This window comes from Nocardioides sp. AN3, from assembly GCF_054653495.1.
In genome coordinates this window covers 1-56,362 of record NZ_BAAIGC010000030.1, presented here as the reverse complement: position 1 = coordinate 56,362, position 56,362 = coordinate 1, and the positions used below count along the sequence as shown (strand labels likewise).

Genomic DNA, 56,362 nt, shown 5'->3' with positions numbered 1-56,362 from the left:
GGGCGGTCGCGACGATCGTGGACGAGGAGGACGCCGACGTCCTCACCGGCTACGACGCGAACGGCGGCTACGGGCACCCCGACCACGTCCAGGTCCATCGGGTCGCCCGTGAGGCGCAGCGCCTCGCGTCACGTCGCCCACGGCTGTGGGAGGCCACCATGGACCGGACCTGGCTGCTGAGGGCCCTCCGGGTCGTCCGGCCGGTGGCACGGCTGCTGCCGGGCCTCACGATCCCGGGCGAGGAGATCTACAGCGACCGTGCGGAGGTGTCGCACCGGGTCGACGTACGCGACCAGGTCGGCGCGAAGCGGGCCGCGCTCGCCGCGCACGCCTCCCAGGCCGGCGGAGGCATCCGGACCGTCGCCCTCGTCCTGGCCCTCCCCGGCCCCGCGGCGCGCCTGGTGCTGGGCCGCGAGTGGTTCCACGAGGTCCCCTGACGACGATTCGGTGGAGCGCGCGGGGGTACCAGCCGGGGGTGCGTCGGCAGAAGGCCCGCGCGGGGAGGAGAAGATCGATGGCGGACCAGGCGAAGCGTGCGGCCCAGGAGGCGTTGTACGCCGCGATCCAGAGCCAGGCCGAGTCGAACATGAAGGCGGCATTGCAGGCGAGCGAGAAGGCGGCGCTGCTGCGCGAGCTCGCAGAGGCCTATCGCCTCACGGCCGGCGGGTCCCTACCTGACGGCACCGGCCAGCGGCGGTCAGCCCAGACCTAGCGAACCGTCCGATCCTCCCCCTCTCGGGGGTGGGCGGACCCACGCATGCAGCACGCGGTCGCCGTCGCTTCGCGCGACGCCCGGGACCAGGTTGACCAGGCCGTCGAAGAGCGCCAGCAGACCCGCCCAGGCGAACGGCGTCGTGAAGGTCGTGCTGACGTTGACGTATGCCAGCGCGATCAGCAGGCTCGCCAGCGGGCCGCCCAACGCGACCAGGCTCTCGGCGAGCGCGGTGTCACCGCGCGAGCCGGGCCTGGCCACCTCGATCTGGACGGCCGCGCCGGCCTTGAGCACGAGGCGGAGGGGTCGTCGGCCCAGGGCCACTCCGACGAGCGCGTGCCCGAGCTCGTGGAACAGCACGGCCACCACCGCCAGCCCGGTGAAGGCCGCTGCGTGCGCGACGATCCCGTCGCGGCCGCCGTAGAGGAAGTGGCCACCGGCGACGGCTGTCACCCAGCCGGCCACGCCGTACGCCGCCAGCAGCACCAGCCAGGACCACCTGATCTCCAGCTGGAAGTGCTGCTCCATCCGTCCAGAGTGCCGTCTGGGAGGCACCGCCGCGAGAGACCGTCCCCTCGATTGGCGATGGCGTGCGCGCGAAAGTCAGTCCGCCCGTTCCGCTCCAGTCGCCTCGAGGTCGTCGTGGAGGTGGTGGCGGACGCCGCGGTCCGGGCGAGCGATGGCGAAGAGGATGAGCCCGACCAGGGTGATGACCGCGATGACGGTCAGCGTGATCCAGTCGAGGTTGAAGTAGGCCCGTGGCGAGCTCAGGCCGGTGGGGAGCACCACGTTGATCAGCATCAGTCCGAGGTAGGCGAGGGCGAGCCAGGTCACCAGCGTGCCCCAGCGGCCGAGGGTGAACTTGCCCTCGGGCACCCAGCCGCGGGCTCGGGCCACGGCTGCCGCGATCACCGTCAGCAGGAAGGACAGGTAGATGCCGCTGACCCCGAACGAGACCAGTGCGACGAGCGCGTTGACGCCACCGGGGTAGGTGATGAACAGGAACTTCTTGTCGTGGGTGGGCGAGGCGAAGACCAGAAGCACGAACAGGGCGGTGATGACGGCGCCAGCGATGAGCGCGTTGACCGGCGTGCGGAACCGCTCGTGCACACGGCGCAGCCACCCCGATCCCGGGAGGGCCTCGTCGCGGGCGTAGGAGAACGCCAGCCGGCTGCCGGCGCCCTGGATGGACGTGCCGCAGGAGAAGAACGCGAAGATGATCATGAGGAGCAGGAAGTCCTGGATGCCGGAGGGCAGCTGGTCGAGGATCGACGGCACGCCGCCGGTCACGGCGGCACTCACGCCCTTCGGCCCGTTGCCCGGGATCGCGAGCAGGAGGGCGGCAGTGAGGACGATCGAGGCGATCCCGCCCCAGATGACGGCCAGACGCATCGCCCTCGGCACCTGGCGGCCGGCGTCCTTGGTCTCCTCGGAGATGTCGCCGGCGGACTCGAAGCCGTAGTAGATGTAGACCGGCGCCAGCACGGCGATCAACCCGGCGGCCAGCCACGAGCCGTGGAAGTTCAGGCCGAGCGCGTTGGTGGCCCCGTGCGTCTGTCCCTGCGTGGAGAAGAGGTAGCCCAGGTCGTGGTGGAAGCCGTGGATGGCCAGGATGAGGGCGATGCCGAAGGTGCCGACGATCTCGACGTAGACCCCGAACTGGGCGACCCGGCCCATCACCTGGGCGCCCGTGATGTTGAGGACGGTCTGGATCAGGAGGAGCCCGACGGTGATGAGCAGGATCGTGAGGTGGTCGGCGGGGTCGAGGCCCCACCCGAACCAGTTGTGCGTGAGCGCGGCGAAGTAGGCCACCACGCCGGTGTCGACCGCTGCGACCGTGATCAGCAGCGCGAGGCCGTAGAACCAGCCCACGAACCAGCCGTAGGCGGGGCCGACGGAGAACTTCGAGTACTGGTAGAGCGCACCGGCGACCGGATAGTGGCTGGCGAGCTCGCCGAAGACGAGCGCGACCAGCAGCATCCCGGCGATCGGGATGAGGTTCAGCCAGATGTAGGCCGGACCGCCGGTGCCGAGGCCGAGCACGAACAGGGAGTAGATGCCCACCATCGGGGAGAGATAGGTGAACGCGACCGAGAAGTTGGCGAAGAGTCCGAGGACTCGTCGCAGCTGCGGCTGGTAGCCCAGGCTGGCCAAGCGGGCATCGTCCGCGTCGTGGCCGGCGTCGGCGGCGTGCACACCTCGTTCACTCATGGTGCTCTCCTCTTCTCCTGCTGCCTCTTTCCTGGTGGGCCTCTCCCGTAGCGGGGCTCGTGATCACAGGCTGCACCCACCAGCACCGCTGGCGCTAGATGCGAACGCTTGCGCGAGTGCGGCATGCTCGGGGCATGGTCGAGCCCGCGGACTGGTTGCTGACGAAGTCGGAGCGCGCCAACCCGGAGACGCGGCTCGACGACCTGCACGAGGGTGAGGCGGCCTGGTCGACCGGCAACCTCGTCCGCCCGCTGATCCACGGGGCGACGTACTTCCGCGCGCTCCACGACGCACTGGAGGCGACCCGCCGCGGCGACCTGGTCCTCTTCACCGACTGGCAGGGCGACGCCGACGAGCGGCTCACCGGTGAGCCGGGCAGCGAGGTCGTCGAGGTCATCGCCCGAGCCCACCGACGTGGCGCGGCCGTGCACGGTCTGGTGTGGCGCTCCCACCTCGACCAGACGGGGTTCTTCGCGACCGAGAACCGCCACCTCGGCGAGCAGCTGCAGAGGCGGGGCGCCGAGGTGCTCCTCGACATGCGCGTGCGCGCCGGCGGGTCGCACCACCAGAAGTTCGTCGTGATCCGGCATCGGGACGACCCGAGCCGCGACGTCGCGTTCGTCGGGGGCATCGACCTCGCCCACAACCGGCGAGACGACGCAAACCACGGCGGCGACCCCCAACCGCAGCCGCTGACGAAGGAGTACGGCGCACATCCGCCGTGGCACGACGTCCAGGTCTCCCTCCAGGGGCCCGCGGTCCACGACGTCGAGACCGTCTTCCGGGAGCGCTGGTGCGACCCGGCGCCGCTCTCCCGGGCGCCGTGGCGCCGCGCGGCCGACAGGATCCGCGGGCTCGACAGCTCGCCGGACCGCCTGCCGGAGCAGACACCGCCACCGCCTCCGGCCGGCGAGCACATCGTGCAGCTGCTGAGGACCTATCCGGACCTCGGCGTCGGACGGGGCTACCCGTTCGCGCCAGGTGGCGAGCGCAGTGTCGCGCGCGGCTACGCCAAGGCGGTACGCCGTGCCGAGCGACTCGTCTACGTCGAGGACCAGTACTTCTGGGGCCACGACGTCGGGCGTGTCTTCGAGGAGCAGCTGCGGGCACAGCCGGAGCTGCGCCTCATCATCGTCATCCCGGTGGTGCCCGACCTCGACGGCCTCAACCGCGTGCCGCAGCTGCTCGGACGGCACCGGGCGATCGACCAGCTCGTGCGCGCAGCGCCCGACCGGGTGGCGGCGTACGGCCTCGAGAACCACGCCGGCGTGCCCGTCTACGTGCATGCCAAGGTCTGCCTGGTCGACGACATCTGGGCCAGCACGGGCTCGGACAACTTCAGCCGCCGCTCCTGGACCCACGACTCCGAGCTGACCGCCGTCGTGCTCGACGAGGACTACGCCCGGGACCTGCGGCTGACCCTCGCCGCCGAGCACCTCGACCGGCTCGACGAGGTGGCCGACCGAGGTCTGGCGGCGACGATGAGCGACTGCCTCGACCCGGCCGGCATGTTCGACGCCTACGCCGACCGGGCCGACGAGCTCGACGCCTGGCACGCCTCGGGCAGGCGAGGGGCTCGTCCGCCGGGGCGGCTGCGCCGTCTCCCCCTCCCCCCGCTCAGCGCGGCGCAGCACCGCTGGGCTGCGCTGCCGCTCGACGTGCTGCACGACCCCGACGGCCGACCGCCGGCGCTGCGGAGGGCTGATCGGTACTGAGCGTCAGCAGACGGCCTTGCCGCCGGCGTAGTCGGGCGGCGCGGGCCCGTCGGAGTGGTACGGCGCGCGGTGGAGCACCGAGCTCGTCGGCTCGATTCGGATCTCCTCGCCCTCGACAGTCGCGGTGCCGTCGACCAGCAGGGTGAAGCCCTTCTCGGCCGTCGGCGGGCAGAGCAGGGTGACGTGCGGGTTCGCCGCCACGTTGGCACTGCTGGAGCGTCCGGCGCCGACGACCACGCGGCCGTCGAGGAGTCGCGGCCGCACCGAGACGGCCCGCGTCGTCGCGTCGGCGGTGACCGTGAGCAGGTAGCCTTCGGCGTACTGCTCGAGGGCGAGGCCGAGGTCGGCCGCTGCGACCGGATAGCTCATGTGCTCGACCCTAGAGCCGGGGCGTGCGCACTGACCAGCACGAGGACTCTCGGGATCCTCAAGGACGGTCGACCCAGCGGTCCTGACCCTGCTCGAGGACTCCGGCTCCGGCGGTGAGCTCGGCGACGAGCGCGGCCAGCCGCGGCTGGTCGTCCGGCGGTGCGCCGAGCGTGAGGTGCGCCGAGGCGTCGTACGACGTCGCGAGGACCGCGACCCCTGCCGACCTCAGGCTGCTCTCGACCCGGCCCGCGGCGTTGTGGGACACGGTGAGGGTCAGCTCGCGCACCAGCTCACGGCGGAGCGTGCCGGCCTCCTCGAGAGCAGCGCGGACGGCGTCGGAGTAGGCCCGCACCAGCCCACCGGCGCCGAGCAGCGTGCCGCCGAACCACCGGGGGACGACCGCGACCAGGTCCGAGACGCCCGCGCCTCCCGCGTGACCGCGGAGGACCTCCAGCATCGGCGCGCCCGCCGTGCCGGCCGGTTCGCCGTCGTCGTTGGACCGCTCGAGGGGCTGCGGCGGCGATCCGACTCTCAGAGCCAGGCAGTGGTGCCGTGCGTCCCAGTGCTCCCGGCGCAGGCGTTCGAGCACGGCGCGCGCCTCGACCTCGGACCCGACGCGCCGCACGGTGGCGAGGAACCGGGACCGCCTGACCTCGATCTCGGCCTCGCCGGGTCGCGCGATCGTCAAGTAGTGGCTCACCACACCCCCAACAGGTCGCCGCCGATCCGGACGATGAAGCCGGAGACGACGACGATGAAGAAGATCCGCACGAACCGCGTCCCACGCGAGACCGCCGTTCGCGCGCCGAGCCAGCCGCCGAAGAGGTTGCAGGCCGCCATGACGAGCCCGACGCGCCAGATGACAGCACCCTGCGGGATGAACACGCACAGCGCGGCCAGGTTGGTGGCGACGTTGGCGATGCGGGCCTTCGCGGAGGCCTCGAGGAAGTTGTAGCCGAGCAGGCCGACGAGCCCGATGACGAAGAAGCTGCCCGTCCCCGGACCCAGCGCACCATCGTAGAACCCCACGCCGAGACCGAGGGCGATCGCCGCGATCGTGTGATGGTGCCCGGCGAACCGCAGCTCGGTGACCTCGCCCAGGCTCGGCCGGAACAGCACCCACGCCCCCACGAGGACGAGGGCGACGAGCACGATGGGCTCGAACACGCTCGACGGCAGGTGCGACGCGACGGTCGCCCCCATGACCGAGCCGAGGAAGGCGGCGATCATCAGTGGCACGAACGTGCGCGGATCGGGGCGCACGCGGCGGTAGTAGGTGGCCGAGGCCATCGTCGTGCCGAAGATCGACGACAGCTTGTTGGTCGCCAGCACCTGCACCGGGGCGGCGTTCGGCAGGCCGAGGAGGAGCGCCGGCAGCTGGATCAGCCCGCCGCCCCCGACCACCGCGTCCACGAACCCCGCTGCGACCGCGGCGAGGGCTAGCAACAACACAGAGGGCATCCTCCCTGGTGTGAAGTCCAGCGTGACCTCTGGGTCACTGATGGCTTCACACGAGAGGATGAACGCATGCTCATCGAGCGGCATCTGCTGCGTGCCAAGGACCAGATGGACGCGCGGTACGCCGAGCCGCTCGACATCGCTGCCCTCGCCCGTGCTGCCGGCCTCTCCCCCGCGCACTTCAGCCGGCTGTTCAAGCAGGCCTTCGGCGAGAGTCCGCACGCCTATCTGCTGACACGGCGACTGGAGCGGGCGGCGGCGCTGCTGCGCAACACCGACCGGAGCGTCGCCGACATCTGCGTGATGGTGGGGCTCTCCTCGGTCGGCAGCTTCACGACCAGCTTCAAGCGGATGTTCGGCGCCGCACCGACCGAGTACCGGGCTGCCTACCCCGCCATCGCCGACCGGGTGCCGCTGCCGAGCTGCGTGGTCCGCGTGCATGGTCGTCCCCAACGGCGCACGTTTCGAGAAGACGGCGCCCCTACCCCTTCCGTAGCGTCGACCCCGACGGACCCGGCCGGGTCCGAGAACCCGTGAGGAGCAGCAGATGATCAAGATCAACACCGCCCAGGTGTGGGTGCTCGACCAGGACGAGGCCGTGGCCTTCTGGACCGAGAAGGTCGGCTTCGAGGTCCGCGAGGACGCGTCGTTCCCCGAGCTGGGTGACTTCCGCTGGGTGACCGTCGGCGCACCGGGACAGGACGCCCCGACGCTGGTGCTCATGGCCATCCCCGGCGCGCCGGTCTTCCCCGACTCGACTGTCACCGAGATCAAGTCGCTGCTGGCCAAGGGGCACTCGGGCGGCATCTTCATGGAGACAGACGACGTCCAGAAGGCCTATGAGGAGATGTCGGCCAGGGGTGTCGAGTTCACCGACCTGCCCGAGCGGCGGCCCTACGGGATCGACGCCGGCTTCCGCGACCCGTCGGGTAACTCCTACCGGATCATGCAGCCGCTGCCGGAGTGAGCGGCGATGTGCGAGTGGGTGCGCGGGACGTCATACGACCCGGCTGTTTGGACAGCCACCCCGTATGACGTCCTGGGCCGCGACTCAGCCGGCCCACCAGCCGCGGCCGCCCCAGCCGCCGAAGCCGTCGAACCCGGGGCGGTTCGAGCGAGACCCCAGGTAGGAGCCGACGACCGCTGCGCCGAGGTCGTCGAGCTCCGGCGCGATGACACGGCCCTCCACACGGTCGGCCATCGAGTCCACGAAGCGCGCCAGCCCGGGGTCGTCACCCAGGCGGAAGAACGTCGTCTGGGCGCCGAGACGGCGGGCGTTGTCGAGCTCGCGGACGGCGTAGGCGATCGTCAGCGGGTGCGGCGGATAGGAGAAGAAGACCTCGCCGTCGGACTCCAGGTGTGACGTCGGCTCCCCGTCGGTGACGACGAGAAGCACCGCCTGGGCGGTCGGATGCTTGCGGAAGTGGCGGTTCGCCAGCAGCAGGGCGTGATGCAGGTTGGTGCCCTTGTCCCACATGGCATCGAGCGCAGTGAGCTCCTCGATCTCCATCGTGCGAGCGGCCCGGCCGAAGCCGATGAGCTGGAGGTCGTCGCCTCGGAAGCGCGACCGGATCAGCGTGTGCAGCGCCAGCGCGGTGCGCTTCATCGGCACCCAGCGTCCGTCCATCGCCATCGAGAAGCTCGTGTCGACCAGCAGGGCGACGGCCGCCTGGGTGCGGTCCTCGGTCTCCTGGACCTCGATGTCGTCCACGGTGAGGCGGAGCGGCGTCCGGGTCTCGATACGCTCGCTTGCGCTCGCTACTCGATCAGCAACCCCTCCGCTGGCGCCTGCTCCGCTGGTCGAGTGGCCCGAGCCGCTAGGCGAGGGCGTATCGAGACCGCCCGCGGTGCGGCGGACCGCATTCGTGATCGTGCGGGGGACGTCCCACGGCTCGGTGTCGCCGAACGCCCAGGGCCGCGTCGATCCGGACAGGTCGCCCGCGGCACCGGCGCGGCGCAGGTCTCGCTGGCCCTGACGACCGTTCATCCGCTCGGCGACGTCCTTGAGGAGCGCCTTGCCGAGCTGGCGCATCGCCTTCGGCGTGAGCCGGAGGTCGCCGTCGGAGCCGCGCTCGAGCTGACCGGTGTCACGCAGGGCCCGCTCGATCTCGGCGAGCGTGCGCGCGTCGACGGCCGCGTCGTCTCCGAGCTGCCGCGCGAGCGCGTCCAGGTCGACGTCGTCGAGCCGGCTGCCGGCGTAGGACTGGGAGAGCTGCTCGGAGAGCTGGTCGAGCTCGGCGAGATCCTGCAGGACACCGGTGCCGTCGCCGAGGCCCAGGCCCTCCTGGCCGTCGAACTGCTCCGAGCCTCCCCAGTCCTCGCCGGGTCGCAGCATCTGCAGGTTGGCGTCGAGCCGCGCGAGCGACTCCATGAGCGCCGGGGAGCCGAACGCCTGCTGCGAGAGCTGCATGAGCTCGGCGCGCTGCTCCGGTGACATCGAGTTCAGCATCCGCTGGGCAGCGGCCGCGCGCTGGGCGAGCGCGTCGAGGAGCTCGTCGATGTTCTGGGGGCTCTCGGGGAAGAAGTCGCCGTGCTTGTCCATGAACTCGGCGAAGTCCTCCGGGGTGTCCTCCCCCATCGCATGCTTCTCCAGGAGCTCGTTGAGGTCGGTGAGCATCTCGTTGATGGCCGCACGATCCTCGTCGCTCGCCCCCTCGAGCGCCTCCTTCATGCCGGCGAAGCGCTGGTCGAGCAGCTCACGCCCGAGCAGGTCCTTGATCTGCTCGTAGGCCTCGCGGGCCTCGGAGCTCTGCCAGTCGTACGACGACAGCTCGGTCACCGCCGCCGCGGTGTTGGGCGGCAGCGAGTCCAGACGCATCGCCCGGAAGGCTCTGTCGGCGTCGTCCATCATCGCGTCGCGGGCGAGCTGCTTGCGCTCCTCGAGCACCGCCTTGTCGAGCAGCTCGCGGACCTCGTTGAGCGTGCCGTCGAGGTTGTGCCTCCGGGTCAGCTCGCGGCGCTTCTCCGCCACCTGGCGGGCGAGGTCGTCGAGGCCGCGCTGGTCGCGACCGCCGCGCCGGAGGAACTCGCGCATCGCACGCTCGGGGCTGTAGCCGGCCATGACGTCCTGCCCGATCGCATCGAGCGCCTCGGCGAGGTCGACCGGCGGGGCGAGCGGGTCGCCGCCGGCGTACTTCTTGTACTTAGCCATAGACCACCTCGTCGCCGTCGGTGTCTTTGCCGATCTTGCGGGCCAGGTAGAGCCCTTCGAGGGCGAGCTCGACCGCGCCGGCGCGCTCCCCGTCGTTCCTCGCGCCGAGCCTGTCGCAGACCTGGTCGTAGACGTCGGACTCCCCCAGCCGGGGGAGGCCGGTGAGGAAGTCCAACGCCGTCATGCGGCCGCTGGTCGTGACCATGGCGCCGTTCTCGATGGCGTCGACCAGCAGCGCGAAGTCGATCCCGCGGAAGTGCTGGCGCACGGTCTCCGCAGTCGCCGTGCGCAGCAGGTGGGTGAGGATCTCGGCCTCGCGACCCTCCTCGCCGGACTCGAACTCCACCTTGCCGCCGAGCACGTCGACGGCCGTGTGCAGGTCGACCACGCGTGCGACGGGCTCCTCGCCGAAGACCGTCGCGCGGTGGAGGGCGGCCGCCGCGATCGTCTCGGCGCCTGCGATGGCGAAACGGGCGCTCACGCCGCTGCGCTGGTCGACGGCCGAGGACTCGCGCAGGTTGCGGGTGAAGCGGGCGAGGATCTCGACGAGGTGGTCGGGCACGTCGGCGACCAGCGCGGCCTCCTGGCGGATCACCGCCACCTCGGCGTCGAGCTCGGAGGGGTAGTGCGTGCGGATCTCCGCACCGAACCGGTCCTTCAGCGGCGTGATGATGCGGCCGCGGTTGGTGTAGTCCTCCGGGTTGGCGCTGGCCACGACGAGCACGTCGAGCGGCAGCCGGAGCACGTAGCCACGGATCTGGATGTCGCGCTCCTCCATCACGTTCAGCATCGCGACCTGGATCCGCTCGGCCAGGTCGGGCAGCTCGTTGATCGCGACAATGCCGCGGTGGCTGCGCGGGATGAGCCCGAAGTGGATCGTCTCGGGGTCACCGAGGGACCGTCCCTCGGCCACCTTCATCGGGTCCACGTCGCCGATCAGGTCGGCCACGGAGGTGTCGGGGGTGGCGAGCTTCTCGGAGTACCGCTCGCTGCGGTGACGCCACTCGACCGGCAGCTCCTCGCCCAGCTCGGCCGCGAGCCGGCGGGAGGCGACGGTGATCGGGTCGTAGGGGTGCTCGCCGAGCTCGCTGCCGCCGATGACGGGCGTCCACTCGTCGAGGAGGCCGACCATGGTGCGCAGCAGCCGCGTCTTGCCCTGGCCGCGCTCGCCCAGCAGGACGACGTCGTGACCCGCGATGAGCGCCCGCTCGAGCTGCGGGATGACGGTGTCCTCCAGGCCGTGCAGACCGGGCCAGGCGCTCTCGCCGCTCCTCAGCTTGGCGAGCAGGTTGTCGCGGATCTCCCGGCGCAGCGGCTTGTGGACGTGGCCGCTCGCGCGCAGCTCGCCCAGGGTGGTGATCGAGGGGGTCTCAGGCACGGGGATCACGCTACGCCCAGCAAGCAAGCGGAGGGCCTGTCCGCCTGCATGTCGCCGCCCTCCGCCTACCGTTCGCGAGACGGCAAAGGCGAGCTGCACGAGCGCAGCCGGTTCGAGCAGCGTGCCGGGCGGTGGCTCTACGTCGACGGCGAGGTCGGCTGAGGCCGGTTACGTACACGGGTACACCGAAGTCGCCATTCGGCGGGCTCGTCACGCTCGGCCGGCGGACCTGGGACCGACTTCGGTGTACCCGTGTACGTGGTCCTCGATCTCGACCACGCGGTCGACGAGATCGAGACCGGCCTCGGCGTGGGTGATCCAGAGGACGCTGCGCCGCGGCGTCTCGAGCACCTCGCGCGCGAGCGCCTCGGCGGTCGCCGTGTCGAGGTGAGCAGTCGGCTCGTCGAGCACCAGCACGTCGTGGTCGGCCAGCAGACTCCGTGCGACGGCGAGGCGGGCCCGCTCTCCGCCGGAGACCTGCGCACCACCCTCGCCGAGGCGGGTCTGCAGACCGTCGGGGAGGTCGTCGAGCCAGTCGCCGAGGTGTGCCTGCCGCAGGGCAGCCTCGACCTCGCCGTCGCTGGCGGCCGGCCGCGCGAGGCGGACGTTCTCGACGACACTGGAGGCGAAGACGTGGGGGTCGTCGTCGACGAGGCCGACCGTGCGGCGCACGTCGTCGAGCGCCAGTGCCGGCATCGCTGTCGCGCCGAGCCGCATCTCGCCGGCGGTCGGGTCGACGAACCGGAGCATGAGCGCCGCCATGGTGCTCTTCCCCGACCCGCTGGGGCCGGTCACCGCAACGCGCTCGCCGGGAGCAAGCGCCAGGTCGAGCCCGCCGAGCACGCGGCGCTCGCCCCAGGCCACCTCGACCTCATGAGCCGTGATGCCGCTGCCCGCCGGCGCCACCACGAGCACCGGGTCCGTCACGGCCGGCGCGCAGCTCTCGAGCTCGGCCAGGCGCTGCTCGGCCGCGCTGGTGCGCGCCGCGACCGCGCCCGCATCGGCCAGCGTGCCGACAGGCTCAGCGAGCGCGAGCGGCGTGAGTGTCAGGAGCGCGAGGACCGGCCCGCTCACCTCGCCCGAGACCAGAGCGGCGACGGCGGCGACGCCGACGCCCGCGGTCACCAGGACGAGGGCCCGCGCGGCGGCGAGCCAGCGCGCGGACGTGACGGTGGCCGCGCTCAGCTGCCCGCCGGCGCCGTCCAGCCGGGCGATCGCGCGGTCCTCGGCCTGCCAGATGCGGAGCTCGGTCGCCGCCTCGACCGCCTCCGCGACGCGTTCCGAGACGGCGGCGCGGCCGGCGACGGCCGCCCACTCGGCTCGGGTGGCGCCGGCACGAGCCAGCCCGTAGGCCGCGGCGCCCATCACGCAGAGCCCCAGGACGACGGCGCCCGCGCGGAGGTCGAGCAGCGCAGTCACGGCCGTCGCGACGACACCGGTCACGAGGAAGGCGCGCACCGGCAGCCTGACCCGCAGCTGCCGGTCGAGGACCGCATCGACGTCGTCGACGATCGAGGCCAGCACGTCGCCGCGGCGCTTGCCCAGGCGGCCGGGGGTCAGCGGCACGACGGCGTCGTAGACCTGCACCCGCCGCGTCGCGAGCAATCGCAGCGCACGGTCGTGGGAGAGGAGCCGCTCGGCGTAGCGCAAGGCCGGCCGGGCGATCCCGAACGTCCGCACCCCGACGATCGCGACGAGCAGTGTCAGGACGGCCGGCTCGTACGACGCCTGCACGATCAGCCACCCCGCCGTCGCCGTCAGCGCGACGCCGGCGGTGCTCGCAAGACCGCCCAGGACCGCCGAGACGTCGATCCGCCCAGCCAGAGAGGTCGACCCGCTCACCTCCAGTGGTCGATCCGCTCGCACCGCGGCGTCGGTCCGGGGCGGCCGCACCTGGTCCGCAGCCGGAGGCCGGCGCAGCTCGACGACGCGGTCGGCGAGTGCGACGAGGGCCGGCCGGTGTGCCACGAGTACGACGGCCCGCGACCGTCCGAGCTCGGCGACGGTCTCGCCGATGATGCGCTCGGTGTCGCGGTCGAGGTGGGCCGTCGGCTCGTCGAGCAGCACCCAGGGCCGATCGGAGACGATCACCCGAGCGAGCGCGAGCCGGGCCCGCTCCCCGGCCGAGAGCGTGAGTCCGTCCTCGCCGAGCTCGTCGGTCAGCTCGACGCGGTCGTCCAGCGCCACGCGTCGCAGCACCGCCCGCAGCTCGTCGTCGGTGGCGGACGGCCGAGCGAGCCGGAGGTTGTCAGCGACCGTGCCGGCCAGGAAGACCGGTCGCTGCGGCAGCAGGGCGATCCGGTCGGGCGCCGGGAGGTCGACGTACCCCGTGGTCGGCGGGAGGAGGCCGGCGAGCACGGCGAGCAGGGTCGACTTGCCGCACCCGGAGGGGCCGACGACGGCGGTGATGCCCCGGGGTTCGACCGCGAGGGAGACCGGTGCGAGCGCGGGCGCCGAGCGGCCAGGGTAGGTCACGGACACGGCGTCGACGGCGCACGACCCGAGAGCTGACGGCCCAGAGCTCGCGACTCGACCGACCACAACCCCGGACTCGGCGGACGACGACCCGAAGGTGGCAGCTCCCTCGGCGGCGGCGTGGAACTCGGCGCCCACCCGGCGCAGCGGCCAGTAGGCCTCGGGCGCGAGCAGCAGCACGACGAGGGCGGTCTGCAGCTCGAGGGAGCCGGACGCGAGCCGGAGGCCGACGGTGACGGCGACGAGGGCGACCGAGAGCGTCGCGACCAGCTCGAGGACCGCCGAGGAGGCGAACGCGATCCGGAGCGTTCGCATGGTGCGGCGGCGGTAGCGGTCGGTCACCGCGGCGATGACGGACGACTGCGCCCGGGCGCGGCGGAAGGCGACGAGCGTCGGCAGGCCGCGCATGACGTCGAGGAAGTGGCCGGCCAGGTCCGCGAGCGCTCGCCACTGCGACTCGGCGCGGTCGCGGGTGGCGAGGCCGACGAGGATCCCGAAGACGGGGATCAGCGGCAGCGTGGCCAGCACGATGACCCCCGAGAGCGGATCGACGACGGCGATCGCGACCACCACCAGCACGGGGAGCACACCAGCGAGCACGAGGGCGGGGACGTAGCGGGTCAGGTAGGGCTCGGTCGCAGCAGCTCCGCGGGTGGCCAGCGCGGTCACCGCCCCCGACGAGCCCGCGCGCTCACCACGCAGGGCGGATCGGACGACACGGCGGCGTACGTCGGCCCCCACCTGCACCGCCGCTCGCGCCGCGGCCACGTCGGAGATCCAGCTGACCAGGGCACGCGCCGCGAAGACACCGATCACCACGGCGGCCGGACCGGCCAGGGACGCTCCTCCGGGGCCGGCCGGCAGCGCCGCCAGCACGAGGCCGGTCACCGCCCAGGCCTGGCCCACGAGGAGCAGCGCCCCGAGCACGCCGCACACCAGCACGACAGCCAGCGGGCGGGCCGCGACGACGAGCTGGCGGCGTACGGCGGGGTCGGTCGGCCTCATGCGACCAGCTCGTGCTCGTGCACGGGGATGTGGTGGATCGAGATCCGCTTGCGGAAGACCCAGTAGGTCCAGGCCTGGTAGAGCAGGACGAGGGGTGTGAAGACCGCGGCGACGATCGTCATCACCGTGAGCGTGTAGTGCGTGGCCGAGGCGTTGGATGTCGTGAGCGAGACGCCGTCGGCCAGCGTCGTCGGCAGGACGTCCGGGAACAGCCCGACGAACAGGCCGGCCACCGCACATGCGAGCGCGACGAAGGTGCCGAGGAAGGCCCAGCCCTCCCTGCCGCGTGCCGCGGCGACCAGTGCCGCCAGCACCGACAGCGCAGCAAGTGCGAAGAGGACGGCCGATGCGGCGTTGCCGGTCAGAGCCTGCGTCCACGCCATGAAGACGACGGCGAGCGCCGCGGCCACGAGGCCGATCCGGACGGCGAGCACCCGGGCCCGATGCCGGATGTCGCCGTCGGTCTTGAGCGCCACGAACATCGCGCCGTGAGTGGCGAAGAGGGTCAGCGTGACGAGCCCGCCGAGGAGGGCGTAGGGATTGAGCAGCGTCCACAGCGACCCGGTGAACTCCAAGTCGGCGTCGATCGGCACCCCGTGCACGATGTTGGCGAACGCCACTCCCCACAGGAAGGCCGGCACGAACGACCCGACGATGACCGCCCGGTCCCACCAGCCGGCCCACGTGGAGCCGGGGCGCTGGTGGCGGTACTCGAAGGCGACGCCGCGCACGATCAGGGCGAGCAGGATGAGGAGCAGGGGGAGGTAGAAGCCGGAGAAGAGGGTGGCATACCACTCCGGGAACGCGGCGAAGGTCGCGCCGCCCGCGGTGAGCAGCCAGACCTCGTTGCCGTCCCAGACCGGGCCGATCGTGTTGATCATGACGCGCCGCTCGCGGTCGTCGCGGGCCAGCACGGGCAGCAGCATGCCGACACCGAAGTCGAAGCCCTCGAGGACGAAGTAGCCCGTCCACAGCAGGGCGATGAGGCAGAACCAGACGGTGGTGAGCTCCATGATCGGCCTCTCAGTACGCGAAGTTCAGGGGGCGGTCGGCGTCGTCGGGGTCCTGCCGCCAGGTCGGCGACGGCGGCTCGACGAAGTCGTCCGCGCCGCGCTTGATGTAGCGGAGGAGGAGCCCGACCTCGACGACGGCGAGGACCGCGTAGAGCAGCGTCAGACTGCTGAGCGAGATCCACACCTCCGTCGGCGACACGCCGGGCGAGACGGCGTTGCGCGTCGTCATCAGGCCGAAGACCACCCAGGGCTGGCGGCCCATCTCGGTGAAGATCCAGCCCATCGAGTTCGAGAGCAACACGAACACGGGCACCGTGATCGCAAGCGGCGCGAACCAGCGGGCGGTCGGCGTCCGACCCTTGCGGGTGAGCCAGAGCAGGAGGGCCGCGCCGGCGGCCCCGGCTGCGCCGAGCCCCATCATCCAGCGGAAGGACCAGTAGGTGACCGGGATGATCGGGGTGTAGTCCTCAGGCGTGTAGGAGGACGCGCCCGGGTCCGAGCCGTACTTCTGGCGGTACTCCGCCCGCAGCTGGTTGATGCCCTCGACCTTCTGGTCGAAGTGGCCGGTGCCGAGGAACGACAGCAGGCACGGCACCTCCAGCGCCCACTTCTTCTCCTTGCCGTCGCGGGTGCCGATGGTGAAGACCGAGAACGGCGCACAGGTGTCGGAGGTGTTCCACAGGGCCTCCGCGGACGCCATCTTCATCGGCTGGACGTCGGTCATGATCTTGCCCTGGACGTCGCCGGTGAAGGCGACGACGAGCCCGGCGCCGAACAGGACCCACGCGCCCAGTCGCATCGAGCGGCGGTAGAGCGACCGGTCTTCGCGTCGCCGTCCCCGGACGTAGAGCCAGGCGCTGACGCCGATGACGAAGGCGGCACCGGTCATGTACGCCGCGGCGATGACGTGCGGGAACGTGCCGAGCTGGACCTTGTTGAACATCACGGCCCAGAAGTCGGTCAGCTCGGCGCGACCCGAGGTCCGGTTGTACCGGTAGCCCACAGGGTGCTGCATCCACGAGTTCGCGGCGAGGATGAACCAGCTCGAGGCGAGCGTGCCGAGGTGCACGATCCACATGCAGGCGGCGTGCAGGCCGCGCGGCAGCTTGTCCCAGCCGAAGATCCACAGCCCGATGAAGGTGGACTCGAGGAAGAACGCCAGCAGCGCCTCGATCGCGAGCGGGGCGCCGAAGACGTCCCCGACGAAGCGCGAGTAGTCCGACCAGTTCATGCCGAACTGGAACTCCTGGACGATGCCCGTCACCACGCCCATGGCGATGTTGATGAGGAAGAGCTTGGCGAAGAACTTGGTGAGCCGGAGCCACTCCTCGCGTTTGGAGACGAGCCAGGTCGTCTCCAGGAGGGCGACGAGGAGGCTGAGGCCGATGGTGAGCGGAACGAAGAAGAAGTGGTAGACGGTCACAATGCCGAACTGCCACCGCGCGAGATCGAGGACGCTATCCACGGCACGGACGCTACACCTTGTGAATGCATTCACAAGGTCGCAAAGGGCCCGAGATCATGGGACCTTCGTCACCTTGTGAATCTCTTCACAAGGGTGCCATCCGCGGTCGCGCGAGCGAAGCGAGCGCCATCTAGCTACCGCGAGAGGTAGGCCAGCAGGTCCTGGCGCGTGAGCACGCCGACGGGCTTCCCGTCCTCGTGCACGAGAACGGCGTCTGCCGACTCGAGCAGCTGCACTGCGGCGCCGGCGGCCTCGGTCGAGCCGATCGTCGGCAGCGAGGGCGACATGTGCTGCTCGACGGAGTCGGTCAGCCGTGCGCTGCCCGTGAAGAGCGCATCCATCAGGCCACGCTCCGAGACCGACCCCGCGACCTCAGCGGCGACGACCGGGGGCTCGGCACGGACGACGGGCATCTGGCTGACGCCGTACTCCTGGAGGATGTGGATCGCCTCGGCGACCGTCTCGCTCGGGTGGGTGTGGACCAGGTCCGGGAGCTGGCCGCTCTTGCCGCGCAGCACCTCCCCCACCGTCTGAGTGGGGGTCTTGCCGCCGGTCGGGAAGCCATACTGCGCCAGCCACGCGTCGTTGAAGACCTTCGTGAGGTAGCCACGTCCGGAGTCGGGCAGGAGCACCACGATGACGGCATCGGTGCGCCCCTCGGCGGCGAGCTCGGCGGCGAGCTGCTTCGCGGCGTACGCCGCCATGCCCGAGGATCCCCCGACCAGCAGTGCCTCCTCGCGCGCGAGCCGGCGCGTGAACGCGAACGAGTCGGCGTCGGAGACCTCGATGATGCGATCCGCGACGTCACGGTCGTAGCACTCGGGCCAGAAGTCCTCGCCCACACCCTCGACGAGATAGGGCCGTCCGGTGCCGCCGGAGTAGACCGAGCCCGCCGGGTCGGCGCCGATCACCTGGACAGCCGGATTCTGCTCCTTGAGGTAGCGGCCGATGCCGGAGATCGTGCCGCCGGTGCCGACGCCGGCGACGAAGTGCGTGATCCGTCCCTCGGTCTGCCGCCAGATCTCCGGGCCGGTGGTCTCGTAGTGGGAGCGGGGGTTGTTGGGGTTGGAGTACTGGTCGGGCTTCCACGCGCCCGGCTGGCTGGAGAGCCGGTCGCTCACGTTGTAGTAGCTGTCCGGGTGCTCGGGCGGCACCGCGGTCGGGCAGACGACCACCTCGGCGCCGTACGCCTTGAGCACGTTGCGCTTGTCCTCGCTGACCTTGTCGGGGCACACGAAGATGCATTTGTAACCCTTCTGCTGGGCCACCATGGCGAGTCCGACCCCGGTGTTGCCGGAGGTCGGCTCGACGATCGTGCCGCCCGGCTGGAGCTCACCCGACGCCTCGGCCGCCTCGATCATCCGTGTGGCGATCCGGTCCTTCACCGAGCCACCCGGGTTCAGGTACTCCACCTTGGCGAGGACGAGCGGGCCGGCCTCGCCGTCGCCGGACGGCAGGTCGAGGGTGCGTCCGAGCTTGAGCAGCGGGGTGTTGCCGATGAGGTCGATGACCGAGTTCGCATACTCCACGTGGCCACACTAGACAGTGGGGGCGTCCCGGGCCCATCCGCCGGTGGCCTCTAGGGTGTGGGACGTGCGTTCCCGCAGCCGAGGCCTCACCAGCACCGCCGCCTTCGCGGCCGGCGGCCTCGGCACCGCTGCCGCCGGGCTGGTGGGTCTGCTGGCCGCGGAGGCGAAGTTCGCCCACGCCACGGTGCATGCGGTCGAGCTGCAGCCGCCGCCGAATGCAACCGGGTGGTATGGCCACGGCCGCTCCGGTGCTCCGCTCCGGGTCGCGCTGCTCGGGGACTCCTCGGCGGCGGGGTACGGGCTCGAGGACGTGGAGGAGACGCCCGGCGCGCTGCTCGCCGGCGGGATCTCGGAGCAGACCGGCCGGCCGGTGCGGCTCGACGAGGTCGCCGTGGTCGGTGCGCTCTCAGCCGACCTCGACCTCCAGGTCGACCGGGCGATCGCGCTGAGGCCCGACGTCGCGGTGATCCTCATCGGCGCCAACGACGTGGTGAGGCTCAAGCGGCCGTCGGTCTCAGTGCGCCATCTCGCCCGCGGGGTCCGGCGCCTGCGCGAGGCGGGCATCGAGGTCGTCGTCGGGACCTGCCCCGATCTCGGCACAGTCCAGCCGATCCTCCCGCCGCTGCGGCAGGTCGTGCGGGTGTGGTCGCGCCGCATCGCCGCCGAGCAGACCGTCCACACGATCCGCGCCGGCGGACGCACCCTGTCCCTCGCCGACATCCTGGGCGCGGAGTTCCGCGCGCAGCCGGGCTTCTTCTTCGGCCCGGACAAGTTCCATCCGAGTGCGCCGGGGTATGCCGCGCTCGCCGCCGTGCTGGTGCCGTCGGCGCTGGCGGCGCTCGGCCTCGTCGAGGACGAGGAGGCCGACCTCGAGGCGGTCCGTGGCCGCGTCGTCCTCCCGATCGCCGCCGCTGCGCTGCGTGCGGTCAACCGGCAGGGCACCGAGCTCGACCCGACCCAGATGCCGCCGCGCCGCTTCGGCGTCCGTGGCCTGTGGGTCACCCTGCGCCGGCGTCGCCGCGGCGCCGTCCATCGGGAGACGCCGACGGCAGAGGAGGCCACGGCGGACTGACGCCGTGCGGCTCACGACGCCTCACACGACGAAGCGGCCGCCGGGAGTCCCGGCGGCCGCTTCGTCGTGATCGTGCGTGACGTGGTGTCAGTTGCGGAGGATCGCGAGGATCTTCAGCAGGTTGGTGTAGATCCAGACGAGGCTGACCGTCATCGCGAACGCGGCGCGCCACGACTCACGGTCGTCCAGCTGGTTGCGGATGCCCTGCTCGACGAAGTCGAAGTCGAGCACCAGCATGAACACGCCGAGCGCGACCCCGACGACCGCCATCAGCAGGCCCAGCGCACCGAAGCCGAAGATGCCCAGATCGATCCCGAAGAGGCTGAGGACCAGCGTGAGGACGGAGAGCCCGACCATGCCCAGGACGGCGGCCATGACCATGGTGCGGAACTTGCTGCCGACCTTGATGTCGAAGAACCGGTAGACGGCGAGGGTGCCCGCGAAGGCGGCGAACGTGCCGAGCACGGCCGGCATCACGATGCCGCCGCCGGCGTAGGCGTCCAGCACCTTGCTGAACGCGCCGAGCGCCACGCCCTCGAGCGCGGCGAACGCGAGCACCAACGCCGGGCTCACGATGCGCTTGAGGGAGTTGACCCAGGACAGGGCGAACGCGCCGAGGCTGCCGATGGTCAGGGCGGCGTAGAGGGAGCCCAGGTTGACCGTCGGGTCCGTGACGTCGGGGGTCATCACCCAGGTGATGACCGCGGCGAGGACGGCGAGGCCGACCGAGATGGCGGTCTTCTGGACGACCGAGTCGATCGTCATCGGGCCGGTGGAGGTGCGCGCGGGCGCACCGGGCGTGCCGACTCCCCACGTGCTCGGGTCGGAGTAGCCGGAGCCCGAGCCGTAGCCCGCGTAGGCCTGCCCGTTGCCGGCGTACGTCGCGTTGCCGTAGGCGTTCTTGCTGAAGCCATCGGAGTTCCGGAACACCGGGTTGTTGCTCTGCATGGTCTCTCCTCGGACGCCGAGGGCCGTCGCTCTGACAGCACCTGATGGCGCCATCCTAGGCACCATCAGTTGGTACAACGCCCGGATCGGCAGCGACGTTCCGGACCGAACCTGAAAATAGCCTGATCTGGATCGCTCGCCGATCGAGGAATCGCTCATACCCCACTTCAGGGAGACAGCATGCGACCGGCGTGTCGGCTGGCCACGGGGGTGACACGCTGCTGACCGGCCTAGACCGGGCCGAACCATCCTCTCGGGAGGCCGCGTGACCCTTCCTCGCATCGTCGCCCTGGCCGCCGCGGGGCTGCTCCTCCTCCTCGTCGTCGGCAAGGTCATCGGGGCCAGGACCGGCCCGACGGCCACCCCGACCTCGTCCGGGACGTCGGCGGCCCACCCGTGCGTGGTCCAGCTCGGCGACAGCTGCCCCGACACGTCCGGCCCGAACGGCGAGTCCGGCTACACCGCCAGCGCCATCCCCAACTCCGACGGCTGGAACACCTACGTCTCCAACCAGGATGTGGGCTGGGAGGGCGTCGGCACCCAGACCCTGTCCGCCACCAGCGCCAGCAACTGGCAGGTGGTCTCCGACATCGGCCCGTGCGGCGGCTGCGTCCAGACCTTCCCCAACACCCAGCAGCTGTTCGACAACTGGGGCGCCGGTGGCTGGAACGGCAAGGCGAACCCGCCTCTGAGTGCCCTGTCCGCGCTGAAGGTCGACTACGCCGAGACCTCCCCCGGCGGCTCGGCCAACGCCTACGAGTTCGCCGCGGACATCTGGCAACAGGGCTACGAGTCAGACGTCATGTTCTGGGTCGACACCAACGGCCGCTGCCACGACACCGATGGCCCGGACGGCGGGGTTCTCGGGCACTTCAGCATGGACGGGCAGACGTGGACCGCACATCGATACGGCGGCGCCGGGGCGGAGATCATCCTCGTCCTGGACGGCCCGGGCGGACCCGGCACCTGCGCTCAACAGTCCAGCGGCACCATCGACATCAAGGGCGGGATGGAGTGGCTGGCCTCTCACGGATTCATCCCGTCGGCGCCCGTGATCACGCAGGTCAACACGGGATGGGAGATCACGCAGTCGAAGAAGGCCAGGTTCTCGCTGCACCGCTACGCGATCACGGCCACGCCGAAGTAGGCGCTCGACCGGTGGCTCGGCGCCGCGCGTGCCCCCACTGGGACTCGAACCCAGACTGCGCCGCTTTTAAGGCGGCTTCCTCTGCCGATTGGGATATGGGGGCGGGTGTCCTCAGTCGGCGATCGACCACGCGATGCCGTCGAGGATGTCGCTCTCGGAGACGACCAGGTGCTCGACGGGGGCGCGTCGCAGCACCCGGCTCAGGATGAGCCCACCGGCCGCGATGACGTCGGCGCGACCGGGGTGCATCCACGGGAGGGCGAGGCGCTCGTTGACCGTCATGGCGACGAGTCGGTCGACGAGGGCGTGCACCTCGTCGACGGCGAGACGGGCCTGGTCGATGGCCTCACGGTCGTACGCCGGCAGGTCGAGCACTCCTGCCGCGATCGTCGTGATCGTGCCCGCGACCCCCACGACGGTCGCCGCTCGTGCCGGCGTGACCGGGCTCTGGTCGAGGTGGTCGTCGATGTCGCGCACGCAGGCGGCGACCTCGGTCATCGTCGGCGGGTCGGTGCGCAGGTGCCGCTCGTGAAGCCGGACCGAGCCGATGTCCATGGAGTGCGCGGCCGACGGTGGGGCGCTGAGCGAGGAGCCGCGGATCAGCTCCGTCGAGCCGCCACCGATGTCGACGACGAGGATGGGGACGTCCGGCGAGCAGCGCAGGTTGCGCACGGCGCCGTCGAAGGAGAGCGCGGCCTCCTCGGCGCCCGTGACGACCTCGGGCTCGACCCCGAGACGGTCGCGCACCCCGGCGGTGAACTCCTCGGCGTTGCCGGCGTCCCGGGTGGCCGAGGTCGCCACGAAGCGGATCTGCTCGGCGCCGCGGTCGCGGATGAGGGCGGCGTACTCGTCGATGGCGGCGAACGCGCGCTCCAGCGCCTCGTCGGCGATGACGCCGGAGGCGTCGAGGCCCTGCCCGAGCCGCACCATCCGCGCCTCCCGGACCGCCACCTCGAGGCCGTCGGCGCGATGGGTGCCGATGAGCAGCTTGATCGTGTTGGTTCCGCAGTCGATGGCGGCGACAGGGCTGGCGCTCATGCCGAGGCGACCTCGACGCACGGCCCGCTCTCCCACCAGGCGCCGAGCTCGTCGAGGACCTCGTCGCCGAGCGGGTTGACGCCGCGGCCCTGCGCCAGTGCCTGACCGGCCAGCACGTGCAGGCACTTGACCCGGTCGGGCATCCCGCCGGCCGAGACGCCCTCGATCTCGGGGACGCTGCCGAGCGCGGCGCGCGCCGCGAGGTAGCGCTCGTGGGCGTGGCGATATCCCGCCGCGAGCTCCGGGTCGGCGCCGAGCCGGTCCTGCATCTGCCTCATGACGCCGTTGCCCTCCAGCGTGCCGATGCGGGATGCGGCACGCGGGCAGGTCAGGTAGTACGTCGTCGGGAAGGGGGTGCCGTCCGGCAGCCGGGGCTCGGTGGTCACGACGTCCGGCAGCGAGCACGGGCAGCGGTGCCCGATCTCGTGGATGCCGCGAGGAAGCCGTCCGAGCTGGGCGGCGACTGCCGCCTCGTCGGAGGAATCGATCACTGCTGTTCCTTCAGGCCGTTGATCTTCCGGGCGGGCTCGCCCTGGTCGAGCGCCGGCGGGTCGCCCGCGAGCTCGACCGACGCCCAGGCATCCTCCCACCATGCCTGGGGCTTGTGCGAGCCCACCGAGTCGGGGGCCGACAGCGTCGCCTCCGACTGGATCCGGTTGCCGTGGGCATCGAGTGCGACGTACGCCGTCTCCCCCGGCATCACGTAGCCGAAGCGCTCACGCGCCTGCGTCGCGACGTAGGCCGGGTCCTGCCAGCGCTCCTTCTCGCTCTCGAGCTCGTCGATCGCCTGCGTGCGCTGGGCGATCGACGCGCGGAGGGCGTCGATGTGGTCGCGCTGCTGGAGATAGGCCTTGAGGGAGGAGGCGAACGAGACGACGAGCACCGCCACCACCAGCACGAGGACGGCCGCGCGGCCGGTCAGCTTCGGGTGGGCGCGCGGGTCGATCCGAGCCAGGCGGTCGGCGGCGGCTGCCGTGGCGGCGCGTGCCTCCGCAGCCCTCCGCTCGGCGCGGGCTCGTCCCGGGCCGGTGCGGCCGCGCGGGCCCCGTGCGGAGCTGCGTCGCTGGTCGGCCATGGGAGGGATTCTCCCCGATGGACGTGGCCGAATCGGGGAGTGAAACGCGGCGGGACGTCATACGGTCCGGCTGCCTGAACGGCCAGCCCGTATGACGTCCCGGGGGTCGATCAGCCCTGGTAGCGCGGGAAGGCGCCGCGGCCGGCGTACCGGGCCGACTCGGCCAGCTCGTCCTCGATGCGGAGCAGCTGGTTGTACTTGGCGACGCGCTCGGAGCGGGCCGGGGCACCGGTCTTGATCTGGCCGCAGTTGGTGGCCACGGCGAGGTCGGCGATCGTGGTGTCCTCGGTCTCACCGGAGCGGTGGCTCATCATGCAGCGGTAGCCGTTGCGGTGGGCGAGCTCGACAGAGTCCAGGGTCTCGGTGAGGGAGCCGATCTGGTTGACCTTGACCAGCAGCGCGTTGGCCTGGCCTCCCTCGATGCCGCGGGCGAGCCGCTCGACGTTGGTCACGAACAGGTCGTCGCCGACCAGCTGGGTCTGGGGACCGAGGGAGTAGGTGATGGCCTTCCAGCCCTCCCAGTCCTCCTCGTTGAGCGGGTCCTCGATGCTGACGATGGGGTAGGAGGCCACGAGGTCGGCGTAGTAGGCGATCATCTCGTCGGCGCTCTTCGTGGAGCCCTCGAAGGCGTAGCCGCCGTCGGCGTAGAACTCCGTCGCGGCCACGTCGAGCGCCAGCACGACGTCCTTGCCGAGCTCGTAGCCGGCCTTGCCGATCGCCTCGGCGATCAGGTCGAGCGCGGCCCGGTTCGACTGAAGGTCGGGCGCGAAGCCACCCTCGTCGCCGACGCCCGTCGCGAGGCCCCGGCCCTTCAGGACGGCCTTCAGCGCGTGGTAGACCTCGGCGCCGGAGCGGAGCGCGTCGCGGAAGGTGGGCGCGCCGATCGGCGCGATCATGAACTCCTGGATGTCGACGTTCGTGTCGGCGTGGGCGCCTCCGTTGAGGATGTTCATCATCGGCACCGGGAGCAGGTGGGCGTTCGGGCCGCCGACATAGCGGTAGAGCGGGAGCCCGGAGCTGTCGGCCGCGGCGCGGGCGACCGCGAGCGAGACGCCGAGGATCGCGTTGGCGCCGACGCTCGCCTTGTTCGGCGTGGCATCGGCGTCGATCATCGCCTGGTCGACGAGGCGCTGGTCGTCGGCGTCGAGCCCCTCGACGACGCGAGCCAGGGTCTCGACCACGGCGTCGACGGCCTTGAGCACGCCCTTGCCGGCGTAGCGCTCGTCGCCGTCGCGCAGCTCGACGGCCTCGAAGGCTCCGGTGGAGGCACCCGAGGGGACGGCGGCACGGGCGAAGGTGCCGTCCTCGAGGAGGACCTCGACCTCGACGGTGGGGTTGCCGCGCGAGTCGAGGATCTCGCGGGCTCCGACGGCTTCGATCGCTGACACTGATGCACTCCTAGGTCGATGGGGTCGGTGGACCGCGGATCAGCCTAGTGGTCGCCCGGCCTGCGCGGCGGCGGGCGTCTCGCGCGGGTCCCGGTCAGTGCTCCTCGCTGCACTCGCCGCCGGCGAGGTTCTCCTCGGCCCAGGTGGTGATCGCCGCGAAGGCGGGCGCGAGCGCCTGGCCCGACGCAGTCAGCTGGTAGGTGACGGAGACCGGAGGGCCGGCGTCGACGTTCCGCTCGAAGAGCCCGGCCCTCGTCAGCTCCGAGAGCCGCTCGGAGAGCATCGAGTCGCTGATGCCCGGCACGGCCCGCTTGATCTCCGCGTATCCCGCCGGCCCACCGAGCAGGACGCTGATGAGGACGCCGTTCCACCGCTTGCCCAGGAACCCGAAGGCGCGCGCCAGCGCCGCGGCACACTCGCGGGGCTCGTGACGGACGTCACCGACGGTCATGGGTCAAGAGTACGTCGACTCGACCGCATTCCGGGTGTTACTTTTATTTTCAGAGTTACAGGAATAGTCAGAGCGACACGGAAGTTGAGAGCGACATGATCGCCACCACTGGGTCCACCTCCGCCACGACCCTCGAGCCGCTCGACGCGCGCGGCCGCGAGATCGTCTTCACCAACGCCCGCACGGTGAACACCTTCGCCGACGTGCCGGTGTCCGACGAGCAGCTCCGCGACATCTGGGAGCTGACGCGCTTCACCCCCACCATGGCGAACACGCAGCCGATGCGCGTCGTCTTCGTGCGTACGCCGGAGGGCAAGGACCGACTCGTCGAGCACATGGCCGAGGGCAACCGGGCCAAGACCGCCTCTGCGCCCGTGACCGCGATCGTCGCCTACGACAAGCGCTGGCACGAGGAGATCCCGAACGTCTTCCCGATCCGCCCGGAGATGAAGGACTACTTCGAGTCCGACGAGGCCGCGCGGCACGGCGCCGGCAACTTCTCCGCCGCACTCCAGGCGGGCGCGTTCATCCTCGCCATCCGCGCGGCGGGTCTCGCCGCCGGCCCGATGGCCGGCTACGACAAGGACGCCATCGACGCGGAGTTCTTCCCCGAGGGCGACTGGACGACCCTCATGGTCGTCAACATCGGCCACCCGGGCGAGGCCGCCTGGTTCGACCGGCTCCCCCGCGTCGACGCGGAGAAGGCCGTCGCCTGGGCCTGACGCCGCAGGCGAGCGGATGCAGATGACCGCGGGGCGGGCATCGAGTGGGGAAACTCGGTGTTAGCCCCGCGGTCATCTGCGTCCGCTCGCCTACCATGAGAGCGTGCCCGCGGCCACCCGCTCGGCTCTTCTCGGGCAGCTGGGTGCGCTCGTCGACGAGGCGACTGTCGGTCAGGGACGCGTCCTCGTCGTCTCGGGCGAGCCCGGGATCGGCAAGACCACGCTCGCCCGGCGCCTCGTGGCCGACCGCGACGAACGGGTGCTCTGGGGTGCCAGCGAGCCCCTCGCCACCACGCGGCCGCTGCTCCCGCTGCATGACTGGGCGGCGACCCTGGGCAGCGGAGTGGCGGCTGCCCTCGCCGGCGACGAGGGCCGGCACGACGTCTTCACCGAGACGCTCGACGAGATCGGGGTCGAGCCGACGGTGGCCGTCGTGGAGGACGTGCACTGGGCCGACGACGCGACCCTCGACCTGCTGGTCTATCTCGGCCGGCGACTGACCGGTCGCCCGGTCGCCCTCGTGGTCACCGCACGCGACGAGGAGCTCTCCGCGAGTCCGCGCGTGGCCGAGGTCCTGCGACATCTGGCGTCGCTGCCGGACAGCCATCGGATCGTCGTACCGCCGCTGACCGGCGACGAGGTGGCCCAGCTGACCGCCGGGACCGGCCTCGACGCCGGCCGGGTGCGCGAGGTGACGGGCGGCAACGCCTTCTTCGTCAGCCAGCTGGTCGCCTCGCCGAGCGGGCAGCTGCCGGCCTCGGTCCGCGACACGGTGCTCGCCCGCCTCGCGCAGCTGACCCCGGGCGCGCGGTGTGCGGTCGAGACGGTGTCGGTCGTGCCGGACCGCGCTGAGCTCGACGTCGTCTACGCCGCCGGCCCGGCCGACCCCGCAGATGTCGAGGAGGCCGAGCGAGCAGGCCTGTTGATGTCCGACGGCCACAGCGTCACCTTCCGGCACGAGCTGGGCCGCGAGGCGGTGGAGACCTCCCTGCCGGGCGCGCTGCGCCGGGACCGGCACGCAGCCGTGCTCGCGGCCCTCCTCCACACCTCCGGCGCGCAGGATGCAGCGGTCGCGTATCACGCCGACCGGGCGGGCGATCACCAGACCGCCGTGACCTACGGGCTGCGCGCGGCCAGCGCGGCGACCCGGCAGCGGGCGCGCAAGGAGGCCTGCGTCCACCTCTCGCGCGCCGCCGGGCATGTCCACCACCTCGACCAGCCGCAGGCGGTGCGCCTGCTGCGCGCGCAGGCGGAGGCCTTCACCGTGGCCGGCGACGTCCCGACCGCCCTGGCGTCCTCGGAGGAGGCGGTGGCGCACGCCCGCACGCTCGGCGACGCCGACCTCCTGGCCCAGCAGCTCGCCGCCCATGCCCAGATGCTGTGGCGCGCCGGGCGCGGCGCGGACGCGCGCGGCTCCCTCGAGGCGGCGCTCGATGCGGCGAGCTCGGTGCCCGGTGGCGCCGGCGAGCTGGCCGCTCTCGCCATGTCCAGCACCTTCCACATGCTCTCGCGCGAGATCGACGCCTCGGTGACGACCGGACGGCGCGCGATCGAGCTCGCCCGCCGGCGGGACGACCGGCGGCTGCTCGCCCAGTCGCTGCACGCCGTCGGAACCGCGTCGTGGTTCACCCAGCCCCAGGGGGCTGAGTCGCTCATGCTGCAGGCCTTCGAGCTGGCCGAGGCGATGCAGGACGACGAGCACGCCGGGCTGACACTGGTCAACCTCGGCTGCGGCGCGGGCGAAGTCCGGCACTACACCCAGGCTCGGCGCTGGCTGGAGCAGGCGCTGACCTACAGCACCGACCGCGACATCGACATCTACGTCGGCTACGCGACGGCATGGCTCTCGCGCGTCTGCCTCGAGCAGGGCGACTTCCGGCGGGCCCAGAGTCTGGCGGCCTCAGTCGCCGAGGCGCCGTACCTCGTCACCCGCATCGTCGCCCACACCACCCTGGGGCGTCTCGCGGTGCGGCTCGGCACCTCCGGCCACCACCTCGACACGGCCTGGCAGCTCGCGGAGCCGACCGGTGACCTCCAGCGCCTGTGGCCGGCCGCGGCCGGGCTGGCCGAAGCGGCCTGGGCCGTGGCAGGGCCCCTGCCCGACCGGGTGCTCCCCGTCTTCGAGCAGGCCTCCGCGCTCGAGCATGCCTGGGCGGTCGGCGAGCTCGGCTGGCACCTGGTGCGAGCCGGCGTCCTCTCCCCCGACGACCCGCGGCTCGCCGTCTCAGCCCGGCCGTACGCCGCCCTCATCACCGGTCACCACGAAGAGGCGGCCGTGCTCTGGGACGAGCTCGGATGCCGGTACGACGCGGCGCTGGCACGGCTGGACCTGGGCGACCCCGACCAGCTGCGCAGGGCGCTCGCGACCCTCGACGAGCTCGGGGCGCGGGGCGATGCCGACCGAGCGGCCAACCGGATGCGCGAGCTGCACGTCCCGGTGCCGAGACGCCCCCGCCGTGCGACGGCTGCCAACCCCTCCGGTCTCACCGACCGGGAGCTGCAAGTGCTGGCGCTGCTGCGCGAGGGGCTGACCAACGGGCAGATCGCCGATCGGATGTTCATCTCCGCGAAGACCGCCGAGCACCACGTCTCCGCCATCCTCACCAAGCTCGGTGTCGAGTCCCGGTCCCAGGCGGCGAGGGTCGGCGCCGCACAAATGTAGGGGGCTCACCCCCATGCCCCAGGGGCCCGGCAGGGCGAGGGTGGTGACATGAGCGTCGACATCACTGTGCTGGGTGGGTTCTCCGTCGTCATCGCAGGCGTGCGCGTGCCCGACCGCGCCTGGCGACGCCGGGCCGCCAGCAGCGTGGTCAAGCTGCTCGCCCTCAGCGAGGGTCGGGCGCTGCATCGCGAGCAGGTCGCCGACCTGCTGTGGCCCGAGCTGCCTGTGTCCTCGGCGCTCCCGCGACTGCACCAGGCGGCGCATTACGCGCGCTCCGCCCTGGGTCGCCGCGACGGGGTGGTGATGCGGCATGACCGGGTGACGCTGCTGCCGGACGCCGATGTCCGCGTCGACGCCGTCGAGTTCCAGCAACGTGCCGAGCAGGCGCTGAGCACCGGCTCTCCCCAGGAGGCCACCGAGGTGCTGGCCGACCATCCCGGCGACCTGCTCCCCGAGGATCTCTACGCCGAGTGGACAGCTCCCCACCGCGAGACGCTCGCGGCCCTGCGCGACCGGTTGGACGCGCTCGCCGGCCCCGCGTCGGCGCCCGCCGGCGCTCCGGACCGCGGCCGCTCGCGCGGGCTGCTGCTCGTCATCGACGACCTGGCCGGCGCCGACGCGGCGTCGCTGCGGATGCTCCATCACGTCGCCGCCAGCATTACCGCGCGGGGCATCGGCCGGGTCGTCGAGCTCTGATCGCCGAGTCGGCGCCTCGGAGCTGCGCCGACTCGCCCCTCAGCCGACAAGAGGCGCCGAGTCGGCGAGGCCTTCCAGCAGGGTCACCTCGGCGGCCATCGCCGCACTCAGCTGCTTCACGAGCGGCGCGACGTCGGCGCCGCGCCAGGCGTAGGACGCGATCTGGTCGCTCACGTCGAGCATCGGCAGCGCGAGCCCGTTGCGTCTGCGGCCGTAGTCGCCCAGTGCCGACTCCTCGCCCGCCAGGGCGGCATGCACGGCCCGCGAGGCCAGTTCCGCGTCCCGCAGGGCGTCGGTGATGCCGTGGGTGCTCATCGGGTCCTTGTAGAAGCCGGCGTCGCCCACCAGCACCCAGCCGGGGCCGGAGGCCTGCCGCAGGGAGCCGGGGAGGCCGCTCCAGCCGTGGAACCGGTCGGCGCGGCGCGCAGAGACGACCGGATGCTCGGGCGCCATCTCGTGGAGCAGAGCCCGGAAGACGTCGTCGGGCGAGCCGGAGGACCACCGTCGCCGCAGCCGCCGGGGGGTGCTGCCCACGAAGACGCAGGACGCGCCGCCGTTGGTCGGGATCACGCCCCCGCCCACGCCCTCCCCGTAGAACCACTCGGTCCCGGGCAGTGTCAGCTCGACGTAGGTGTAGCGCACGGCGCTCGCATGACGACCGACCGCCACCGTGGCGGCGCCGGCCTGGGCGGCGACGAGGGAGCGTACGCCGTCCGCCCCGACCACGAACCGCGCGCCCAGGTCACCCCCGGTCGTCCGCACGCCACAGACCCGTCCGGACCGGTCCCACAGGAGACCGGTCACTGCGGTGTCATGGCGCACCTCGGCGCCTGCCGCGGCGGCTGCCTGGACCAGCAGCGTGTCCAGGACGGTGCGCCTCGGCGCGTAGAGCGCGTCGACACCGGGGCTCGGCCGGATGCCGACCGTGACGGGCTCGGAGCCCGAGTAGCGGAACGTCGTCGAGGCGATCGGCGGGGTGCCGGCGGCGACGACCCGGTCCAGGACTCCCCAGCGGGAGAGCTGGAGGACCCCGGCACGCATCAGCGCGTGGGTGGAGACGGTGTCGGTGCCGGGCCGGGCGCGGTCGAGCAGCAGGACACTCACCCCGGACCGGGCGAGCAGCATGGCGGTCGAGGCGCCCGCGACCCGGGCGCCGACGACGATCACGTCGTACCTCATCCTGTCTCCTCCATCTCGCACAGCTCGGCCGTGCAGTCGCGTGCACTTTCGGCGCACAGGTGCGCCACGACGTCGCGAGCGATGTGGCGCGCGCCGTCGAGGGTCGCCGAGTCACGGCGGTGCTGAAAGCGCTGGCCGACGACGTAGAGCCCGGGCGCCGGCGTGACGCCGCGGACCTGCTGGATCGTGCCGTCGGCCTCGGTGACCGGCACCCGCAGCCACGGGTGGTGCGGTCGGTAGCCGGTCGCGACGACCACCGCGGCGATGCCCTCACCACGAAGGTCGATCTCCTCACGGGTCGGGCCGATGCGGATCCGACCGGGCCGGCTCGGTCGACCTTCGGGCGCGGCCGGCCACTCGTCGAGGCGGTCGCGCATCGCGTCCAGGTGCAGGCAGTGGTCGGCGATGTCGAGGAACCGGTGCATCCGGCGGTCGGCCGCGGCGACGGTCGCGGCCAGCTCGGCCGAGTCGCCGAGCAGGACCCGATGTCCCTCCGCGTGGCCGAAGCGCCCGACCAGCTCGACGCCGAGCGCCTGAAGGGTGCCCAGGTCCAGGTCGGCCGAGCGGGGATCACCGGGCGCCCGCCCGACGATCTGGTACGACGGCTCGTGCCGTGCTGCGACCGGGTCGCGCATCGTGTCGATGGTGCGCGAGAGCCGGCCCGTGCGCTCGAGCCACCAGTACAGGTCCACGCCTCGGTAGCGACGCGGCATGCGGGTGTGCCCGCCCACGGCGAGGACGACGCGGCGGCCGGCCGACGCCAGCTCCTCGGCGATCTGAACGCCCGACGAGCTCGCGCCGATGACCAGGACGCCGCCTGCGGGCAGGTCGTGCGGGCGCCGGTAGCGAAGCGGGCTGACCACCTCGACGCCGGGGTCGAGACCGAGGAGCCCCGCCGGCTTGGCCGGCCGGCCCGTCGGGCCGGTGGCGACGACCACCCGCCTTGTGAGCCAGGTCCGGCCGTCGGTGACGACGCGGTAGCCGTCACGGACGGCGTCGACGGAATGAACTGTCGCGCCGGTCTCCACGGGCAGACGGGCGGCGTACTCCTCGAGATGGCCGGCAAGCTGTGCGACGCTCATGAAGCCGTGCGGATCAGGGCCGCTGTAGCGCCACCCCGGCAGCCGGCACATCCAGCTCGGGGCGAGCAGCCGCAGCGAGTCCCAGCGCTCGGAGCGCCACGACTCGGCGACCCTGCCCCGCTCGAGCACGACATGGTCGCGCCCGGCGCCGGCGAGCAGGTGGCTGACCGCGAGGCCGGCATGACCGGCCCCGACGACGACGGTGTCGACGTGGGTGACCATGGCGGACCGACCTCAGGAGGCGCGGCGCGCGGCCACGTCGACCTCGACCGCGGTGCCGTTGGTCAGGACGTCGTAGACCGCGGACCGGCGCCGGGACTGCTCGACGATGCCGCGCAGGGTCTCCTCGTCGGCATCGCCCTCGATCTCGAACGAGACGGTGATGCCGTCGTACCCGTTGCGGACCTCGTCGGAGAGCCCCAGGATCCCGCGCAGGTCGATGTCGCCGGTGACGGTGGAGCAGACCTTCGTCAGCGTGACGCCGCGGGCAGAGGCGATGTTGACGACGCCGGAGGTGATGCAGGCGGCGATGGCGTGCAGGAGGTACTCCACCGGCGTGGGCGCGTGGTCCGCTCCGACGAGCACCTCCGGGTGGTCGCTCTCGACCACCGTCTTCTGGCGGTGCTCCATCTCCTGCCCGGCGCCGAAGAAGTCGGAGAAGACCGTGCGGCTGTGGGTGCCGGACTCCCAGGTGTTGCGGGCCCGGAACTGGAACTGGGCGATCGCGGGCGTCCCCTTCACCGCGTCGAGGGTGGCGAACAGGGTCGGGACGTCGACGCCGTTGCGAGCCGGACGAGGGGCCGTCGGCCTGGACTGGGTGAGTGTCATGATGAGCCTTTCGATGCTCGGCGGCGCCACCCGGTGTGGCACCGCTCGCCGAACACCGTCGCCGTGCCGCCTTCCGCTGGCCTTCCGCTTGAGTCGGGAGGTGGAAGGTTCGGGGAAGGTCGTGCACGGATCCTCGGATCATGACCATCACTGCTCCTGCCGTCGGCGCTGTGGCGCGCCGTACGCGCGTCATCAGCCGACGCGATATCGAGCTCTTCACCGAGATCAGTGGCGACCGGAACCCGATCCACTACGACGACGAGCTGGCCGCACGCTCCCGGTTCGGCGGCATCGTCGTCCAGGGCGGGGTGACGTCCGGGCTCCTCAACGCCGTGGTCGCCGAGGACCTCCCGGGGCCGGGCAGCGTGTTCCTCGAGGTCGCGTGGCGCTTCCTCGCGCCGGTGCGACCCGGTGACGAGATCACCGCCACGGTCGAGGTGACCTCCGCGCGGACGGACAAGCCGGTCACGACGCTCGCGACCACGATCACCAACTCCGACGGCGTCGTGGTGCTCGACGGGTCCGCCGTCGTCTGGCGGGATCCCTCACTCACGCCGAACCCCGGGTTGTAGTCCTCCGAACCCCGGGTTGTTGGAGCTCGCTGGACGACAACCCGGGGTTCGGAGGACTACAACCCGGGGTTCGGCGACCTCTCCGCCGCCTTCGCGGCCTGCCAGAGCTCCTCGATCTCCTCGATCGTGTAGCGACGCCCCGACTTCCAGGCGGCCTCGGCGTCGGGCCCGAAGACGTGGGGGTTGCGGCGCCTCATCTTCTCCGTCAGCCCGGAGATGACGTCGTCCATCGTGAACTCGCCGGCCTCCTCGGCGATCGCCGCATGGAAGTAGATCTGCAGCAGCAGGTCGCCCAGCTCCTCGGCGAGGTGCCGGGGGTCGCCCTCCTCGATCGCCTCGAGCACCTCGTCGGACTCCTCGCGCAGGAAGCGCGCGAGGCTTCCATGCGACTGCGAGGCCTTCCAGGCGCACCGCTCGCGCATCGTCCTCATCAGGTCGAGGAACTCGACCAAGCCCTCCCCGGTGGCGTGGTCAGGCACAGCTGGTGTTGCCGGACGCCGGGGCGGCGGTCGGGTTCGCCGCGGCCTTGGCCGCGGACTTCGCCAGGTCGCTCGCGGCGACCGAGAGACTGGGGTCGTGGTGGGCGAAGGTCGAGCCGTCGATGGAGAGCCCGTAGACGGGGTTGACGGTGACGTGCTGCTTGTCGAGCCACTGGGTGAACGACTGCTCGCCGACCTGGTCGATGATGGCGGAGACGTAGGCCTGCGACCCCTCGACCTCCAGGATCGCGTCCTGGGTCGCCTGGTCGAACCGGGCGAGCTGGGGCCGCAGCTGGGCCAGCTGCTGCCGGTACGACGCACCGGGATCGATCCCGCGCTCCTCGGCGAACCGCTTCGCGATCATCCGGGCGGCCAGCGCGCCGACGACCTGGTTCTGCACCGTCTGCGAGCTCGCCGCGCTGCCGACCTTGGTCAGCGCGGAGCAGTAGTGGGCGGCCACGTCGGCGACGTGCCGCGTGGTCACGCGCTGGTCGCCCAACGCGAGCGCGGTGCCAGGCTGAGGGCCGGAGCCGCCGCAGGCGGTCAGCGACAGGGCGAGGACAGGGACGGCCAGGAGGGTGACACGACGCACGGTTGCACCTTACTCAGAGGGCCCCGGCATGGTGCAGCAACTGGCGCAGCAGCGAGCCGCGTCCGCCCTCCATGTCGCCGGCGACCTCCGCGGCGACCGCCTCCTCCGGCGTGAGCCAGGTGATCTCGAGCGCGTCCTGTCGCGGCTGGCACTCCCCTGAGACAGGGACGACGAAGGCCAGCGCGACGGCGTGCTGACGCGGGTCGTGGAGTCGGTCGGGCCACGGGAAGTACTCCGCCACCGCTGCCGGGACCGTGCTGACCGGAAGCACGGGGAACGCGGTCGAGCCGAGGTCCTTCTCGAGGTGGCGCATCAGCGCGTCGCGGATCCGCTCGCCGTGCATGACGCGACCGGACACCAGCGACCGCGTGATCCGGCCCGTGGTCGGCGAGCCGCGCAGCAGCAGGCCGACGCTCGCGACGCGACCGTCGGGGTCGACGCGGACGGGCAGCGCCTCGACGTACAGCATCGGGACCCGTCCGCGGGCCTCGGCGAGCTGCTCCTCGGTCATCCAGCCGGGCTCGGTGTCCTCCGGCAGCTCCCATCGCGACGACTCCTCGCCGAACTCCTCGCCGAACGCCTCCATCGTCATGGCCAGACCCTATCGATCGTCTCGCGCCTCACCCGACAGGCTCGGTCACCGGGTCGATCACCGAGTCGATCACACCGCGCGCCCACTGCAGCAGCGCGATGCCGTCGAGGGGCTTCGCCGGGAAGCCCGAGGAGATGGGCCGAGGCACGAGGATCGTGTCGACCTGCCCCTTGACGAGCGACTTCGGATAGAGCCGCTGGAGGCGCACCTGGCGGCTCTCGGGGAGCACGACGGGGGCGAACCGCACGTTCTTGCCGGCGATCGTCACCTCGCCCACCCCGGCCTTGCGCGCACGGGCCCGGAACCGTGCGACCAACAGCAGCGAGGCCACCTCCTGCGGCGGCTCGCCGTACCGGTCGTCGAGCTCCTCGGCGATGGCGTCGACGTCCTCGTCGGAGCGCACCTCGGCGAGCCGCTTGTACATCTCCAGGCGCAGCCGCTCCGAGGGGATGTAGTCGTGCGGCAGGTGGGCGTCGACCGGCAGCTCGATGCGGACCTCGTTGAGCTCGGGCTCCGTCTCGCCCTTGAAGTCGTTGACCGCCTCCCCGACCAGCCGGACGTAGAGGTCGAAGCCGACGTCGGCGATGTGGCCGGACTGCTCGCCGCCGAGCAGGTTGCCGGCGCCGCGGATCTCGAGGTCCTTCATCGCGATCGCCATGCCGCCACCGAGGTCGGAGTGCTGCGCGAGGGTGGCGAGCCGCTCGTGCGCGGTCTCGGTCAGCGGCTTCTCGGCCGGGTAGAGGAAGTAGGCGTACGCCCGCTCCCGCGAGCGGCCCACCCGGCCGCGAAGCTGGTGCAGCTGGCTCAGGCCGAGCGTGTCCGCCCGCTCGATGATCATCGTGTTGGCGTTGGAGACGTCGAGCCCGCTCTCCACCAGGGTGGTGCAGACGAGCACGTCGAAGCGCTTCTCCCAGAAGTCGAGCATCACCTGCTCGAGCTGCTTCTCGTTCATCTGGCCGTGGGCTGTGGCGACCCGGGCGTCGGGCACCAGCTCGCGGATCCGCGCGGCCGCCTTCTCGATCGACTGCACCCTGTTGTGGATGTAGAAGACCTGACCCTCCCGGAGGAGCTCACGACGGATGGCGGCGACGACCTGCCGGTCCTCGTAGCCGCCGACGTAGGTCAGCACCGGGTGGCGCTCCTCCGGCGGCGTGGTGATCGTCGACATCTCGCGGATGCCGGTGATGGCCATCTCCAGCGTGCGCGGGATCGGCGTCGCGCTCATCGACAGCACGTCGACCGCGGTGCGCATCCGCTTGAGCTGCTCCTTGTGCTCGACGCCGAAGCGCTGCTCCTCGTCGACGATGATCAGCCCGAGGTCCTTGAACCTGATGTCGGGGTTGAGCAGCCGGTGCGTGCCGACCACGATGTCGACGGATCCGTCGGCCATCCCGGCCATGATCTCCTTCGACTCCTTGTCGGACTGGAACCGGCTCAGGCCCCTGAGGACCACGGGGAAGCCGCTCATCCGCTCGGTGAACGTGCTCAGGTGCTGGGTGACGAGCAGGGTCGTCGGCACGAGCACCGCGACCTGCTTGCCTTCCTGCACGGCCTTGAACGCCGCCCGGACGGCGATCTCGGTCTTGCCATAGCCCACGTCACCGCAGATGAGCCGGTCCATCGGGACGCTGCGGCGCATGTCCTCCTTGACCTCGTCGACCGTCGAGAGCTGGTCGGCGGTCTCGGTGAACGGGAACGCGTCCTCGAGCTCGCGCTGCCACGGGGTATCGGGCCCGAACGCGTAGCCCTTGGTGGCCTGGCGGGCGGCGTAGAGCTTGATCAGCTCGGCGGCGATCTCGCGCACGGCCTTGCGGGCGCGGCTCTTCCGCTTCTGCCAGTCGGCGCCGCCGAGCCGGTCGAGGCTGGGCTGTTCACCGCCGACGTAGCGCGTCACCTGGTCGAGCGCGTCGGCCGGGACGTAGAGGCGGTCCGGCGGTCCGCCGCGCTTGCTGGCGCCGTACTCCAGGACGAGGTATTCGCGGACCGCGCCGCCGACCTCGCGCTGCTTCATCTCGACGAAGCGGCCCACGCCGTGCTGCTCGTGGACCACGTAGTCGCCGGTCTTGAGCTCGAGCGGGTCGATCTGCCGCTTGCGGCGCGCCGGCATCTTCTGCATGTCCCGGGTGGAGGACTTCTGGCCTGAGATGTCCTCGCCCGTGACGATCGCCAGCTTGGTCTCGTCGTCGACGAGGCCGGTCGCGATCGAGCCGCAGGTGACGAGGACGACGCCGTCGCCCGCGCCAGACCCGTCGCCGTCGCCAGCTCCATCGCTGGTCGAGTAGCGAGCGCCAGCGAGCGTATCGAGACCCTCGTCGAGCCGCGCGGGGACGTCCCGCTCCGCCAGGACCTCCACGGTGCGCTGCGCGGGGCCGTGACCGGGGTGGACGACGATGGTGCGGTAGCCCGCGAGCCGCCAGGCATCCAGGTCCGCGATCGCCTTCTCGACGTCGCCGCGGTAGGGGTCGACGGGGTTGTGCGGCAGGGTCAGGACGGGGACGCCGGCGGTGTCGGCCGTGATCGCGCCGGTGTCGTCGGCCAGCCCGAACGGGCTCATCGACCACCAGCTCTGCCGGCGGGCGAGGGCGTGGGAGCGGACGTCGCCGAGATCCCAGTACGACGCCTTGCCCAAGTCGATGGGCGCGCTGCCACCGCTCGCGGCCGCCGCCCAGCTCGCCCCGAGGAACTCCTCGCTCGTCGCGACCAGGTCGTGCGCCCGGCGGCGCACCCGCTCCGGGTCGAGCACGAGGATCTGGGCGTTGGCCGGCATGAGATCGACGAGGAGCTCCATGTCGTCGACGAGCACCGGCGCGAGCGACTCCATCCCCTCGACCGCGATGCCGGCGGCGATCTTGTCGGTCAGCTCGATGAGCTGCGGGTGCACCTCGCCGAGCGCCCTCGCACGGGCACGGACCTCGTCGGTGAGCAGCAGCTCGCGGCACGGAGGCGCCCAGAGGCGGTCGACCTTGCCGGTCGCCGGGTCCATCGCGCGTTGGTCGGCGACGGAGAAGGTGCGGATCTCCTCAATGTCGTCGCCCCAGAACTCCACCCGCAGCGGGTGCTCCTCGGTGGGCGGGAAGACATCCACGATGCCGCCGCGGACCGCGAACTCACCGCGCTTCTCCACCAGGTCAACCCTGCTGTAGGCGGCGGCCGCGAGGCGGCCCACGACGTCGTCCAGGGAAGCGGTCTGCCCGGGCACCAGCTCGACCGGCTCGAGGTCGCCGAGACCTTTGACCTGCGGCTGCAGGACCGAGCGGACCGGAGCGACGACGACCTGGAGGGCCGGATGGTCCGGCGTGGGGTGCACGAGGCGGCGCAGCACCGCGAGGCGACGGCCGACGGTGTCGGAGCGAGGGCTGAGCCGCTCGTGCGGAAGTGTCTCCCAGCTCGGGTAGTAGGCCACGCCCTCGGGATCGAGAAGACTCCCGAGCGCCGCGACCAGGTCCTCGGCCTCCCGGCTCGTCGCCGTCACGGCGAGCACCGGTCGGCCCGCGCGTGCCAGCCCGGTGACGAGGAACGGGCGCAGCGCCTCAGGGCCGGTGACGTCCAGGGTCGCGACGGCGCCGCCGCGCGCGTCTGCGACGACCTCCATGAGGGTCGGCTCCGCCAGGACAGCGTCGGCGAGTGCGGACAGGGGGCGGGACATGGGGTCTCCTCGAGCGGCACGACGAGCGCCCCCGGTCGGCTGGCGACGGGGGGTGGGACGAAGGCGAGTCTACGGGGCGAGGGGTTGTCCACAGGCGGCGGGAAAGACTGTTGCTGCTGCGGTCGTGCGGCGAGCACGATTGTCGCCCGAGCAAGGCATTACCACCGGGGGTAGCATCATGATCGTGGCGGAGTACGTGAAGGTGAGCATCTCGATGCCGGGCGACCTCGTCGAGCAGGTGAAGGAGCGGGCCGGGAGCGGCGGGGTGTCCGCCTATGTCACAGATGCGGTGCGCCACCGGATGCAGATGGAGGGGCTGCGTGACCTCGTCGAGCGGATGGAGGCCAAGCACGGGCCGGCCGACGAGACGAAGGTCCAGGCCATCATCGACGAGTACTTCACGTGAGCGCCGCGTCGACCGTCGTCCTGGACGCCACGGCCCTCGCCTCCACGGCGGCGGAGGACCGGATCTCGCTCGAGTGGGTCAAAGCGGCTCTCCGGGCTGATCGCCCGCTCTGCATCAGCGCGGTGACCATCGCCGAGGTCACCGACGGCAGCTCACGCGACACCCGCGTCCGCCGTCTCGTCAACCAGGTGACGGTGCACGACGTCACCCCCGCGATCGCCCACGCCGCGGGTGCGATGCGGGCGCGGGTCCGCCGTCGCAAGCAGCGCGACCTCACCGTCGATGCCGTCGTCGCGGCCACGGCCGCCAGCCTGCCTGGACCGGTCGTCGTGCTCACCTCCGACCCCGATGACCTCACGGCGCTCCTCGAGGGAACGACCGTGAGGGTCGCATCGCTGTCGTGAACCCCGGAGGTGTCGGGGAACGCCTCCTCGCACTCGTGGTGCTCGCGGTGCTGGTCGCTGGCTGCGCGAACGAACCTTCGGCGGCCCCGGGCGCGCCGAGCACGCCCACTGTGCCGACCGTGACGGTGACGGCGACGGTGACGCCGAGCCCCACCGCGACGTCGCCGGCGCCGGGCACCGTCCCGCCGTCCTGGCTGGGCACGCGCGTGCTGCCGACCACGGCCGCGGGATACGGCCACATCCTCCCGACCCCGGAGGAGCTGCGCGACCGGCGATTCACCCTGCCCGACACGGTGCCGATGCTGCCGGGGACGGGCTTCACCAGCCGGATCACCGCCCCTGCTCCCGCTGACGTGATCGCGCGCTCCACGTGGGTTCCCGGATGCCCTGTCGCCGCCTCCGACCTCGCCTGGGTGCGGCTGAGGTTCTGGGGCTTCGACGCCGCCCGGCACACCGGCGAGCTCCTGGTGAACTCGTCGGTGGCCGAGCAGATCGTGCAGGTCTTCGGCGACCTCTACCGTGCGCGCTTCCCGATCGAGGAGATGCGCATCACCACGCGCGCCGAGCAGACGGCGCCGCCGACCGGGGACGGCAACGACACCGGCTCCTTCAACTGCCGGCCGAAGGCGGGCCAGAAGAGCGGCTTCTCGCAGCACGCCTACGGGCTCGCGGTCGACGTCGACCCGTTCCAGAACCCCTACGAGAACGGCTCCCTCGTGCTGCCGGAGCTGGCGTCGTCCTATCGCGACCGCAGCGACGTCCGCCCCGGGATGATCCTCCCCCGCGGCCCCGTCGTGCGCGCCTTCGCCCGGATCGGCTGGACCTGGGGCGGCACCTGGCACTCGCTCAAGGACCTGCAGCACTTCAGCCAGAACGGCAGCTGACCTCGCCGAGATCAGGAGGTGCGGGACGCGTAGGTCTGGGCGGCGGCGTACACCTGGTCGACGTAGGCCTGGCTGTGGTTGTAGGAGAGGACGGCCCGTGCCCAGCCGGAGCCGTCGGCCAGCGAGCCGGAGGCGCACAGGTAGCGGCCGGCGGCGTACGCCGCGTCGTCGAGGTCCTGCACGTTCGCGACGCCGTCGCCATCGCCATCGGCCGTCCATCGCGACCAGGTCGACGGTATGAACTGCATCGGCCCGGCGGCCTGTGCCCACTCGGACGTGCCGGAGCCGTCGGCGCCGATGGCGGCGAGGTCCCCGGACCCGTCGAGCGTCGGGCCGAGGATCGGGGAGGACGACAGGCCGTCCTCCCCCAGCGTCCGTCCCCCGTAGGTCCCGTGCTGCGACTCCACCCAGCCGATGCCGGCCAGCGTGGTCCAGCCCAGGTGGCAGCCGGGGTCCTCCGAGGCGAGGTGGAGCTGGGCGTCGGCGTACGCCCTCAGCGCAGGGCCGGGGATGCCGGCCGCGGCTGCGGTCGACGCGACCCAGGCCGGCGAAACCAGCTCAGGACCGTGGGCGGCAGCGGGTGCCCTCGCCGCCGGCGCCGGCTCGGCCGGAGCGGACGGAGTGGTCGGAGCGGTCGGGCTCGCAGCGAGAGGCACGATGAGGGGTACGTCGGAGGAGGCCGTCCCGCTGTCAACGACGACGGAGGCGAACCCCACCACGGCGGCGGCCGCGAGCGCCACGAAGACCGCAGCGCGCATCGGTGAGCGCATGAACATCTGCGACTGCTCGCGCCTGCTCAGCCGAAGCGGCCGTTGACGTAGTCATGCGTGCGCTCGTCCTGCGGGTTGGTGAACATCGCCTTGGTGTCGCCGTGCTCGACGATGGCGCCGGGAGTGCCCTGAGCGGCGAGGAAGAACGCGCACTGGTCGGAGACACGCGCGGCCTGCTGCATGTTGTGGGTGACGATGACGATCGTGACCTCCTCGGCGAGGTGCTTCATCGTCTCCTCGATGACGCGCGTCGACGTCGGGTCGAGGGCCGAGCACGGCTCGTCCATGAGCAGCACCCGAGGCTTGATCGCCATCGAGCGCGCGATGCAGAGGCGCTGCTGCTGACCGCCGGACAGGCCGCCGCCAGGTGCGTCGAGGCGGTCCTTGACCTCGTTCCAGAGGCCGCCCAGGCGCAGGCACCGCTCGACGAGCTCGTCCTTCTCGGACTTCGAGGCCTTCTTGCCGGTGAGCTTGAGACCCGCGAGCACGTTGTCGTAGATCGACATGGCGGGGAAAGGGTTGGGCTTCTGGAAGACCATGCCGATGTCGCGGCGAGCGCGGGTGATCCGCACGGACGCGTCATAGATGTCCTCGCCGTCGAGCAGCACCTGCCCCGCCAGCGACGCGCTCGGCACCATCTCGTGCATGCGGTTGAGGGTGCGCAGGAAGGTCGACTTGCCGCATCCCGAGGGCCCGATCAGCGCCGTGATCTTGCCTGCCGGCATGGTCAGCGAGACCCGGTCGAGCACCTTGCGCTCGCCGAACCAGCAGGAGACGTCGACGGCCTCGAGCTCGGCGAGACCCTGGTCGTAGGCGACGGCGACCGGCATGGCGTCCGGGTCTGCGGCATCGGGCAGCGCCGGCATGACCATGGTGCTGTCCTGCGAGTGCGAGGCGGGCATGAGACTCCTTGAGAGCAACCGCGGTCGTGCGCGGGTGCGCCGGTTTGAACCAGTAGATGATTTGAAGCAGTAGATAATAACGTGAGCTAGTAGAGATTGGGCAGGACGACCACGACCTGCTTGGCGATCTGCGCCCCGAGCGCGAGAACCACGGGCGCGGCCACGATCCAGGTGTGCCACCGGCCCCACCGGCGCAGCGACCAGAGAAGCCCCGCGCCCGCGGCGATCGCGAGCTCGAGCAGCAGGAACAGCGGCAGCCAGCCGCTCGGATCGGTGCCGAGCGGGTCCTCGGCCCTACTCAGCGATCCGAGGCGGAGCACCGGCTGGGGAGCCGGCTTCGCGATCCCGACGAGGTCGGCATCGACGCGCACCACGCGGTCGGAGGAGAAGATCGACCCTGCGGACGTCACCAGCGTGAGCCGACCGGCCTTGGCCGGCAGCGCGGCGACCTTGGCACCGGCGCGCCGGACGGCGCTCACCTGATACGTCGCCGTCCCCTGGCCCGTGACAGTGGTGATCCGATCACCGGGCACGAGCCTGGCGATGGCGCGGAACGGACCGCCGTACGCCGCTTGGCGACCGTAGACGACGCTCACCCCCTGCTGACCGGGGAGCGGCGTGTCACGGCGATGGCCTGGCCCGTCGAGAAGCGTGCGCGACGACGTGCCCTCGACGACCGTCTGGGTGAGGCCGAGCGCGGGGATCCTGAGGAGCGCCACCGGCATGCCAGGCCGGAGAAGCGCTCCGTTGACGTCGACCTGGCCGACGGGTGCGGTGCCGCCGGCGAGGTCCGCGCGGAACTGACCGTAGAGAAGCCGCTGGCTGCGCTGCTCGGCCAGGTGCGACATGAGCGTGAGGTGGGCGACGAAGCCGGCGAGCAGGACGACGAAGAGCATCATCGCCCAGCCGGAGACGCGCAGCATGGTCGTCTCGGACGGGAGCGGGACGGCACGTCGCAGATCCGAGGGAGCGGAGGTGTCGAGGGTCGCGAGGCGGTCCATGGCGCGTCGAGGGGCCCGGGCGATGCGCTCGCGGAGAGATCTCGCCGAGCGGCGGAGCACCGCCCCGGCCGGGGCCGGGGCGGTGCTCGGTTCGCTGGATGCGTGGACCGACAAGGTCACGTGACCTTGAGGGTGGCAAGCGCCCTCAGCGGAGCCGGCTTGACCTTGGCGTCGCCCGTGTAGGAGACGTAGACCGTGTAGGAGCCCTTCTTGAGCCTCTTGGTGAGCGTGACGACGGCCTTGCCGCCGACGAGGCCCTTGTTCGCGACCGTGACGAGGGTCCTCGTGCGCTTCTTGACGACGACGGTGACCTTGCCGGTGGGCACGGTGCCCGAGGCGGTGACCGTGACGGTGACCTTGGCCCTCTTGGTGTGGCTCACCTTCGGGGCGACGGCCCGGACGACCGGGTTGACCTTGACGATCGGCGCGGCCTTCACGGCGATCGTGCCGGCCGGGACCTGCGTGGTCGCCACGCCCGCGAGGGCGGGGGTGAAGACGCCGGTGTAGCCGAGCGAGCCGACCGTCGGGGTCGGGATGGTGATGGAGGTCGAGGTGGCGCCCGCGGCGATCGTGCCCGTGTAGTCCTTGCCGCCGGCGGTCAGCTTGACGGTGCCGCCGCCGTTGCCGTTCGACTGGACGCCCACCGTGACGGTCGCGCTCTTGCCGGCGGTGCCGGTGGTGCTGCTCGCCAGGACCGTCGCCGTCGACGGAGCGTCGAACGTGCGGCTCGTGTCACCGCACGAGCTGGCGCCCGAGGAGGCCGTGAGGGGCAGGAAGCCGTACTGCTGGATGGCCGCGGTCTGCTGGCACACCGAGGACGTCGTGCCGACGAAGGTGTCGTGGATCAGCTGCAGCTTGGCGCTCGCGGTCGGGGTCCGCCAGGCGGCGGCGGGGATCACGTTGTAGACCAGGCGGGTCAGCGCGAAGGGAGTCTCCGAGCCGCCCTGCTTGGCATTGGTGACATAGGCCGGGTCGGGCGCCAGCGTGGCGTCCGTCGACGCGTCGCCGGTGTAGGGAAGGGCAGCCGCGTCGGACACCGAGGAGAACAGCGGCACGAGCTGGTAGTCGGTGCCCGCCACCTTGCCTGCGTCGGGGTCGGCGATGGTGTGGTTGTGGTAGCCGATGAACTTCGCGCCGGAGAACGGAGCGATCGCGGCCGCAGTCGCCGGGGCGCTCGTCAGGACGGTCGCGTCGTGCTCCTGCACCGGGCCGGTCGCGCCGTAGCCCACCGCGCCGATGTAGGGGTCGGTGCCGGTCGGAGGCGTGGTCGAGGGCCACAGGCCGTCGCCCTTGGTGCTGCCGCCGGCGGTGAGGTTGATGCCGCCGCCCTGGGTGGCGAGCTGGGCGAGGAAGAACTGCCGGCTGCCCGAGCCGGCCTTCGGCACGAAGGCGTTGATCGGCAGGTAGAGCGACTTGTCCGCGGCGGCGTCGTAGGCGGCCTGGGTGACCAGCGCACCGTCGGCCTTGGTCACGTAGGTGTCCGTGCCGGTGTAGATGTTGACGAGGTCCGTGATCGAGACGCCCTTGCCGCCGTTGGTCAGGAGGAAGGGGCTTCCCGCGGGGACGGCGAGGCTGACCGCGTCCGTCGCGAACGGGACGTCGGTGACGGTGCCGTTGCTGTTGACGGTGGAGCTGATCGCCTGAGCGCCGGAGGCACGCGAGAAGTCGACGTCGTTGATGTTGGCGTTGCCGGCCGCGGTCAGGCCGATCGAGTCCGTCAGGGCCTTGAAGCCCGCACCCGAGCCGTTGGGGCGGTTGGCGACCTTGCCGCTGCGGTAGGTGATCGTGCTGCCACCCGTCGCCGTGAACGAGGCGATGACCTGCTTGCCGGCAGCGGTGTTGATCGCCTGGGCGATGCCGTACATCACGTCCTGCGTGGTGTCGGAGCCCACGCCGACCAGCGTGGTGCTCGCAACGGGCGTCGTGATCGCGGCGTCCTCGTCGGCGGCGGTCGGAGGCGTCGCCACCGCGAACGCGGTCGAGGTCAGGCCGAGGGCCAGCGCCGCAGCTGCGGAGGCGCTGACGGAGGCCTTGGCGAAGGTGGTGACCTTCATCGAGTGTTCCTTTCAAGGGGTTGGAGTGCTGCCACCGCCCGGCCGGTCGCACACGATCCGGACGCTAGGAGTGAGGTGGAAGCGCTGGGGGTTTCGTCGGTGAATGGGCGTGGAACAAGCTGTGAATCAGTGACACCGGCGCGCGGCCGCGATGACCGTCGGCCCGGCCACCAGGCAGGGAAGCGCGAACAGGAGGGCGGCGAGGACGGCGTACCTCGCCGCCGGGCTCACGCGGGCCACCGGCGTGACGCCGAGGGCCGCGGCATCGACCACGTCGCTCGCAGCTCCGTGGCGCCCCCCACCACCGGCCGCGGCGGCCACAGGCGCCGTCGCCCCCGACGGGGCTGACGGCCCTGACGGCCCGGTCGTCGTCGGCGGTGACGTCGACGACGACGGCGTCTTCGACGGCGGGGTGCGCGGCGGGGTCGTGCCGGCCCGGTGAGAGGCACACTGCGGCTTGCGGACCTCCGCCCGCAGGTCTGCGGCCACCGACCTCGCCTCTGCCTTGTCCGGCGCGCTCAGCGGTGCATAGCCGAGCGGGAGCTGGCCGAGCCTGGTGCCCGAGGACTGGCCGGCCGACCCGACGTAGTCCAGGAACGTCGCGTACGCCGCCAGCTCGGTCGTCGAGGCCCCGCACACGTTGATCGCGGCATAGGTCTGCATCGTCAGCGGATAGCCGCCGGACGCCGTCCTCATCGGGTCCACCCGGTAGACACCGGGCACGTCGGTCGAGACGCGCTTTGCGAGCTGCTTGTCCATCGCGTCGACGGTCGGCGAGACGCCGGCACCCGTGGCCGCGGAGTCAGGAACGAAGGAGGCCGTCGGCAGACCGTAGAGGCTCGCCGCCTGCGCCGTCGTCAGGGCCAGCTCGAAGCGGCTTCCGGGCGTCTGGGGCGACCCGCCGGCATACTGCGGTGGGACCTTCGTCGTGTCCCAGAAGACCTTCGAGCCCGCGGTCGCGCTGACCGTCCGGCGTCCGCCATCGGTGAAGCTGGCGGTGTAGGGACGCAGGTCGAGGGTCCCGTAGCCCGGCGGGGGCGCGTCGCCGGTGACGTAGCTCGAGGGGTCCGACTTCGGGAACGAGGAGAGGGTCGTGTCGCTGTCCAGGTCGAGGTCGAGGTAGGCCGGGTTGATGGTGGTGCCCCAGCGGTCCGGCTCACCCGCGAGGAAGTTGCGAGCCGCCGTGTCCGAGCGCAGCCAGGACCAGACCGCCTGCGCCGCGTCGGTGTCGCCGAAGGGCACCATGAGGCCGTCCGGTGCGGCGTCGCGGTAGAAGTGCGCGAAGGCGGGGTTGAGAGCGAGGAACTCGGGGTCGCGCGTGAGGCTGGGCGGGTTGTCCTTGCGCACCGCCGAGTTGGCGCCGTCGCCCGGGATGTCGTTGAGATAGGACTGGGTGAGCAGCTTCGCGACCAGCAGCGGCGTGAGCCGCAGGTCCGTGACGAGGGTGCCGTTCGCGCCCAGGTCCGGGTTGGTCTTCTCGTTGGTGTTGTAGTTCTTGTCGATCAGGTAGCTGACCACGAGGGCCGACGTGGCGACGGGCGCGTACTCGAGCGTCGCGCCACCGACCGTCGCCGGATCGACCGGGTCGGTCATGAAGGTGAGACCCGGCGCGCTCGGCGTGGCACCGAGGACCGTGGAGCGCGCCTGCCCGTCGCCGATCTGGGAGTAGCCGAGCGTCGTGCCCTGCGCACACAGTGCCGACTGCCACGAGCTGAAGGCCGAGGCGACCAGCTCGGAGCCGGCCGTCGGGATCTCGTTGGCGCCGAGCCGGCAGCTGGCGCCGATGGGCGAGAACGAGAGCCTCACCTGCATCCGGTCCTGCCACGCGGAGGCCGAGAGCGGCGATCCTGCGACGTACTGGGAGTTCGGCGGCAGGGAGTCGTCGTGGTCGGCAGCCCGGGCGCCGTTGAGGTTGTACTCGCCGCGCGGCACGACGACCAGCCAGCACGAGTAGCCCGCGTTGCTCAGCGTCGGGTTCCCGCAGCCGAGGTACGGCGCGGAGAGCGCGCTCTGCAGGTTCACGATGTACTGACCGGACCCGTCGGCAGCCGTGCGGGCGTAGGTCACCTCGTTGGACTGGGCGGATCCGAACGGTGGCTGGGCGTCGGAGTCGTTGGTCCAGCCCAGATCGGCCTTCTTCGGGTCGTCGACGCTCCAGAAGGGCACGAGGTGCTGCTCACCGAGCCCGAACGGAGCATGGGTGTAGGCGGCACCCAGATCCTGCTTCGGGTCGGCCTCGTCGCCCGTCAGGAGGTCGCGCGTCGACGCCGCCGCACCGGTCCGGGCTGCGATCGAGCTCGCGGGTGTGCCCCATTGGCACTGTTCGGGCGCCGGCCCCGATGTACCGGGACTCGCCCAGCACTGCATGATCTGAAGGAAGTTGCTGGCCGCGCCGCTCGGCGCGGTCGCCTTCCCGCCCGTCCACGAGACCTGGAGGCCCTGGTCGGTCAGGTCCTGCGTCTGCGAGACCGTGACCTGGAGGTCCTTGAACAGCGGCTGGTTCTTGTCGGCCGGGTCGAGCTGATCCTTGTCGCGATAGTCGGGATCGAACGAGGCGCGGTCGTCGGTCCACGAGACCGTGACCGAGCTGCTCGTCGTCGCCGACGCCACACCCGACGTGGCCGACGCACCGGAGGGGCCCGCCGCCTCCGCGGTGCCGGCCGAGACCGCCAACGCCGTGAAGAGGAGACCCAGACCCAGGTCGAGGAGGAGCGCCACCGCGGCGACGCGCCGGAGGCGTCGCGAGCGCAGGAACCAGGGCGTGCTGGCCATCAGGACCTCGTCCGCCTGCTCGACAGCGCCAGGAGCGGCGGGGCGAGGATGAGCGCCAGCAGCAGCCCGACCACGAGCCACACGGCCCACCGCGACAGGCCCGAGAGCGGATCCGAGGCGACCTCGGTCGGCGACGCCGCGAGCTGCGTGCACTGGCCGGTGTCCTGGTCGCACGAGGTCTTGCCGTCGGGGTTGAGCAGACTCGTCTGCGTGCCGGTCCCCGATCCGCCGCCGGTCCCCACCGCTGAGCCCGGTCCGGGAGCGGCGCCGCCCCGTCCGGCGGAGGCCGGCGTACCGCTGTTGGAGCCGCCCGTCGCGCCGGTCCCCGTCGACCCGGTCGAGCTGGTGGCCTGGCCCGTGGCGGAGCCGCCCTTTGCTCCGACGGCGTTCTGGTCGCCCTGGCCCCCGGTGCTGGCGGACTTCGTGCCGTTCGCCGGGGTGCCGTAGGTGCAGCCGGCCTTCGCCCCGGCCTTGTCGCAGAGGTCCGGGTAGAGGGCGTTCTTGGCGAGCGTGTTGGTGCCGTCGGAGGAGAACGTCGGGTTGTTGCACTTCTTGATGTCGATCGCCGCAGTCGCGGCGCCCGGGATCCTCTTGACCTGCGAGAGCCCGGCCTGAACCAGGTTGATGGGCAGCGGCGAGTAGCCGAGGGTCGGCGCCTTCTGCTGGCCGTCGCACAGGGCGTAGCGCACGAACGCGCTCAGCGTCTTCCCCTTCGCGGTCGTGAACCCGTTCTGCAGCTGCGTGGGAACGACGAAGTAGGAGTACGACGAGATCGGGTAGTTCCGCGGGTCGGGGTCGACGTAGACCCCGTCGAGGTTCTGCGTGAGGTACGTCGGCCCCGCTGCCATGTTGATCTTCGCCTTGAGCAGGGCGACCGCGACGTTGGACGCCGTCGGCAGGGTGTAGAACCCCGCCTTGTTGAGCACCTTCGCCACGGGGAAGCCGCTCTGCAGGGCGTAGGAGTACTCGACGTAGCCGACACTGCCGACGTTGCCCGCCTGGGCGACGAAGCCGGCAACCCCGTTGTCACCGGACTTCGCCTGGTGGACGGTCGCCTTGTAGTCGCTGCACTGGGTGAAGAAGGAGAGCTGGCCGCAGTGCCAGACGGACGGGAACTGCTGGGCCATCCACTGCGTGAACATCGCGGTCGACCCCGACCCGTCGGAACGGACGACGGGCGTGATCTTGAGCGGGGGAAGCGCGACGCCGGGGTTCTCTCCGGCGATCTTCGGGTCGTTCCACTTGGTGATGCTGCCGGCGAAGATGCCCGCGATGGTCGGGCCTGAGAGCTTGAGGTTGGTGAAGCGCCTGCCGGCGACGGTCAGGTTGTACATCAGCGCGGTGCCGCCGGCGACGTCCGGGATGTAGGCGAAGGCACGTCCGGGCGGGTCGGGGCTGGTGTCCTTGACGCCGTAGGGGATGTCGCTGGCCGCGAAGTCGTCGCTGTTGCCCTGGGCGAAGCCGGTGAGGCCGGCGACCGACCCGGTGGCGGCGAAGTTGACCTTGATGCCGGCGTTGACCACCGAGGCGCGCCAGTCGTCGATCGCGTTGGCGGCCCATGACGAGCCCTCCCCTGTGATCGGCGTGTAGGCGTCAGCCATGGCGGGGGCGGCGGCCAGGCCCAGACACGCGACGGCGGCGACCACCGCCGCCGTCATGAGCCCGACGAGACGGTTCCTATGCACTGGTTCTCCTGTGGCGAGACTCCGCGGACGGCTGGGCGGACGGCTGGGCGGATGGCTGAGCGGACGGCTGGGCGGACGGCTGGGCGGACGGGTCCGGCGAGGCTGGACGACGGACGAGGGCGCCGGCCGTGCCGGCGAGCGCCGACATGCGGCCCGAGCGGGCCTGGCGACGCTTGCGCCGCGCGGCCCGCTTGGCGACGTCCTGCGAGCCGAGCACCCGCGCGAGGACGAAGAGGATCAGGACGAGGCCCATGAGCACGACGGCGGCGCCGAAGCCGCGGTCGATGACGGTCTGCTGCGGCGACTTCACGAACTGGAAGGTCACCAGCGGCAGCGAGACCATCGGCCCGGAGAGCGGGTTGGCGTTGAGCGACGCGGTGAAGCCGGCGGTGAGCAGGACCGGGGAGGTCTCCCCGATGCCGCGTGCGGTGGCCAGGATGATCGCCGTGGTGAGGCCCGAGCGCGAGGTCGGCAGCACGACGTGCATGACCGTCTTGAACTGGCTCGCCCCGAGACCGAGGCTGGCCTCCTTGAGCGTGTGCGGCACCAGCCGGAAGACCACGTCGGCCGCCCGGATCATGATCGGCAGCATCATCACGGTGATGGCGAGACCCGCAGCCAGACCGGACTTGTCGAAGCCGAGGATGAGGACGAACGTCGCGAGGATGAACAGGCCGGCGACGATCGACGGCAGCGCGGTCATCGCCTCGACGATCGTGCGGACGAAGCGCGCGAAGGGCCCCGGCACCTCGGAGAGGAAGAGCGCCGTCGTCACGCCGAGCGGGATGGTGACGGCCAGCGCGATCGTGATCTGGATGAGCGTCCCGACGATGGCGTGGAGCACGCCGCCCTTGGTCAGCGGGTCGAGCGGCCCGGCAAGCGTCATGTCCTGGGAGAACATGTTGAGGTGGAGGATCGAGCGGAAGCCTCGCCCGACCGTGTAGATCAGCACCGAGGCGAGCGTGCCCACCAGCAGGAGGGCGCCCGACTGCACCAGGACGGCGATCACCCGGTCGGTGACGACCGGCCCCGTCTCGTCGAGGGCGACCAGGACGGCGTAGACGGCGAGGAACAGCGCGTAGGCCACCACGACGAAGGCCAGAGGCCCACGCATCGGCGCGACCTGCGTGGAGATCACCATCGTCAGCGCGAGCGAGGCCACACCGGCACCGATCAGGGAGAGCAGATCGCCGATCCTGACGCCGTTGGTGAAGCGACGCGCCTCAGGGGTCGCCGGTGTCGCCTCCTTCCGCGGCAGGACGGTCGAGGCCCCGAAGAGCTCCTCCTCGGGCGTGATGGTGGAGCCCGTGAGCGGCTCCTCGGGCACGACGACGGATCCCGCGACGGGCTCGGCGACCTCGGTCAACTGCTTGCTCCAGAACGCGAACGGGCGACGACCGAGGATGCCGCGAAGTTGATCATGAGAGTGAGGACGAAGAGCGTCAGCCCTGCGGCCATCAGCGCCGAGAGGCCGAACGGGCTCGCCTCGGCGAAGTCGAGCGCGATGAGCGACGACACTGAGATCGCGCCGCTCTGCAGGAGGTGTGGCTGCAGCTCGAAGACCGGCGTGATGATCATGTAGACCGCGATCGTCTCGCCGAGCGCCCGGCCGAGGCCGAGCATCGTGCCGCCGATCATGCCGCCCTTGCCGAACGGGAGCACCACCGAGCGGATCACGCCCCACTTGGTGGCGCCGAGGGCGAACGCCCCCTCGCGCTCGCCGATCGGGACCTGGGAGAAGACCTCCCGCATGATCGAGGTGACGACGGGCGTGATCATCATGCCGACGACCAGCCCGGCAATGAGAGTGGAGCCCGTGAACACCGTCATCGACGGCAGCGGGTCGTCGTGGGAGACGCCGTCCACGTGGAAGGGCCCGAACCAGCCGAAGTGACGCGAGAGCCAGGCGGCGACGGGCGCCACCTTCGACTGGAGGAAGAAGAACCCCCACAGGCCGTAGACCACCGACGGGATGGCGGCCATCAGGTCGATGACCGAGACCAGCAGGCTGCGCATGCGGTCCGGCGCATACTGCGTGATGTAGAGCGACGTCGCCGTGGAGAGCGGGAACGCGACGAGGACCGCCACGGTGGCGATGAGGATGGTGCCGGTCAGGACCGCGGCCACTCCGAAGTGGCCCTTGTCCGGCTCCCATGCCTGCGTCGTCAGGAACGAGAGGCCAGCCTGGTTCAGCGCCTGGTAGGCGCGCACGCTCAAGAAGATGCCGACCAGCAGCATGATGGAGAGCACGACCACGCCACTGCCCGTCGCGACACCGCGGAAGATCTTGTCCGGAGTGTCCCGAACGAGGGTGATCCTGCGAGGCCGGTCCTCAGTGGCGGGTACGTCGTCGAGTTCAGCTGCCAGCCCCACAGGGCGCAAGCGTGGACATCACGGACGACCGAACGCCCCTTCGTCGGTGGACGGCAGATGAACAGGCAGGCGTGGTTCGGTGACAAACCGTCCGAGGCCGCCGGGCGACCTTCCCCAGTCTTGAGTAAGGAAGCCGACGCGACACGGTGTCCGCAACGCCTCGATCCACGCTGAGGGACGTCGAGGGCCCATACGGGCCAGCACCACCAGTCGCCTCACATCGGGGGATTCGTCATGAAGGTCGCCGTCTTCGGCCTGGGTTATGTCGGCACGGTCACGGCGGCAGGGCTCGCCCACAGCGGCCACGAGGTCGTCGGCGTCGACGTCGACGACGCGAAGGTCACCGCCATCAACGACGGCCAGAGCCCCGTCGTGGAGCCGGGCATCACCGAGCTCGTGGACGACAGCGTGCGGAGCGGGCGGCTGCACGCGACGACGTCGGTCGCGGAGGCCATCGCGGGCGCCGACGTCTCCCTCATCTGCGTCGGGACGCCGTCGGGCAGCCACGGCAACACCGACCTCACCTATCTCGCGCGCGTCGTGGTCGAGATCCGCGACGCGATGGAGCACGTCGCACCCCCGCCGAGCGGCTTCCACGCCGTGGTCGTGCGGAGCACGGTCCCACCCGGGACCGTCGACCAGGTGGTCGCGCCGGTCTTCGCCCGCGGCGTGCCCGGCTGGGAGATCGGGACGGCGATGTGCCCCGAGTTCTTGCGCGAGGGCGTGAGCGTGAAGGACTTCTTCGCGCCCCCGTTCGTCGTGGTCGGGACGGCCGACGACCAGACGCACTCCACGATCGCGGCTCTCTTCTCCTTCCTCGACATCGAGGTCCGGCACGTCGCCGTCGCGACCGCCGAGTCGCTCAAGTACGCCTGCAACGCCTTCCACGCGACCAAGGTTTCCTTCGCGAACGAGCTCGCCCGGGTGTTCCGCGGCTACGGCGTGGACTCGCGCGAGGTCATGGAGATCTTCTGCGAGGACACCAAGCTCAACATCGCGCCGACCTACCTGCGGCCCGGGTTCGCCTACGGGGGCAGCTGCCTGCCGAAGGACCTGCGGGCCCTGCAGTACATGGCGCGCACGAACGGGGTGGACGCTCCACTCCTCGCCGGCACCGCCCTCACCAACGAGCTGGTCGTGCGCGACGTCGTCGAGCGGGTGATCGACTTCGGGCTGCGTCACGTCGCACTCCTCGGCCTCAGCTTCAAGTCCGACACCGACGACCTCCGGGAGAGCCCGAACGTCGAGCTGGCCGAGCGCCTTCTCGGCAAGGGCTTCGAGGTCCGGATCTACGACCCGATCATCAACCCCGAACGCCTCGTCGGCGCCAACCGCCGTCACGTCGAGGCACGACTCCCCCACCTGAGCCGCCTGCTCGTGTGCACGCCGGAGGAGGCACTCGAGGGTGCGGAGGTGGTCCTCGTGGGGACCACGTCGGAGGCGGTCAGCGCCGCCCTGGTCGCCGCGGCGCCCGAGCACGTCATCGACCTGACGGGCCGGCTCGAGGATGACGTCGAGCTTCTGCCGGGCTACAGCGGGGTGGGCTGGTGACTGCATCCCCCCGGGTCCTCATCATCGTCCAGAACCTGCCGGTGCCGTTCGACCGGCGGGTGTGGCTCGAGTGCCGGACGCTCCGCGACGCCGGGTACGACGTCACGGTGATCTGCCCGCGGGGCAAGGACACCGGCGCCTACCAGGTGGTCGACGGCGTCACGATCCACGGATACCGCCCCTACGCGCCGGGTGGCAGCGCGCTGAGCTACGTGTTGGAGTACGCCTACTCCTTCCTGGCGACGCTCCGCCTCGCGCTCAAGGCGCGTCGTCGCGGCGGGTTCGCGGTCGTGCAGGCGTGCAACCCACCCGACATCTTCTGGCCGCTGGCCCGCTGGCTGCGGCTGCGCGACGGCACGCGGTTCGTCTTCGACCACCACGACCTGTGCCCCGAGCTCTTCGAGTCGCGCTTCCCGACCGGCTCGCGCCTGGCGCTCAAGGGTCTGAGGCTGCTGGAGCGCGCCACCTTCCGGACCGCCGACCGGGTGACCTCGACCAACGAGTCCTACCGCAGCATCGCCATGCGGCGTGGCGGCAAGCCACCCGCCGAGGTGAGCGTGGTCCGCACCGGTCCCGACCCGCAGGTGATGAAGGCGAAGGCGCCCGTGCCGGCGGAGCGACGCGGGCGCGCGCACCTCGTCGCCTATCTCGGCGTCATGGGACCGCAGGACGGGGTCGACGTCGTCCTGGCCGCCGCCGACCACGTCGTCCACGGCCTGGGGCGCACCGACATCTCCTTCACGCTCATGGGCGGCGGCGACTGTCACGCCGAGCTCGTCGCCGAGCGCGACCAGCTCGGGCTGCAGGACTACGTCGAGCTGCCGGGACGCGTGTCTGACGCCTACGTCGCCGACGTCCTCTCCACCGCCGACGTCGGCCTCTCCCCCGACCCGCTCAACCCGCTCAACGACGTCTCCACCATGAACAAGACCATGGAGTACATGGCCTTCGGGCTTCCCGTCGTCGCCTTCGAGCTGGTCGAGACGCGGGTCTCCGCGGGTGACGGTGCGGTCTACGTCGACCCGGCCACCGGGGCGCGCGGCTTCGCCGAAGCTCTGGTCGCACTCCTCGATGACCCGGAGTCGCGCCAGCTGATGGGCAAGCTCGGCCGGGAGCGGGTCGAGACCCAGCTCGCCTGGGCGCACCAGGCCCCGGCGTACCGCGCCGTCTTCGACGAGCTGACCGGGCGCGCCGCGCCCACCCCTTCCCGAAAGGACGCGTCATGAAGGTCGTTCTCTTCTGCGGCGGGCTCGGCATGCGGATGCGCGCCGACAACCAGTCCCTCCCCAAGCCCATGATGCCGATCGGCAGCAGGCCGGTGCTGTGGCACATCATGCGCTACTTCGCGCACTTCGGGCACACCGAGTTCATCCTCTGCCTGGGCCACGGCGCCCAGGCCGTCAAGGACTACTTCCTCGACTACCGCGAGACCGCGTCGAACGACTTCGTCCTGACCAAGGGCGGCAAGCACGTCGACATGCTGAGCACCGACATCAGCGAATGGACGATCACGTTCATCGACACCGGCATGGACACCCCGATCGGCGAGCGTCTTCGCCGGGTGAGGCCCTACCTCGAGGGCGACGAGTACTTCCTCGCCAACTACGGCGACGTCCTCACCGACGCGCCCATGAACGACCTCATCGACCAGTTCGCCGAGACCGACGCCGTCGCCCAGTTCATCGCGGTCAAGCCCGGCGACTCCTTCCACGTCGTCGAGACCGACGACGAGGGACGGGTCAAGGACCTGGTGCCGGCCGGCGACCTGCCGTTCCGCATCAACGGCGGCTACTTCGTCCTGCGCCAGGGGATCTTCGACTACCTCGACGAGGGCGACGACCTGGTGATGGACGGCTGCGTCAAGGCAGCCAAGGACGGGCGGACACGCGCAGTGTCGTACGACGGCTTCTGGGCGCCCATGGACACGCTGAAGGAGCGCACCCACCTCGAGGATCTTTACCGGCGCGGCTGCAGCCCGTGGGCGCTGTGGCGAAGCCAGCCCAACCCCGGCGGTGTGCCCATCCTCCCGATCGAGGTTCCGGTCGCGCTCACCTCATGACGCCGTGGCTCGGGGGTCATGACGTCGCACCTCAGCGTGGTCGCTTGGGCACTCGCACGCTGTTGCTCACGACCGCGGCGTAGGTGGTGGAGGTGCTGCGCCGGAGCGCCCGTGCCCTCACGCGGATCTGGCGGAACTTGTACGGCACCCGCACGGTGAGGACGTTCGAGCCCCGGTAGGTCTGCGTGGTGATCGTGCGCCACGAGCCATGGGCGAGGCGTCCTTCGATGGTGATCGGGCGGTGGACGCCGCCACATGCCGAACAGCCGGCGTACGTGAGGCGGAACCGGGCACGCAACCCGGCCGCCGTGCGCCCCTTGGCCCAGGAGCGGGGCGCCAGGTGTGCTGTGCTGCGGTAGGTCACGGAGCCAGGCGGCGGAGGCGTCGAGGGGCCCCCCGTGTACGCCCCCAGGACGAGGACCCAGTCCGCGTCGTGGACCGAGTTCGAGCCCTGCGAGGCCGAGCTGTACGTCGGCCCCGGCGTGGCGGCCCTGGTGGCTCCCGAGGCGGGGTCGACCCACGTGGCCCTGTAGCCGGGCACCATCATCGACTCGTCGATCGTGATGGTCGAGGGGTGGCTCATGTAGATCACGGCCAGGGTGCCGTCCGGGGTGCGCGAGGCGGTCACGTATCTGTCGGAGTCATTCAACAGGTACTTGCCGGACCCGCCCGAGACGATCGGGGCGATGTGGGTGCCGCGGCCGGCGGTCACCAGGTCGCTGGCGGTGTCGGCGATCAGGCGTTGCCAGCTGGGCAGCGCCCGCCAGTAGCTGGTGATCGCCGGGACCTGAGTGTTGTAGAACGGCGCCGACGCGATCTGGTCCTGGGCTCCGCTGCCCCACTGCCACACC

51 protein-coding genes and 1 tRNA gene (1 of these 52 cut by a window edge) are annotated in these 56,362 nt (G+C 71.4%); 18 read left to right on the top strand and 34 right to left on the bottom strand.

Annotation, left to right across the window (positions count from 1 at the left end; translation table 11 throughout):
• A protein-coding gene (locus ACYQ1K_RS23085; RefSeq protein WP_459985690.1) for a PIG-L family deacetylase crosses the window boundary here: on the top strand, positions 1-437 show its 3' portion. The gene continues 310 nt to the left of window position 1, outside the view; 437 of the gene's 747 nt are visible here — the last part of the coding sequence; its start codon lies beyond the left edge, outside the window; it ends in the stop codon at positions 435-437.
• A gap of 77 nt (positions 438-514) precedes the next feature.
• On the top strand, positions 515-712 hold the full coding sequence (locus tag ACYQ1K_RS23080) for a hypothetical protein (protein ID WP_459985689.1): 198 nt from the start codon (positions 515-517) through the stop codon (positions 710-712).
• Here ACYQ1K_RS23080 and ACYQ1K_RS23075 read toward each other — a convergent pair.
• A complete protein-coding gene (locus ACYQ1K_RS23075; protein ID WP_459985688.1) occupies positions 698-1,240 on the bottom strand; it encodes a M50 family metallopeptidase in 543 nt (180 codons plus the stop codon). The genes ACYQ1K_RS23080 and ACYQ1K_RS23075 overlap by 15 nt on opposite strands.
• Positions 1,241-1,315: 75 nt before the next feature.
• A complete protein-coding gene (locus tag ACYQ1K_RS23070) occupies positions 1,316-2,923 on the bottom strand; it encodes an APC family permease (protein ID WP_459985687.1) in 1,608 nt (535 codons plus the stop codon).
• Positions 2,924-3,057: 134 nt separating this feature from the next.
• On the opposite strand from ACYQ1K_RS23070, the gene ACYQ1K_RS23065 reads away from it, so the two are divergent.
• Positions 3,058-4,638, top strand: a complete 1,581-nt coding sequence (locus tag ACYQ1K_RS23065) for a phospholipase D family protein (protein ID WP_459985686.1) — start codon at positions 3,058-3,060, stop codon at positions 4,636-4,638.
• A gap of 3 nt (positions 4,639-4,641) precedes the next feature.
• Here ACYQ1K_RS23065 and ACYQ1K_RS23060 read toward each other — a convergent pair whose 3' ends face one another.
• The 3 genes from ACYQ1K_RS23060 to ACYQ1K_RS23050 are packed head-to-tail and all read right to left on the bottom strand — an operon-like array spanning position 4,642 to position 6,468.
• Complete coding sequence (locus tag ACYQ1K_RS23060; RefSeq protein WP_459985685.1) at positions 4,642-5,007, bottom strand: hypothetical protein; 366 nt, start codon at positions 5,005-5,007, stop codon at positions 4,642-4,644.
• A gap of 58 nt (positions 5,008-5,065) precedes the next feature.
• Positions 5,066-5,707 carry an IMPACT family protein gene (locus tag ACYQ1K_RS23055; protein ID WP_459985684.1) on the bottom strand — a complete coding sequence of 214 codons (642 nt, stop codon included), beginning with the start codon at positions 5,705-5,707 and terminating at the stop codon, positions 5,066-5,068.
• Entirely contained in the window at positions 5,704-6,468 is a 765-nt protein-coding gene (locus tag ACYQ1K_RS23050; RefSeq protein WP_459985683.1) for a TSUP family transporter, read from the bottom strand. Before ACYQ1K_RS23050 ends, ACYQ1K_RS23055 begins: the two co-directional genes overlap by 4 nt.
• A 66-nt stretch (positions 6,469-6,534) precedes the next feature.
• Between ACYQ1K_RS23050 and ACYQ1K_RS23045 the strand changes: the two genes are divergently transcribed.
• Together ACYQ1K_RS23045 and ACYQ1K_RS23040 are read left to right on the top strand one after the other, a co-directional pair.
• Positions 6,535-7,002, top strand: coding sequence for a helix-turn-helix domain-containing protein (locus tag ACYQ1K_RS23045; protein WP_459985682.1), 468 nt, complete (start codon positions 6,535-6,537; stop codon positions 7,000-7,002).
• 10 nt (positions 7,003-7,012) lie between these two features.
• Positions 7,013-7,432: a VOC family protein gene (locus ACYQ1K_RS23040; protein ID WP_459985681.1), complete on the top strand. Its 420-nt coding sequence runs from the start codon at positions 7,013-7,015 to the stop codon at positions 7,430-7,432.
• A gap of 84 nt (positions 7,433-7,516) precedes the next feature.
• On the opposite strand, the gene ACYQ1K_RS23035 is transcribed toward ACYQ1K_RS23040, so the two are convergent.
• Both ACYQ1K_RS23035 and ACYQ1K_RS23030 read right to left on the bottom strand, forming a co-directional pair.
• Complete coding sequence (locus tag ACYQ1K_RS23035) at positions 7,517-9,616, bottom strand: vWA domain-containing protein (RefSeq protein WP_459985680.1); 2,100 nt, start codon at positions 9,614-9,616, stop codon at positions 7,517-7,519.
• The gene (locus ACYQ1K_RS23030) at positions 9,609-10,994 is read right to left on the bottom strand and encodes a magnesium chelatase ATPase subunit I (RefSeq protein WP_459985679.1); all 1,386 of its coding nucleotides are present in this window, start codon (positions 10,992-10,994) and stop codon (positions 9,609-9,611) included. Before ACYQ1K_RS23030 ends, ACYQ1K_RS23035 begins: the two co-directional genes overlap by 8 nt.
• Before the next feature lie 48 nt (positions 10,995-11,042).
• On the opposite strand from ACYQ1K_RS23030, the gene ACYQ1K_RS23025 reads away from it, so the two are divergent.
• Positions 11,043-11,156, top strand: a complete 114-nt coding sequence (locus ACYQ1K_RS23025; protein ID WP_459985678.1) for a YchJ family metal-binding protein — start codon at positions 11,043-11,045, stop codon at positions 11,154-11,156.
• 48 nt (positions 11,157-11,204) lie between these two features.
• Here ACYQ1K_RS23025 and cydD read toward each other — a convergent pair whose 3' ends face one another.
• From cydD to ACYQ1K_RS23005, 4 genes are all read right to left on the bottom strand, one after another.
• On the bottom strand, positions 11,205-14,474 hold the full coding sequence (gene cydD, locus ACYQ1K_RS23020) for a thiol reductant ABC exporter subunit CydD (protein WP_459985677.1): 3,270 nt from the start codon (positions 14,472-14,474) through the stop codon (positions 11,205-11,207).
• Positions 14,471-15,487: a cytochrome d ubiquinol oxidase subunit II gene (cydB, locus tag ACYQ1K_RS23015; protein ID WP_459985676.1), complete on the bottom strand. Its 1,017-nt coding sequence runs from the start codon at positions 15,485-15,487 to the stop codon at positions 14,471-14,473. Before cydB ends, cydD begins: the two co-directional genes overlap by 4 nt.
• Before the next feature lie 10 nt (positions 15,488-15,497).
• Positions 15,498-16,952, bottom strand: coding sequence for a cytochrome ubiquinol oxidase subunit I (locus ACYQ1K_RS23010; RefSeq protein WP_459985675.1), 1,455 nt, complete (start codon positions 16,950-16,952; stop codon positions 15,498-15,500).
• Between the two features lie 134 nt (positions 16,953-17,086).
• A complete protein-coding gene (locus ACYQ1K_RS23005) occupies positions 17,087-18,481 on the bottom strand; it encodes a cystathionine beta-synthase (protein ID WP_459985674.1) in 1,395 nt (464 codons plus the stop codon).
• Positions 18,482-18,545: 64 nt separating this feature from the next.
• On the opposite strand from ACYQ1K_RS23005, the gene ACYQ1K_RS23000 reads away from it, so the two are divergent.
• A complete protein-coding gene (locus ACYQ1K_RS23000; protein ID WP_459985673.1) occupies positions 18,546-19,553 on the top strand; it encodes an SGNH/GDSL hydrolase family protein in 1,008 nt (335 codons plus the stop codon).
• A gap of 87 nt (positions 19,554-19,640) precedes the next feature.
• On the opposite strand, the gene ACYQ1K_RS22995 is transcribed toward ACYQ1K_RS23000, so the two are convergent.
• Positions 19,641-20,501, bottom strand: a complete 861-nt coding sequence (locus ACYQ1K_RS22995) for a Bax inhibitor-1/YccA family protein (RefSeq protein WP_459985671.1) — start codon at positions 20,499-20,501, stop codon at positions 19,641-19,643.
• A 265-nt stretch (positions 20,502-20,766) separates the two neighbouring features.
• Here ACYQ1K_RS22995 and ACYQ1K_RS22990 point away from each other — a divergent pair, with 265 nt between their 5' ends.
• Positions 20,767-21,648, top strand: coding sequence for a glycoside hydrolase family 12 protein (locus ACYQ1K_RS22990; RefSeq protein ID WP_459985670.1), 882 nt, complete (start codon positions 20,767-20,769; stop codon positions 21,646-21,648).
• A 29-nt stretch (positions 21,649-21,677) separates the two neighbouring features.
• Here the strand turns inward: ACYQ1K_RS22990 and ACYQ1K_RS22985 are convergent.
• The 6 genes from ACYQ1K_RS22985 to ACYQ1K_RS22960 form a co-directional block, all read right to left on the bottom strand.
• A tRNA-Leu gene (locus tag ACYQ1K_RS22985) sits at positions 21,678-21,751 on the bottom strand.
• 8 nt (positions 21,752-21,759) lie between these two features.
• On the bottom strand, positions 21,760-22,686 hold the full coding sequence (locus ACYQ1K_RS22980) for a Ppx/GppA phosphatase family protein (RefSeq protein ID WP_459985669.1): 927 nt from the start codon (positions 22,684-22,686) through the stop codon (positions 21,760-21,762).
• Entirely contained in the window at positions 22,683-23,177 is a 495-nt protein-coding gene (locus ACYQ1K_RS22975) for a DUF501 domain-containing protein (protein WP_459985668.1), read from the bottom strand. Before ACYQ1K_RS22975 ends, ACYQ1K_RS22980 begins: the two co-directional genes overlap by 4 nt.
• On the bottom strand, positions 23,174-23,761 hold the full coding sequence (locus tag ACYQ1K_RS22970; RefSeq protein ID WP_459985667.1) for an FtsB family cell division protein: 588 nt from the start codon (positions 23,759-23,761) through the stop codon (positions 23,174-23,176). The genes ACYQ1K_RS22975 and ACYQ1K_RS22970 overlap by 4 nt, the downstream gene beginning before the upstream one ends.
• A 110-nt stretch (positions 23,762-23,871) precedes the next feature.
• Positions 23,872-25,149 carry a phosphopyruvate hydratase gene (gene eno, locus ACYQ1K_RS22965; RefSeq protein ID WP_459985666.1) on the bottom strand — a complete coding sequence of 426 codons (1,278 nt, stop codon included), beginning with the start codon at positions 25,147-25,149 and terminating at the stop codon, positions 23,872-23,874.
• A gap of 94 nt (positions 25,150-25,243) precedes the next feature.
• Positions 25,244-25,600 carry a winged helix-turn-helix transcriptional regulator gene (locus ACYQ1K_RS22960; protein WP_459985665.1) on the bottom strand — a complete coding sequence of 119 codons (357 nt, stop codon included), beginning with the start codon at positions 25,598-25,600 and terminating at the stop codon, positions 25,244-25,246.
• A 95-nt stretch (positions 25,601-25,695) separates the two neighbouring features.
• On the opposite strand from ACYQ1K_RS22960, the gene ACYQ1K_RS22955 reads away from it, so the two are divergent.
• The 3 genes from ACYQ1K_RS22955 (at position 25,696) to ACYQ1K_RS22945 (ending at position 29,680) form a co-directional block, all read left to right on the top strand.
• Complete coding sequence (locus tag ACYQ1K_RS22955) at positions 25,696-26,322, top strand: malonic semialdehyde reductase (protein ID WP_459985664.1); 627 nt, start codon at positions 25,696-25,698, stop codon at positions 26,320-26,322.
• Between the two features lie 103 nt (positions 26,323-26,425).
• Entirely contained in the window at positions 26,426-28,984 is a 2,559-nt protein-coding gene (locus ACYQ1K_RS22950; RefSeq protein WP_459985663.1) for a helix-turn-helix transcriptional regulator, read from the top strand.
• 48 nt (positions 28,985-29,032) lie between these two features.
• On the top strand, positions 29,033-29,680 hold the full coding sequence (locus ACYQ1K_RS22945) for an AfsR/SARP family transcriptional regulator (RefSeq protein ID WP_459985662.1): 648 nt from the start codon (positions 29,033-29,035) through the stop codon (positions 29,678-29,680).
• Between the two features lie 39 nt (positions 29,681-29,719).
• Here ACYQ1K_RS22945 and ACYQ1K_RS22940 read toward each other — a convergent pair whose 3' ends face one another.
• The 3 genes from ACYQ1K_RS22940 to ACYQ1K_RS22930 are packed head-to-tail and all read right to left on the bottom strand — an operon-like array spanning position 29,720 to position 32,769.
• Positions 29,720-30,859, bottom strand: a complete 1,140-nt coding sequence (locus ACYQ1K_RS22940) for an NAD(P)/FAD-dependent oxidoreductase (RefSeq protein ID WP_459985661.1) — start codon at positions 30,857-30,859, stop codon at positions 29,720-29,722.
• Entirely contained in the window at positions 30,856-32,163 is a 1,308-nt protein-coding gene (locus tag ACYQ1K_RS22935) for a flavin-containing monooxygenase (RefSeq protein WP_459985660.1), read from the bottom strand. Before ACYQ1K_RS22935 ends, ACYQ1K_RS22940 begins: the two co-directional genes overlap by 4 nt.
• 12 nt (positions 32,164-32,175) lie before the next feature.
• Complete coding sequence (locus tag ACYQ1K_RS22930; RefSeq protein WP_459985659.1) at positions 32,176-32,769, bottom strand: OsmC family protein; 594 nt, start codon at positions 32,767-32,769, stop codon at positions 32,176-32,178.
• A 140-nt stretch (positions 32,770-32,909) separates the two neighbouring features.
• Here ACYQ1K_RS22930 and ACYQ1K_RS22925 point away from each other — a divergent pair, with 140 nt between their 5' ends.
• Complete coding sequence (locus tag ACYQ1K_RS22925; protein WP_459985658.1) at positions 32,910-33,341, top strand: MaoC family dehydratase; 432 nt, start codon at positions 32,910-32,912, stop codon at positions 33,339-33,341.
• Positions 33,342-33,397: 56 nt separating this feature from the next.
• Here the strand turns inward: ACYQ1K_RS22925 and ACYQ1K_RS22920 are convergent, their stop codons facing one another.
• From ACYQ1K_RS22920 to mfd, 4 genes are read right to left on the bottom strand one after another with little or no spacing between them, the layout of a single operon-like run.
• On the bottom strand, positions 33,398-33,820 hold the full coding sequence (locus ACYQ1K_RS22920; RefSeq protein WP_459985657.1) for a MazG nucleotide pyrophosphohydrolase domain-containing protein: 423 nt from the start codon (positions 33,818-33,820) through the stop codon (positions 33,398-33,400).
• Complete coding sequence (locus ACYQ1K_RS22915) at positions 33,813-34,412, bottom strand: hypothetical protein (RefSeq protein WP_459985656.1); 600 nt, start codon at positions 34,410-34,412, stop codon at positions 33,813-33,815. The genes ACYQ1K_RS22920 and ACYQ1K_RS22915 overlap by 8 nt, the downstream gene beginning before the upstream one ends.
• Positions 34,413-34,425: 13 nt before the next feature.
• The gene (locus ACYQ1K_RS22910) at positions 34,426-35,004 is read right to left on the bottom strand and encodes a DUF4916 domain-containing protein (protein ID WP_459985655.1); all 579 of its coding nucleotides are present in this window, start codon (positions 35,002-35,004) and stop codon (positions 34,426-34,428) included.
• Between the two features lie 28 nt (positions 35,005-35,032).
• Complete coding sequence (gene mfd / locus ACYQ1K_RS22905) at positions 35,033-38,650, bottom strand: transcription-repair coupling factor (RefSeq protein ID WP_459985654.1); 3,618 nt, start codon at positions 38,648-38,650, stop codon at positions 35,033-35,035.
• 184 nt (positions 38,651-38,834) lie between these two features.
• On the opposite strand from mfd, the gene ACYQ1K_RS22900 reads away from it, so the two are divergent.
• Genes ACYQ1K_RS22900 through ACYQ1K_RS22890 form a run of 3 tightly spaced genes read left to right on the top strand, consistent with a single transcriptional unit; the run spans position 38,835 to position 40,344 of the window.
• Positions 38,835-39,056: a ribbon-helix-helix domain-containing protein gene (locus tag ACYQ1K_RS22900; protein ID WP_459985653.1), complete on the top strand. Its 222-nt coding sequence runs from the start codon at positions 38,835-38,837 to the stop codon at positions 39,054-39,056.
• Complete coding sequence (locus ACYQ1K_RS22895) at positions 39,053-39,460, top strand: PIN domain-containing protein (protein WP_459985652.1); 408 nt, start codon at positions 39,053-39,055, stop codon at positions 39,458-39,460. The genes ACYQ1K_RS22900 and ACYQ1K_RS22895 overlap by 4 nt, the downstream gene beginning before the upstream one ends.
• Positions 39,457-40,344, top strand: coding sequence for a M15 family metallopeptidase (locus ACYQ1K_RS22890; RefSeq protein WP_459985651.1), 888 nt, complete (start codon positions 39,457-39,459; stop codon positions 40,342-40,344). The genes ACYQ1K_RS22895 and ACYQ1K_RS22890 overlap by 4 nt, the downstream gene beginning before the upstream one ends.
• A gap of 11 nt (positions 40,345-40,355) precedes the next feature.
• Here ACYQ1K_RS22890 and ACYQ1K_RS22885 read toward each other — a convergent pair whose 3' ends face one another.
• The 8 genes from ACYQ1K_RS22885 to pstC all read right to left on the bottom strand — a co-directional run bounded on the left by ACYQ1K_RS22885 (position 40,356) and on the right by pstC (position 51,901).
• Positions 40,356-41,120 carry a lytic transglycosylase domain-containing protein gene (locus ACYQ1K_RS22885; RefSeq protein WP_459985649.1) on the bottom strand — a complete coding sequence of 255 codons (765 nt, stop codon included), beginning with the start codon at positions 41,118-41,120 and terminating at the stop codon, positions 40,356-40,358.
• A gap of 20 nt (positions 41,121-41,140) precedes the next feature.
• A complete protein-coding gene (gene pstB, locus ACYQ1K_RS22880; protein ID WP_459985700.1) occupies positions 41,141-41,944 on the bottom strand; it encodes a phosphate ABC transporter ATP-binding protein PstB in 804 nt (267 codons plus the stop codon).
• Positions 41,945-42,102: 158 nt separating this feature from the next.
• A complete protein-coding gene (locus tag ACYQ1K_RS22875) occupies positions 42,103-43,017 on the bottom strand; it encodes a sortase (protein WP_459985648.1) in 915 nt (304 codons plus the stop codon).
• 116 nt (positions 43,018-43,133) lie between these two features.
• Positions 43,134-45,071 (bottom strand): Ig-like domain repeat protein, encoded by a 1,938-nt coding sequence (locus tag ACYQ1K_RS22870; RefSeq protein WP_459985647.1) that lies wholly within the window; start codon positions 45,069-45,071, stop codon positions 43,134-43,136.
• 126 nt (positions 45,072-45,197) lie between these two features.
• Positions 45,198-47,843 (bottom strand): hypothetical protein, encoded by a 2,646-nt coding sequence (locus ACYQ1K_RS22865; RefSeq protein ID WP_459985645.1) that lies wholly within the window; start codon positions 47,841-47,843, stop codon positions 45,198-45,200.
• On the bottom strand, positions 47,843-49,528 hold the full coding sequence (locus tag ACYQ1K_RS22860) for a phosphate ABC transporter substrate-binding protein PstS (RefSeq protein WP_459985644.1): 1,686 nt from the start codon (positions 49,526-49,528) through the stop codon (positions 47,843-47,845). The genes ACYQ1K_RS22865 and ACYQ1K_RS22860 overlap by 1 nt, the downstream gene beginning before the upstream one ends.
• Complete coding sequence (pstA, locus tag ACYQ1K_RS22855; RefSeq protein ID WP_459985643.1) at positions 49,521-50,894, bottom strand: phosphate ABC transporter permease PstA; 1,374 nt, start codon at positions 50,892-50,894, stop codon at positions 49,521-49,523. The genes ACYQ1K_RS22860 and pstA overlap by 8 nt, the downstream gene beginning before the upstream one ends.
• Positions 50,891-51,901 carry a phosphate ABC transporter permease subunit PstC gene (pstC, locus tag ACYQ1K_RS22850; protein WP_459985641.1) on the bottom strand — a complete coding sequence of 337 codons (1,011 nt, stop codon included), beginning with the start codon at positions 51,899-51,901 and terminating at the stop codon, positions 50,891-50,893. Before pstC ends, pstA begins: the two co-directional genes overlap by 4 nt.
• Before the next feature lie 234 nt (positions 51,902-52,135).
• Between pstC and ACYQ1K_RS22845 the strand changes: the two genes are divergently transcribed.
• From ACYQ1K_RS22845 to ACYQ1K_RS22835, 3 genes are read left to right on the top strand one after another with little or no spacing between them, the layout of a single operon-like run.
• Positions 52,136-53,452, top strand: coding sequence for a UDP-glucose dehydrogenase family protein (locus ACYQ1K_RS22845; RefSeq protein WP_459985639.1), 1,317 nt, complete (start codon positions 52,136-52,138; stop codon positions 53,450-53,452).
• A complete protein-coding gene (locus ACYQ1K_RS22840) occupies positions 53,449-54,678 on the top strand; it encodes a glycosyltransferase family 4 protein (RefSeq protein ID WP_459985638.1) in 1,230 nt (409 codons plus the stop codon). The genes ACYQ1K_RS22845 and ACYQ1K_RS22840 overlap by 4 nt, the downstream gene beginning before the upstream one ends.
• Positions 54,675-55,511, top strand: a complete 837-nt coding sequence (locus ACYQ1K_RS22835; protein WP_459985637.1) for a sugar phosphate nucleotidyltransferase — start codon at positions 54,675-54,677, stop codon at positions 55,509-55,511. Before ACYQ1K_RS22840 ends, ACYQ1K_RS22835 begins: the two co-directional genes overlap by 4 nt.
• Before the next feature lie 31 nt (positions 55,512-55,542).
• On the opposite strand, the gene ACYQ1K_RS22830 is transcribed toward ACYQ1K_RS22835, so the two are convergent.
• Positions 55,543-56,362: putative collagen-binding domain-containing protein (locus ACYQ1K_RS22830; RefSeq protein WP_459985635.1), on the bottom strand; the 820-nt coding region annotated here is incomplete at its 5' end.

Coding starts and splice junctions, on each gene's coding strand:
- ACYQ1K_RS23080 (WP_459985689.1), top strand. CDS start 515: ATGGCGGACCAGGCGAAGCGTGCGGCCCAGGAGGCGTTGTACGCCGCG.
- ACYQ1K_RS23075 (WP_459985688.1), bottom strand. CDS start 1,240: ATGGAGCAGCACTTCCAGCTGGAGATCAGGTGGTCCTGGCTGGTGCTG.
- ACYQ1K_RS23070 (WP_459985687.1), bottom strand. CDS start 2,923: ATGAGTGAACGAGGTGTGCACGCCGCCGACGCCGGCCACGACGCGGAC.
- ACYQ1K_RS23065 (WP_459985686.1), top strand. CDS start 3,058: ATGGTCGAGCCCGCGGACTGGTTGCTGACGAAGTCGGAGCGCGCCAAC.
- ACYQ1K_RS23060 (WP_459985685.1), bottom strand. CDS start 5,007: ATGAGCTATCCGGTCGCAGCGGCCGACCTCGGCCTCGCCCTCGAGCAG.
- ACYQ1K_RS23050 (WP_459985683.1), bottom strand. CDS start 6,468: ATGCCCTCTGTGTTGTTGCTAGCCCTCGCCGCGGTCGCAGCGGGGTTC.
- ACYQ1K_RS23045 (WP_459985682.1), top strand. CDS start 6,535: ATGCTCATCGAGCGGCATCTGCTGCGTGCCAAGGACCAGATGGACGCG.
- ACYQ1K_RS23040 (WP_459985681.1), top strand. CDS start 7,013: ATGATCAAGATCAACACCGCCCAGGTGTGGGTGCTCGACCAGGACGAG.
- ACYQ1K_RS23035 (WP_459985680.1), bottom strand. CDS start 9,616: ATGGCTAAGTACAAGAAGTACGCCGGCGGCGACCCGCTCGCCCCGCCG.
- ACYQ1K_RS23025 (WP_459985678.1), top strand. CDS start 11,043: ATGTCGCCGCCCTCCGCCTACCGTTCGCGAGACGGCAAAGGCGAGCTG.
- cydD (WP_459985677.1), bottom strand. CDS start 14,474: ATGAGGCCGACCGACCCCGCCGTACGCCGCCAGCTCGTCGTCGCGGCC.
- cydB (WP_459985676.1), bottom strand. CDS start 15,487: ATGGAGCTCACCACCGTCTGGTTCTGCCTCATCGCCCTGCTGTGGACG.
- ACYQ1K_RS22995 (WP_459985671.1), bottom strand. CDS start 20,501: ATGCAGAGCAACAACCCGGTGTTCCGGAACTCCGATGGCTTCAGCAAG.
- ACYQ1K_RS22980 (WP_459985669.1), bottom strand. CDS start 22,686: ATGAGCGCCAGCCCTGTCGCCGCCATCGACTGCGGAACCAACACGATC.
- ACYQ1K_RS22970 (WP_459985667.1), bottom strand. CDS start 23,761: ATGGCCGACCAGCGACGCAGCTCCGCACGGGGCCCGCGCGGCCGCACC.
- ACYQ1K_RS22960 (WP_459985665.1), bottom strand. CDS start 25,600: ATGACCGTCGGTGACGTCCGTCACGAGCCCCGCGAGTGTGCCGCGGCG.
- ACYQ1K_RS22955 (WP_459985664.1), top strand. CDS start 25,696: ATGATCGCCACCACTGGGTCCACCTCCGCCACGACCCTCGAGCCGCTC.
- ACYQ1K_RS22945 (WP_459985662.1), top strand. CDS start 29,033: ATGAGCGTCGACATCACTGTGCTGGGTGGGTTCTCCGTCGTCATCGCA.
- ACYQ1K_RS22940 (WP_459985661.1), bottom strand. CDS start 30,859: ATGAGGTACGACGTGATCGTCGTCGGCGCCCGGGTCGCGGGCGCCTCG.
- ACYQ1K_RS22935 (WP_459985660.1), bottom strand. CDS start 32,163: ATGGTCACCCACGTCGACACCGTCGTCGTCGGGGCCGGTCATGCCGGC.
- ACYQ1K_RS22930 (WP_459985659.1), bottom strand. CDS start 32,769: ATGACACTCACCCAGTCCAGGCCGACGGCCCCTCGTCCGGCTCGCAAC.
- ACYQ1K_RS22925 (WP_459985658.1), top strand. CDS start 32,910: ATGACCATCACTGCTCCTGCCGTCGGCGCTGTGGCGCGCCGTACGCGC.
- ACYQ1K_RS22910 (WP_459985655.1), bottom strand. CDS start 35,004: ATGACGATGGAGGCGTTCGGCGAGGAGTTCGGCGAGGAGTCGTCGCGA.
- mfd (WP_459985654.1), bottom strand. CDS start 38,650: ATGTCCCGCCCCCTGTCCGCACTCGCCGACGCTGTCCTGGCGGAGCCG.
- ACYQ1K_RS22885 (WP_459985649.1), bottom strand. CDS start 41,120: ATGTTCATGCGCTCACCGATGCGCGCTGCGGTCTTCGTGGCGCTCGCG.
- pstB (WP_459985700.1), bottom strand. CDS start 41,944: ATGCCGGTCGCCGTCGCCTACGACCAGGGTCTCGCCGAGCTCGAGGCC.
- ACYQ1K_RS22875 (WP_459985648.1), bottom strand. CDS start 43,017: ATGGACCGCCTCGCGACCCTCGACACCTCCGCTCCCTCGGATCTGCGA.
- ACYQ1K_RS22870 (WP_459985647.1), bottom strand. CDS start 45,071: ATGAAGGTCACCACCTTCGCCAAGGCCTCCGTCAGCGCCTCCGCAGCT.
- ACYQ1K_RS22865 (WP_459985645.1), bottom strand. CDS start 47,843: ATGGCCAGCACGCCCTGGTTCCTGCGCTCGCGACGCCTCCGGCGCGTC.
- ACYQ1K_RS22845 (WP_459985639.1), top strand. CDS start 52,136: ATGAAGGTCGCCGTCTTCGGCCTGGGTTATGTCGGCACGGTCACGGCG.
- ACYQ1K_RS22835 (WP_459985637.1), top strand. CDS start 54,675: ATGAAGGTCGTTCTCTTCTGCGGCGGGCTCGGCATGCGGATGCGCGCC.